The sequence below is a fragment of the Pantoea sp. App145 genome (genome assembly GCF_047947045.1).
Lineage (GTDB): Bacteria > Pseudomonadota > Gammaproteobacteria > Enterobacterales > Enterobacteriaceae > Pantoea.
The window spans coordinates 517,957-574,905 of sequence record NZ_CP133291.1; the positions used below are offsets into that span (position 1 = coordinate 517,957).

Consider the following 56,949-nt stretch of genomic DNA (forward strand, 5'->3'; position numbering starts at 1 on the left):
CAAAATCACCCGCATGCCGGTCATCGCGGTGGGGCTGATTACCGAAGCGCGCATGGCCGAAGACCTGTTGCAGGAAGGCGATGCCGATTTGGTGGCGCTGGCGCGAGGTATCCTCTACGACCCACGCTGGCCCTGGCATGCCGCAGCCGAATTGGGAGCCAGTGTCCATGTGCCGCCACAGTATCTGCGCTCTGAACCGCACGGGGTTAAGGGCAGTATTAAGTCCCGATAACGTTAACGTTCCTGCGCCCATACGTAGCAGCGCGATTTATCGCGCTGCTACTCATGACTTTCTTCAGAACGGTATAAATGCGTTCGTCATTTGACTGCGACACATTAAAGCGCAAAAACCGATCGCAAGTGCCGGACTGGCTAAAGGTGTTGCCGGGGGCCAGTACCACCCCCTGAGACAAACAGGCGCGCGAGACGTCCGCAGCATTCATCCCTTCCGGCAGTTCACACCAGAGAAATAACCCGCTTTGCGGCACCAGCCACGGCCGGATGCCCAACTGCCCGAGCCGTGAGATGACCTCTGCCCGATTATCCGCCAGACGCTGCTTAATTGCCTCGATATGCCGTCGATAGCCACTGTCCTTCAAAATATTCAACAGCACATCGGCCGCCAGCTGACCGCTGCTAAAGCCAGTGGCGATTTTAAGATCGGTGAGTTTATCCACCCACGCGGGTTTAGCGGCAATAAAGCCACAACGTACCGATGCGGAGACCGTCTTAGAGAAGCTGCCGATCAGCATGACCCGCGACAGGCCATCGAGCGCGGCCAGACGCGGTGCCGTGCTGCTTTCCAGATCAGCGAAAATATCGTCCTCGACAATCACCAGATCCGAATCTTCGGCCATTTTCAGTAGCCGATGTGCCGTCGTCGGGGAAAGCGTGGCACCGGTCGGATTGTGGATGCCGGAATTGGTGATATACAGACGCGGAGCGTGCAGTGTCAGTGCCTGCTGGAACGCATCGAGGTCCGGCCCCTGTGCCGTCCAGGGCACGCCAATCACGTTAACCCGCTGCGCTCTGAGCAGCGCATGGAAGTTGAAATAACAGGGATCATCCACCAGCACGCTATCGCCCGGTTCGAGGAAAAAGCGGCAGATCAGATCGATGGCATGGGTGCCGGAATCCGCCAGCAACAGTTGTTCAGGTTTCACCGACATGCCATAGCCCGCCAGACGTCGGGTCAGCAGTTGTCGCAATTCCGGGTTGCCTGCGGGTGTGGCGTAATCGGCCAGCAAGGCGCTTTCGCTACGCGCCGCTTTGCGTAACGCGCGGCGAATTCCCTCTTCATACATCCAGTCGGGTGGCAGCCAGCCACAGCCGGGTTTCAGCATGTCCGACGTCGCTTCAAGTGCCTGCCGGGTAATCCACAACGGATCGATGTCGCGCTCCAACTGCGGCCCGAGCTGCGCAAGATCCAGCGGCGCAATCGGCCCGGAAACAAAGAAGCCCGCCCCCGGACGCGAGACAATGATATTTTCCGCTTCCAGCCGATCATATGCCTCCACCACAGTGGAAACGGACACGCCTGCCGACTGCGCTCTGGCACGCACCGAAGGCAAGCGACTGCCCGGCGTCAGCGCCCTGGACGCGATCTGCTGACGAATATCATCCATCAATTGTTCGATGCGGGTTGCCATATCGTCCCCTGCTGTACTGCCCTGATGACCAGTACAGTTCTTTGAAATCGTACTGGATTGTATCTGGCCTGACCGTCGTTGTCAGTGGTTTACTGCGCAACATTCAGTAAGGAGACGATGATGAAAATTGTATTAAATGGCTGGGTCAGTGGTTTTATTGGTGTGATGATTTTTGCCGGTTCGCTGCCCGCCACCCGTGCCGCCATCACCGGTTTTAACCCGCTGTTTCTCACCTGCGCGCGTGCCACCATTGCCGCCCTGCTGGGGAGCTTATTATTACTGGCGCTGCGCCAGAGATGCCCTGCCCATGGCGATATTCCGGCACTGGCGATTACCGCACTGGGCGTCGTTGTGGGCTTTCCACTGCTCACCGGCCTGGCTGTGCAGCATATTTCATCAGCGCGTTCGATTGTGTTCCTTGGCTTGCTGCCGATGTCCACGGCAATTTTTGCGGTGCTGCGCGGTGGTGAACGGCCCCGCCCGCTGTTCTGGTTATTTTCACTGACAGGCGGAATCATCATCTCCGGTTATGCACTGAGCGGCACGGCGAGCACCATGATGACGGGTGATAGCCTGATGATCGGAGCCATCATCTTATGCGGGCTGGGATATGCTGAAGGGGCAAAACTCTCGCGGCGTCTCGGTGGCTGGCAGGTCATCAGCTGGGCGCTGATTCTTTCCGTTCCGGTTATGTTACCGATCGCCGTTTTCACTCGTCCGGTAACCTTTGCCAACATTGCGATGTCTGCCTGGCTGGGGTTCGCCTACGTCTCAATCTTCAGCATGTTGATCGGCTTTATCTTCTGGTATCACGGGTTGGCAAAGGGAGGCATTGCGGCGGTAGGACAATTGCAGTTGATACAACCGTTTATGGGATTTGCGCTGGCGGCCTTGCTGCTGCACGAATCGGTCAGCTGGGCCATGCTGATGGTGGCGTCCGCCACCCTTGTATGCGTATTCGGTGCTAAACGCTTTGCGGGTTGAGACTCGTCTGTAACGGCGCGATTTATCGCGCCGTTACCAATCCGTGTCGGTTATTTATTTTCCGGGTAACTCAGCGTGATCGCATCGTCAGGGAAGGTGGTGAAATCTTTAATAATGGTATGGAAATCAGCGACCGGATTGAGATCGCTAAATTGCTGTGGGTAGAGATCTTTCGCCAGAATTTCCATACCGATGATGTTGTACGGATGGTTATAGAAGTGGTGATAAACCCCGTACACACGGCCCTGTTTCACCGGTTCGATCTGCGACAGACCGGTACGGCTCAGCAGTTTCTGGAAGGTGACACCCACATCTTTGGGATCCACACCGTAACCAAACGGCAGCACATTGGTATTCGGACGCTTTGAACCGGTCATGATGTAGACATCCGGCTTCATGGCGATAATTTTTTCCAGTGCGACAAAACCAGAGCTACCTGGCAGCAACGCGGAACCGATATTCTTGCCACCCACGGCTTCAACCAGACCACCCCAGCCATTATGACCGTGAGTAAAACAGCAATTGTCACTGTTACCCGCAATCGGCTCGATAAATACCGTGGGTTTCTTGTTAATTTTATCAATCGTCTGCGTCAGCTTTTCCATATGCTGATGATAGAAATCAGTATAGGCTTTGGCCTGCGCTTCGCGGTTCAGCACTTTACCCAGCAGAGTAACAGACGGCGCGGTGTTCTGAGCGGGGTGCAGTTCGTAATCGACGAACACCACCGGAATATGCAGGTTGTTAAGCGTATCCAGCACACCCGATTGCTTCAGCGCCGGTTTGGCGCGCAGCTGCGCAATCATCAAATCTGGCTTTTGCGCCAGTACACTTTCCAGATTGACCTGTCCCTGATCGTTGAACCCCATATCAACGATTTTCGTCGCTTCCGGCCAGCGTCCTTTCAGCATGTCCCAGGTCTGGGTGTCTTGCTTTTTCGGCAGGTTATTCCAGGCTACCACGCGTTTGAATGGGTCATCACGGTCCAGTAACGCCAGCGTCAGGACATCACGACCATCCTGCAAAATAATGTGCTGCGGTTCTTTGTTGATGGTCTGAGTATGACCATCCATATCAGTAATGCTCACTGGATAGGTGGTGGCCGAAGCCGCCGTTGAAGCCAGTAACCCCATAGCCAGTAACAAGCGCGTTTTCATCGCAAACTCCGTGATAAAAAGAATAGTTATTATTATCAATAACCTTAACACAACTTTAAAAGACAAAAAATAAACTGTACTTCAATCAGTTGTGTCGGAGTGTGTAGAAAACGCGAAGGAGTTCAGGTGAAATCAGACAGTCTTTGCCCGGAAACGATCAGTTCCTGCAACAGCATCTGGCGACGCTCCTCAGGGGTATCACGGCTCACCATAAAGCAGATCGCCGCCACCGCTTGTCCGCTACGCGAGCGAATCGGAGCGGCCATACAACAGGTGAAACTCTCCGACAGGCCCTCTGTCAGACAATACCCCAGCTGCCCGGCACGGTGGATGTCAGTCAAAAACGCCTGTTTATCGAGGATTTGTCCATTCGCCAACTGATAGTCTTCTTCCGGGATCAGATCGAGAATCGCGCGATCGGACCAGTTACTCAGCAGCAAACGTCCCGTGGCTGTCCAGGTGATGGGCACGCGCACACCGATGTCCGAGGTGATTTTGAACGGATGCGCATTACTTTCCGACAACACCACGGTGTACTTATCCCCTTCCAGCATACAGAGCTGCACGGTTTCGCCATGACGCGCGACGATTTCTACCATTAACTGATGAGCACGGCGGATGAGATCGTTATGCGCCATGTAGTCTGCACCGTAGTAGTGCATTTCCCGACCAAAGAAAACCGCGCCATCGGCATCCAGTTCCACCAGACCCGCTTCACTCAGCAGGCTGACTAACTCATAAACGCTGGAACGGGGTGCGCCGGTGGCATCGATCAAATCACGCATCGCCATCGGCTGCCGGGCGATATGCAGCTGGCGAAAAATGTCGATAACCCGGTCAACGCCGCGCGCCCGTGATGGCTTTTCATCCGGCATAAGCAAATTCTCCTCAGGCAATAATGCGGTGGCTGAACTGCGCCAAAAAGAAAAGCATCATACACCCAGCGCTGACGTTAACCCATCCCTGTTAATTAATATTTTATTTTCTGTCTTTATATTTTTCTGTTCTATTTTGGGGCCTCATTTTAGCGTATGCCGTTTGCTGTATTTCTTAAAACCACGATAAAGGTCACATTCCGATTAAGAAAACTTCAGCTTCATTTTTTTATTTTGCGATCGCGACAACATCACAAAAAATTAAATCCACCCACACATATTGCAAAAGCAAAAATCCTGTGCAAATCTTGCCCTATCCGATATTGCAGATACATGTCTGATATACCGGACAACTCAGTAAGGAGTTGTCCTGATTAAAAAGGAGCAGAGTTGCATGACGATCAAGCGTTATGGCATTGAGGGTGGCACCGGCACCGGCGGCCAGAAACTGCCGTTCGCACGGGCGGTAGAAGCTGATGGCTGGCTGTATATCTCCGGCCAGACACCGATGCGCGATGGTGAAGTGGTGGAAGGCGGCATCATCGAACAGACCCGGCTGGCGTTCGAAAACTGCCTGTCTATCATGCGGGAAGCCGGTTACCGGGTGGAAGATGTGGTGCATGTCACTGCGGTATTAACTGACGCCCGCTACTTCAGTTCATTTAATAAAGTATTCAGTGAGATATTTAGCGGGAACCCTCCCGCGCGTATTTGTAGCGTGCAGGATTTAGTTGTCGACTGCAAAGTTGAAGTCGATATGAAATGTTTTCGTACCGATCGTAAATAACATCACCTCACCAACAACAGTCTGAATTTTTTATTTTTTGCCCACACCAGGGTGTGTCGTTAATAAGTCATGTTTTTTCATGTTGTCTCCATTAAATAAGAGAGCATAAAAAATGAATGCAATTTCGTTGAAGATGAGCGCCAGAATGGTCGCAGGTGCGCTGGTTATGCTGGCCGTGGCTGGCTGTACCCCCACCGAGGAGAAAAAAGAGGCGGGTGCGGCACCACAATCCGCGCTGCAAACCGTATTACAACGCGGCACCCTGCGCGTCGGTGACTGTCTGAGCTTCGCACCTTTCGGCTTTTACGATAAGGACGGCAATCCCGATGGCTATGACGTCGATTTAGCCAAAGCGCTGGCGAAAGAGATGGGCGTCAAGCTGGAAATGGTCAATACCACCAGCGCCAACCGCATCCCCAACCTGCAAACCAATAAAGTGGACGTGGTGTTCTGCAACTTCACCCGCAATCTGGAACGCGCCAAAGAGATCGGTTTCACTAACCCGTATGTGGTAGCGAGTGAAGCGATGCTGGTACGCAAAGAGAGTGGCATCAAATCCGCCCACGACATGGCCGGTAAAACCATCGCGACCGTCAAAGGTTCAACCAACGGTGACGAAGTACGCAGCATGGGTATCGACGTGAAAATTCAGGAATACGACTCTTCACAGGCAGCGATTCTCGCCGTGAAACAGGGCCAGGCGGATGCGATGATCGAGGATAACAACTTCCTTGCGTATCAGGCCAAACTCGATCCGACGCTGACCGTCACCAACGAAGCGCTGGTACCGCTGGAATACAACGCCTTTGGGGTGAAACAGGGCGATCAGGTATGGCTCAACTATCTGAACGAATTCCTGTTTGAAATCAATGCTTCCGGTGAGAATGCCACGCTGTACCAGAAATGGTTTGGCAGCAAACCGCGTTACCCGCTGAACCCGCAATTCTGATTGTCTGCGGCGCAGCGCTGCATGCTGCGCCGTCAGAAGGAGTAGGCCCATGAGTTATCAATGGTTAACCCTGTGGAATTATGGCGAAACTTTTCTGGCCGCCGCCTGGCTGACCCTCCAGGTCACCCTGCTGGCTTTTGTGCTGGCCGTGGCGCTGGGACTGCTGGCAGCACTGGCGAAAGCCTCGACGCTGGCACCGGTGCGCTGGGTAAGCCACTGTTATGTTGAATTTATCCGTAATACGCCCGTACTGCTGCAAATCTTTATTATCTTTTTCGGGCTGCCCTCTCTCGGCATCACCATGAGCGCCTTTACCGCCGGTGTGCTGGCGCTGGGTATCAACGTTGGTGCGTATCTGTCGGAGACTTTTCGCGCCGGGATTCAGTCCGTGCCGAAAGGACAGCTGGAGGCGGCGTGGATTCTGGGCATTCCGCGTCGTCAGGTGTTTCTCAGCGTAGTGCTGCCCCAGGCCGCGCGCGCTGTATGGCCAGCGATTATCAATAACCTGATTCAGTTGCTACTCGGCACGTCGTTGCTATCGGCAATTGCCTTGCCAGAGCTGACCGGCACAGCAACGGTGATCAACGCCCGTACCCTGCTCTATATCCAGACTTTCAGCGTAGTGACGGTGGTGTATTTGCTGCTCAGCAACCTGTTTTCCTGGCTCGGCAATCTGGCAGGACGACGGATGTTTCATCCGCCGCTGGTGACCCAGGTAAAAAAGTCCGCCTGGTGGTGGGCAAGAAAATGGCTGACTAACCCACTGAAACGGGAGAACGCGCTATGAGCGACCTGATCATCAGTTCTTTACCGCTGCTGTTAAAAGGGCTGGGTATCACCCTGCTCCTGTCGGTGGCAGCGATTGTTGGCAGCACCTTACTCGGTCTGCTCGCGGCCGTGCTGCGAACCAGCCGATTACCGGTCGCGCGCCAGGTTGCCGTGCTGTATACCGAGCTGTTCCGTGGCACACCGGTGCTGATCACCCTGATGTTTATTTACTTTGGCGTGGCGTATTTCGGCTATGAAATTAACCTGTTTGCCGCCGGAATTCTCGGCCTGAGCATTTATCAGGGCGCGTATATTGCCGAAGTTTTTCGTGCCGGGATCGAAGCCGTGCCAAAAGGACAATGGGAAGTGTCATGGATCCTCGGCCTGTCGAAACGCCAGACCTTTCTTAGCGTGGTCCTGCCGCAGACGCGCGGCATCGTGCTACCGCCACTGGTAGGCCAGTACCTTTCCCTGATTAAAGACACCTCAATTGTCAGCATGATCGGCATGTCGGAACTGATGCATCAAGGTCAGGCGATTGTTGACCGCATCGGCCAGCCGGTAGTGGTGTATGGCCTGGTGGCCGTGCTGTACTTCGTTGTGTGCTTTCCACTTTCCCGTTGGGTTCAACATCATCAAACCAGGAGCCAGTTATCATGAGCAAATCCGCCATTACGCTGAGCCGTATTACTAAATCCTTTGGTGCCACCCAGGTACTGAAAGAGATCAGCCTTGATGTCTCGCCCGGCGAAGTGCTGGTGTTGATTGGTGCATCGGGTTCGGGGAAAAGTACCGTGCTGCGCATTATGAGCGGGCTGGAAACTGCCGACGGTGGCGAGATCTGGGTCAATCAGGTGCCATTGCACGATCGCAAACGCAGCCGGGAAATCTGTGGTCACGTTGGCATGGTGTTCCAGCAGTTCAATCTGTTTCCGCATAAAACGGCGCTGGGTAACGTGACGCTGGCGTTGATCAAAGCGCAGAAACTCTCCGCAGCGGAAGCCAATAAACGCGGCATGGCGGCACTGACGCGCGTCGGTCTGGCTGAGCGCGCACATCACTATCCAGCGCAGCTGTCCGGTGGACAGCAACAACGCGTGGCAATTGCCCGTGCGCTGGCGGTTGAACCTAAAATTATGTTTTTTGATGAAGCCACGTCAGCTCTCGACCCGGAGTTAGTGGGCGAGGTGATGGAAGTGATGCGCAGCCTGGCACGTGAAGGCATGACCATGGTGGTGGTGACCCACGAGATGGGTTTTGCCCGCAAAACGGCTGACCGCGTGGTATTTATGGACCAGGGCGTGATTGCCGAACAGGGATCGCCAGAGCAGATTTTCGTCCATCCACAAAACCCGCGCACGCAGCAGTTTTTAGCACGCGTACTTGAACATTGATCGGGGGCGTTATGTCGATTCAATTTCCTCTGGTAGCGGATGGCAAGCTGGATGCACAACAACACGCACCGCGATTCAAATCGGTCGCCGGTGCGGGTGACGCGCCGTTGCCGATTGGCACCGCCGTGCTCAGCAGTGAACAGGTGTTTTCACCGTTGCTGCTGATGAAGCAATCGGCGCTGGAAAACAACCTGCGCCAGTTGGCTGATTTCTGCCGTGAACAGGGCGTGATGCTGGCGGCACATGGCAAAACGTCAATGTCGCCCGCCATTCTGCGCCGCGCCATTACCGAGGGGGGAGCCTGGGGACTCAGTGCCGCCACCCCAGCACAGGTACGCGCGCTGCGTCAGTTTGGTATTCGCAACGTCTTTCTCGCCAATCAGCTGGTCGATCCTGCCGGTATCCGCTGGATTGGTGAATGGCAAAAACAGCATCCCGACCACGGTTTTCTCTGCTACGTAGATTCACTACAGGGAGTACGCTTGCTGGAACAGCACCTCGGTGACAGCCAGATTGCGGTACTGCTGGAGATGTCGGTCAGTGGCGGGCGCACCGGTTGCCGTACCCAGGCCACTGCGCTGGAGATTGCGACAGCAATCGCTGCCAGCCCTGCCCTGCAATTGGTGGGTGTCGCAGGCTATGAGGGCGCATTGGGGGCGGGTCGCGATAGCGCCGGTATCGCCCGGGTACATGACTATTGTCAGATGCTGATCGCCACTGCCGCACGGCTGGCGGAAAAACAGCTGTTCGCGAGCGACCACATTATTCTCAGCGCCGGTGGCGGAGCCTGGTTTGATGTAGTCACCGCCTGTTTTACCGAAGCGCAGCTGCCATTCCCCGTTACCCCGCTGATTCGTTCCGGTGCTTATATGGCGCACGATAACGGGTTATATGCGCGTATCAATCCCTTCTCGCAACCGGGTGCCACGCATCACTTTAATGCCGCGCTGGAGATCTGGGGTCGTGTGTTATCACGCCCGGAGCCGGGACTGGCATTTGTGGATTTCGGCCGCCGCGATGTGCCGTTCGATCAGGATTTGCCGAACCCGATGTGGGTACGTGATGCCGATGGCAGTACACCTCGTGCGGCTGGCGCGATGCGTATCAGCGAAGTGAACGATCAACATGCGTATTTGCTGCTGCCGGAAGCAGACGAATTAAAGGTGGGTGACTGGGTTGGTTGTGGGATTTCGCATCCCTGCACCGCTTTCGATAAATGGCGCTATCTGCCGCTGGTGGATGATGATTATTGCGTCACAGATTCACTGGAAACAGCATTCTGAGTCATATGTCGCCAATGGCGGCCCTTGATTTATGAACGCCATTTATAGGGGCTAACGACCGAAAAAAGTCCATTCCACCGCCCACCAGGCGCTATGCTTTTTAGTTCTCCATCGTCACAGGAAAGATAAAAATGCAAAGCGTCCTGTTAAATAACGGCGTCAGTATGCCGATGCTGGGATTCGGCGTTTACCAGATTACCGACCCGGCAGAGTGTGAAAAATCAGTGCTGGATGCCATTGAGGTCGGCTATCGTCTCATCGACACCGCAGCGGCCTATCTGAATGAAACCCAGGTCGGAAACGCTATCCGCCGAAGTGGGATCAAACGTGAAGAACTGTTTATCACCACCAAGCTGTGGTTGCAGGACACCAGCTACGAAGGGGCTAAAGCCCAGTTCGAACGTTCTCTTAACCGCCTCCAGCTTGATTACGTGGATTTGTATCTAATCCACCAGCCGTATGGCGATGTGCATGGTGCCTGGCGCGCGATGGAAGAATTATCGGAGCAGGGCAAAATCCGCGCCATCGGCGTGAGCAATTTCCACCCGGACCGACTGGCAGACCTGATCGCCTACAACCGTATCGTTCCGGCAGTGAATCAGATTGAGGTCAACCCCTTCCACCAGCAGCTGCATCCTGTTGCGTGGATGCAAAGCCGCCAGATTCAACCGCAGGCATGGGCACCTTTCGCTGAGGGACGTAATAACCTGTTCGAAAATCCCCTGCTCACCGATATCGGTAAGCGTTATGGCAAATCGGTCGGGCAAGTGATTTTGCGCTGGTTATGGCAACGCGGCGTGGTGTCGCTGGCTAAATCCGTGCGCAAACAACGGATGCAGGAAAACTTTTCCATCGAAGATTTCGCGCTCAATGCGGAAGAGATGTTGTTAATCACCGCGATGGATAGCGGCACCAGCGCCTTCTTCTCGCACCGCGACCCCGCTCGCGTTGAGGCGATCACCAAACACAAGCTGGATATTTAAGCCGGGTGGCCAGAGGTTCGCCTCATTATAGTTAATGAACTTATATCTGAGATTCATAAATGCTTCGAGATGAGCTGGGAATCAACCGCGCTGTATTACCGCATTATCAATGAGCAGGTGGAACAGGATATGATCGCCTCGCGTATTGGCCCCGAGCTGCGCCTGGCGGTGGTGGGAACACCCAACTTTCTCTGGCGTTTCAGGTATTTTTACAGACCTTACGCCAGAGAAATGAGGCAGCAGAAAAGCAGCGCAGGGAAAAGCGCTTACGCTGAAAGCGCCAGCTTCACCGCATCCTGCGCATGAATCAGCGTGGTATCGAACAACGGCACTGTCGCATCTTCCGGTTTGACCAGCAGGGTGATTTCGGTACAACCGAGAATGATAGCTTCAGCGCCATCAGCCACCAGCTGCGCGATAATCTCGCGATACTGCGCCCGCGATTCATCGCGAATCACACCGAGACACAATTCCTGATAGATGATGTCGTGTACCACTTTGCGTTGCGCAGCGGCGGGCACCAGTACCTCGATGCCGTACTGCTGTTGCAGGCGACCTTTATAGAAATCCTGTTCCATAGTGAATGCTGTTGCCAGCAACCCCACGCGTTTTACCCCTGAGTGACGAATACGCTCCGCCGTGGCGTCAGCAATGTGCAGCAGTGGAATCTGCACCGCCTCCGTGATCTGATGAGCCACTTTATGCATGGTATTGGTACAAAGCACGATGAAATCCGCTCCACCCTGCTCCAGACTGACGGCGGCAGCGGCCAGCATCTCTCCGGCTTTTTCCCATTCTCCGGCCATCTGCATTTTCTCGATTTCCTGAAAATCGACGCTGTACATCAAGCTACGCGCAGAGTGCAATCCACCCAGTTGCTGCTTCACCTGCTCATTGATAATGCGGTAATACAGCGCGGTTGATTCCCAGCTCATCCCACCAATCAGACCGATCAGTTTCATTGTGCGTCCTTTGTTTTGTCCGGCCATCGTGCCGTCGGAAATAACGATAACCGAATATTAAATAAATGGAACAGCGGGACAAACAGAGCGCGATCCTGTAACGCCCCCGCCTCCAGTCCCAGCAACAAACGGTTCAGCTCCAGCAACAATGCCGCTTGCGGCTGGGTTTGCAGCGACTTCAGACGCTGTTTCAGGAACAGACTCAGCTCGTGAAACATCGCTCCACTATCAATGTTATGCGCTGCCAGTAAGGTCTGATGACGTGTATAGAAGTCATAGCAATTAGCTCCCAGCCAGGCTTCAGCAATCAGGTTTCCCCCCGCCACCAGGTCCGGCACCGGATCAACGCGTTTACGTGGCAGGATCACATTCACCTTATCCAGCGTGCGTGCCACAAATTGCTGACGCATCGACAGGGTTACGCCATTAAGCCGCATCGCCGAAAGAAATTGCAGCAGCTCGCGGATACCTTTCCGCATCGCGCGTTTCGCCGTCCACGATGGCCGTTTATTACGGATCAAGGCGGTAATCACCACCCCAAAGACGATACCCAGCATGGTGGAGAGCACAGCGTTCACTATAAGCAGCAGATCAGGTTTGAAATGATGGCTCATGCCGATAAAACCGGGTATCTGCGTCGCGACGATCAGGCCAATCAGGTTAGTGGAAGGATTGGCGATCACCAATCCCAGTGCCAGCAAACCTGGGGCCAGACAAAGGATCAACGCTTCAAAGGTGATGGCCTGTGGGATAAGAAACACGATGTACATCAGACTGATGGCTACCGCAATGATCACCCCTTTCAGGAACAACTTCATGGGGGCGATCGGGCTATCCATTCCGGCAAAGAATGAACACAGCACCGCCGCCATCATCGGCGCGGTCGAACCATCCACCCAGCCACTGCCGATCCAGAACAGACAGGTGGCAAAAGTGGCGATAAACGCGGTAAAGGATGAGAGCAGCAACAAACCTTTGTCGATATGCCGATGGGTACGAGCCACGGTTTTTCCGGGTTTCACCGTTGGTGTCCACTCACTCACACGCTCGCTGACGCTGTGGTAAGCATGGGCGATGCGCACAAAGTTCAGCAACCGTTCCAGCAATCCGAGCAATAAAATGCTCTCCTCGCTGTTCAACCTGCCCTCTTCCCATGCCTGCTTCAGTTGATCCTGCGCCGCCACCAGATTGGCATGCACCGGTTGATCGTCATCACCATTCAGCCACAGCAGGAATTGCTGAAACGCCTGCGCAACATATTCGGGGAAAAGAATGTTCTGTTGTGCCAGCAGGTTAAGCCGCGACTCAATGGCTGTCAGCGTCGGAATCAGATAAGAGAGATGTTGATATTGCACGCTGACCAGACGCACCAGACGACGCGCGGAGTCTCCTTCATAGACACAATGGGTAATCAGCGTTTCCACATTCAGCGGGTAGTTCGCCATCTGAATCAGGATGCCTTCCCGTTCAACCGTCTTCTCGGCTGGCATCGCGGTTACCAGCTCACGGCACAGATTGCGTGCGTTCTGATACCACTGGCTGACGCTCTGCTCCAGCAGATGACGCATCGACACCGGCATAATCAGGCGATGCACCAGGCTGCTGCACACAATCGCCACCGTGATTTCTTCAATACGTGAGATGACGGTGTAAGTAATCGACGCCGGTGACGTCACATCGGGGAACCCCATGATGGCTGCGCTATATCCCGCCAGCATAAATACATAACTTTTCGGCGTGCGGTCGTGCAACGACAGATAGAGGCAGACCGCCACCCACAGCGAGATTGCGAGGCTGAATAGCATCGGATCCTGCACCGTAGCCGGGTAGATCAGCAGCGTGAACAGGCCACCCAACAGCGTACCAAAGAAACGGAAGATCGATTTCGACACCGTTGAAGCGGAGTAGAGCTGGGAAGCAACGTACACTGTAGTCAGCGACCAGGCCGGTTTATCGAGATTGAGTTCCAGAGCAATGTAAAAAGCCAGAAAGGCAGCAAGACAGGTTTTGGCAGAAAACAACACTGCGCTTTGAGAAAACCACTTCATAAAGCTTAAAAGACCTTGAGCAGGCAGGGAGGAACTCTATCCTGGCAGAAGCCTCTGTGGTTGGCATTTTGATTTGTTATACAAATTATTACCGTGCTAATTATATGGGCATCTATGGAAATTCCGCGCAACATTTTTCCCGCTTTACTGATTACAGTGAATGTGAACAAATCAGCAAATAAAGTTATAAGCGATCAAAAATAGTTATTTATTGGTTATATATGCGCTTTGCTATGGTGGTGAAAAAACCACGAGAGAACAACGATGAAACGTAAAACGCATGTATTAAGCACGCTGGCGTTAAGCCTTGGGCTGCTCTCCGCACACAGCTTCGCGGCGAATCCGCAAACCGTCACTATCGGTTATCAGAAAGCCAATATCTTCGCGCTGCTGAAATACCGTGGCTCGCTGGATGACACCTTTAAAAAAGAAGGGATTAACGTTCGCTGGGTCGAATTTCCTGCCGGACCACAAATGCTGGAAGGACTGAACGTCGGCAGTATCGATCTCGCCGCTACCGGGGATGCGCCACCGGCCTTCGCTCAGGCGGCTAAAGCGGATTTGGTCTACCTCGCGCATTCACCGGCTAATCCGAAAACGGAAGCAATCGTGGTACCCAACGATTCACCAATCAAAAGCGTGGCCGATCTCAAAGGCAAACGCGTTGGTCTGAATAAAGGCTCGGACGTCAATTATCTGCTGGTGAAAGCGCTGGAAGAAGCCGGGCTAAGCTACAAAGATATCAAACCGGTTTATCTGCCTCCCGCCGATGCCCGTGCTGCGTTCCAGAAAGGTGCGATTGATGCCTGGGTGATCTGGGATCCGTTCCTCGCCGAAGTGGAAGCGCATACCGGCGCACGTCAGGTGCGCAATGCCGAAGGCCTGGTACCACATTACACCTTCTATCTCGCCAGCCGTCATTTTGCGGAAACGTATCCACAAGCGGCGCAACAGGTGGTAGATGAGCTGAGTAAGCTTAGCGACTGGGCTAACCAGCACCAGGATGATGCCGCTGCGATTCTGTCAAAATCAACCGGGCTGGATAAAGCTATCTGGCAAACCACGCTGGCACGCCTGCCCTATGGCGCGCAACGCATGACACCGCAGGTATTTGCTGAACAGCAGGCTCTGGCGGATAGTTTTACCCGTGTCGGCCTGCTGCCGGTGAAGGTGGACGTACGCAGCGCAACCTGGTCGCTGGATAAAAAAGCAACCCAATAATTTGCACATACCTTAGCTGCGCAATTTATCGCGCGGTATTTTCCAACACCGCGCGCGGAATTGCGTGATAAATCACGCCGCTACACCCCGCCGATTTGCCAGATGGCTGTCGGTGGTGTGCCATTCACCTTCCAGTCGCCAATATCGCGTGCTTTGTAGATCACCGGATTGTGGGAAGCCACGGTACGGGCGTTACGCCAGTGGCGGTCCAGCGCTTTGCTCAGACGGGTATCGGACGCCCCCAGCGCATTGAACAATTCTGTCGCGGCACGGGGCACCAGTTCACTGGCAATCACCTGCGCCTGTCCGGCTTCGGCTTCCGCCTCTGCATTGACGGCGTTGATGTAATCCTCATCAGCGCTGATATGCGCTTCATATGCTGATTGCAGTGAATGTGCCGCGCGGATCACCGTCGCCTCCACGGCAAAGGCCAGGCTGGTCACTTCACCGACCACCTGCAACACCTGCACATCCTGACGTGACGCGCTGCCGTTGCTGTGGCTGTAAATCCTCTGGCGAGCCGCCACCCCCTGTGCCGCATCCCGCGCGGTCGCACGGGCAATACCGGCCAGCGTCGCCAGCAATACATGTTGATAGAACGCGGTTTGATAGCGGAAGCGCTCGGCAAAATCGAACACATGCTGCTGCTCAACATAGGCGTTCTCAAAACGCGTGGTGCCGCTGCCGGTTAAGCGCTGCCCGAAACCATCCCAGTCATCTTCACGACTCACGCCGGGTTGATGGGTGCTGACCAGGGCAATCACATCGCCCTGGTTGTCATTGCGCCGTGCATAGACATCAATCCAGTCGGCAAACAGGGTACCGGTGCTGTAAAACTTCTCGCCGTTGAGCGTCCAGCCTTTTTCATTCGGCGTGACGCGGGTAACAACATCACCCAGTTTAACCGTGCCAATTTCCGTCCACCCGCTGCCCACCAGCTCGCCATCGATAAAACGGCGGAACCAGCCATCACGTTCCTGACTATCCGGCTGATTCAGTCGATCTTCGACAAAGGCAAAATGTGCGCGCAGCGCCTGTGGCAGATTGGAATCCGCTTCGGCCAGTTCGGTCAGCAACTGGAACAGCTGCGGGAGTGATGCCCCCCAGCCACCTTTTTCACGTGGGATACGTACCGTGCCAAAACCCGCCTCTTTCAACCATTGCAGGGGGGCATCCGGTAGCGTGCGGTGACGTTCGCGGTCGGCAGCACCCGTCGCGATGCGGGCAAACACCGGGCGGAAATGGGCGGCAAGCTGGGTGTAATCAGTGCCTGTGGCAAGTAAGGTCATAGTTTACTCCTGAGGAGAAAGGTCATCGATATCGTGACGGGTTGGCTCATGGCGCACCGCCAGCAGAAAGAAGATCGGGATAAGCGCGCTGAGTGACACCACCCAGAACATGTTGGTACCGAGCGCCGATTGCAGCATCGGCAGAATAAACAGCGCGAGAGCGCTACCAATGCCAGACAACGCGCGACTGAAACCAACGCCGGTGGCACGAATCGATGTGGGATAAGACAACGCCGGATAGACCATCAACTGCGCCCCCGGACCAAAACCTTCGGCAAACAGCCACAAACCCAACATCAGCACGGCAAACACGATGCCCGCGACCGCCTCGGGATGACCAATCAACGCCAGCGCAATCAGGGCGAAGAATTGCAGGGCAAATCCAGCGATCGCCACATGACGCGACGGATACTTCCACGCCAGACGCATGCCCAGCAGGCCGCCGGTGAAGGCGAACAATGCATTCAGGCCGAGCGAGGCCGAAATAGTTTCAAATACGCCTGCGCCGAGAAATTGCGCCAGAATCGACGGCAGGAAGAAAGCAATCGCGGTGTATTCAAACGAGATGCAGATGTTCATCACCCCAGCCACGATGGTGCGTTCACGCCACGGTTTTTGAAACAATACGCGGAAACTCACCTTTGGCGCGGCTGATGCCGGAGGCGCTTCTGGTTCCGCTTCATGGGCATGGATGCCGTAAGAATCACGCAGGATACGTACCGCCGATTTCAGGTCACCCTGATTGGCCGCCCACAGTGGGGATTCGTTCATAAATTTGCTGCGCACCGCAATGATCAGCAAGGCAGGTACTGCGCCAAACAACAGCGAAGCACGCCACAGCCAGTCGAGGTGTTCTTTCGGTAACAGGAAATAGAGACCGAAGATCAGCAGGAAGCAAAGTGTCGATGCGGCATACCACATCGGACACCAGGCGGCGAGCCGGGCGGCTTTGTTGCCTTTCCCGGCGAATTTGGAAAATTCCGCCAGGTACGACATCGCCACGGGCAAATCAATCCCCACGCCAATGCCCATCAGGAAGCGTGCACCAATCAGTACCCAGACATTGGGTGCCAGCCCGGCAGCAATGGCCGACACCACGAAGAACAGCATGTCGGCCATAAATACCGAGTAGCGGCCATATTTATCGGTCAGCCAGCCGCCAATCAGGTTACCGACGATGGTCCCGACCATGATCGATGAGGTCACCAGCCCGGTAATAAAAGGAGAGATCTGGAATTCGCGCACCACGTCATCAATACCGTATGACAGCGTAGTGAGATCATAGGCGTCGAGGAAGACGCCACCAAGCGCAAGAAACACAATCATGCGGGCATAGTTGTTTTTCTCACTGCGGGTGTTGATCAGCCGCGCGACATCGCTGACCGAACGAACCGGCTCTGAAACCGGCAAGGTGTTTTCTAAAGGGATGGTACTCATAACGCCTCACGATGTTTTTAGTTATGCAGGTGAGGTTGTTATAGGCGTTAAATCCAGCGATGCAAAACAACAAATATGGATATTAATTTGTTATATATCAATAACATAAACAAATAAAAAACACAAAAGCCCGGTCACGCCTCGCGTGACCGGGTAAGTCGGATAAAATGTGGGTTTAGTCAGCGGATACCGGCACCAAAACACCTTTTACCAGTGGATCATTGGTAGTTTTTAACCATTGTTGTAAGCGGGGGTCAGAAAACGCTTTTTTCAGCTTTTCGATATTCTCCTGCGACAGATACGGCGTGCCGATCACCAGCTGCGAGGCAAAAGTCCGTGGTGCGGGCGGGAACAAAATCCCTTTGTCGCGTGGCACTTTACCGGCATCAAACTGCGATACATAACCAATTGCGGCGTCAACGGAGTTCAGCGCACGCGGCATCGTCAGCAAATCCAGCTCTTTGAACACAAAATTATGCGGATTGCCGGTGATGTTTTTCAGTTTTGCCGTACGGGGCTCGACATTCGGGTCGAGAGTGATCAACCCCTGGCGTGCCAACAGCCACAGCGCCTGCCCCTGGTTCGCCCCATCATCCGGCACGACAATGGTGGCACCCTGTGGCAAGTCTTCTACCGAGCGATAACGATCCGAATAGATACCAAATGCCCACTGGAACAACGGCAGCGCAGGCGTCAGGGCAAAATTATTCGCATCCACCACCTGCTTCAGCCACCATTGGTGCTGGTAAACCGTGGCGGCGTATTGTCCCTCGGCCACTGCCCGATCGGCCTGTACCGGGTCCTGAACCCCTACCGCCTCCAGCTTCAAACCATAATCTGGCGCGATATGGTCGTTCACAAACTCAATCAGCTTCTGCTCGCCTGCCATCGCCGGTTCATAGTGAATTTTTAACGTGGAGCCAAACACTACTGCTTGTGGTTGCTGGCTACGCCAGAACCATGTCGCCGCCGCGCCAGCAATGACCACTATAATCAGTAGCAGCCACGGCCAGCGGCGGGTTTTACGTAACTCAAATTCCTGTGTTGTCATAGCGATGTCCCCTGAGGATGGCGTAATGCGGTAACCAGGCGGTCACCGAGAAATTGAATCGTTTGAATAAAGGAGATCAGCACCACGATGGTGGCAATCATGATGTGGTTATCAAAACGCTGGTAGCCGTACACCACCGCCAGATAGCCAATCCCGCCTGCGCCGATGGTGCCGGCAATCGCGGAATACTCGATCATGGAAATCAGGTTGAGGGTGATGGCGGCGACGATGGCTGGCAGGGCTTCACTCAGCTGCGCCTGGCGAATGATCTGCCAGCGCGAACCACCGCATACCAGGCCCACGGCCGTCACTTCTCCCGGCAATTCACGCAGCGCGTTATCCACCAGGCGGCCAAAAAATGGGATACCCGCCGCGATCATCGGCACCACCGCCGCCGGAATGCCGATGGTGGTGCCAGTGAGCCAGAAGGTGAATGGGATAATCGCTGCCATCAGTACCAGAAAAGGCAACGAACGCCCCATATTGACGATCCAGCTCAGTACCCGATTTACACCACGATGGGGAAACAGCCCCCGCGCGGAGGTGTTAAACAGCACCCCCCCTACAACCCCGCCGCAGGTTACGACAAACAACATCACGATACCGACCATTAACGCGGTTTCACCGATGGCAGGCAGCATCAGCGCCGGGATCTCGTTCCACGGGGTATCCTGACTCATCACCGAGACGCTCATACCGCCTCCTTCAGCATCGTTACACCCGCGACCACGCTGGCACTCAACCCCAGCTGTTCCAGTTGGTTGAGTAGATGCGATAGCGACACACGCTCACGCTGGAAATGCACACCAACCTGCAATCGTCCCAGCTGCAGGCCATTAACCTGCTCAACGTGCGCCCCCAACAGATCGATACGCAGCGCGAATTGCTGGCTCAGCCGCGATATCCAGTCACTGGCGACCGGCACATCGGTGCGATAGCTGAGTTGCAGTACCAGTTCTGATGACGCGGGCTGTGGAGCCAGCGGCAACAACTGCTGTGCCAGGCGCGAATCAGGCTGCGCCAGCAATTGTTTCACCACGCCGTAATGCACAATCTGCCCGTCACGAATCTCCGCGACGGCGTCTGCCGCACGGCGCACCGCGTCCATCTCATGGGTGATTAATACGATTGCCAGACGATATTCATCACGTAGCCTGCGCAGCAGGTCGAGAATGGTGACGGTGGCTTCCGGGTCAAGGCCGGATGTCGCTTCATCGGCCAGTAATACCGAGGGACGCAACGCCAGCGCACGGGCGATACCAATGCGCTGACGCTGTCCACCGGAAAGCTGCCCGGGAAAAGCGCGGGCTTTATGACTCAGTCCGACGTTTTCCAGCAACTCCCCTACCCGTGCGGCGATATCGCGTTCAACCACCCCGAGATAACGCAGTGGCAGCGCGACGTTTTCCCACGCTGATTTACGCTGCAATAATGCGGAAGACTGAAACACTGTCCCGATGGCACGTCGTTCACGCCGCAGCACCTCACCACTCAGACGTGAAAGATCGTGACCATTAACGCGGATGCTACCCGCACTCGGCTGTTCCAGCAGGCTGATGCATTTCGCCAGCGTCGATTTCCCTGCGCCACTTGGCCCGACCACCGCCGTGATGTTGCCGGGCTGGACTTCAAGGCTGATCGACTTCAGTACCTCGGTCACCCGGCCATCGGGGGCGCGATAGCGCTTACTCAGCGCGTCGATTTCGATCATATGACCTCCTGCGGTACAGACTGCACGCGGTAACCGGCCCCGGGATGCGGTGCCTGCAACTGTGGCCCCGCAGCGAACAATTTTTCACGCAGTGTGCCGCTGGCGTAGTCCTGCTTATATGCGCCACGTTTTTGCAGCTCAGGGATCAGCAGCTCCACCACATCCTCGAAGGTTTCGTGAGTCAGCGCATACGCCAGGTTAAAGCCATCGACGTCAGTTTCTTCCACCCAGCTTTGCAGTTCATCGGCTACCGTTACCGCACTGCCGACCAGCAGTGGGCCAAAGCCACCAATGCCAACCCACTCCGCCAGCGCGGCAACCGTCCACTGGCGATTGGGGTCAGCCGTTGAGAAAGTTTCAACCGCCGACTGGATGGCGTTGGTGTGCAGATACTTCAGCACCTGATCCGGTTGGTACTGACCGAAGTCGATACCGGTCCAGCCTGATACCAGCGCCAGCGCACCTTCGTAGCTCACCCAATTTTTGTATTCCTGCCATTTCGCCTGCGCCGCTTTATCGGTTTCACCGACAATCACCGTTTGCAGGTTAAAGATCAGAATGCTGCGCGGATCGCGCCCCGCTTCTGCCGCGCGACGACGAATGTCCGCCACGGTTTTCTTCAGTAGCACTTTGGAGGGTGCAGCCACGAATACGCATTCAGCGTGTTCCGCCGCAAATTGCTTGCCCCGGCTGGAAGCCCCTGCCTGATACAATACCGGCGTGCGTTGTGGAGAGGGTTCGCAAAGGTGAATGCCCGGCACGCTAAAGAAGGTGCCCTGGTGGTTGATAGGATGAATTTTGCGTGGGTCGCTGAAGATACGCCGTTCGCGGTCACGCAGCACCGCGTCCGCTTCCCAGCTGCCTTCCAGCAGTTTATAAACAACCTGCAAATACTCGTCGGCATAGTCGTAACGGCTGTCGTGATCGGTTTGCGCTTTATGACCGATATTGCGCGCGCCACTCTCCAGGTACGACGTGACAATATTCCAGCCGATACGCCCTTTGGTCAGATGATCGAGTGTCGAGAGACGGCGGGCAAACGGATAAGGGTGTTCAAACGACAACGATGCCGTCAGCCCAAACCCCAGATGCTCGGTCACCAGCGCCATCGGCGTAATCAACGCCAGCGGATCGTTCACTGGAACCTGTGTCGCCTGGCGAATGGCCGCATCACCATTACCGTTAAGGACATCGTAAACACCCAGCACATCGGCGATAAACAGCCCATCGAATTTTCCGCGCTCCAGCAGGCGGGCTAAATCGACCCAATATTCCAGGTCTTTATATTGCCAGGAACGGTCACGCGGGTGCGCCCACAGGCCCGGCGACTGGTGTCCGACACAGTTCATATCAAAAGCATTCAGGCGAATTTCACGTTGCGATGGCATAGCAATCTCCATAGCGAGGCCGTGATCGCTGTGCGACCCGGCGTTCGTCAGTTAATTTTTTGGGAAATGTTGGGGAATTAAGGGGCGAAAGGGGGACATCGCTCCGCGTGAGTGAGTGGCAGCGATGCCAGAATCTGGCGTGCGACGTCAGCGGCATGATCAGCCACCTGCGGCAAGCCCATCAGCTCACCAAAGCGCGCGCGGGCTGCCGGGCCGACAACGAACAACCCGGCGTTCGGCTGGCCGGATTGCGTCAGCGTATGGGAGTGGCGATCGACATCAATGCCAAATCCCAGCGCATCGGCGCGAATGATGCCCTGTTGACAGAGCGACTTTAGCAACGGCTGGCTGGCGGTCAATGCCTCATGGCCGGGGCCGGTCGTGACAATCAGATGATCGAGTTGGTGATTTTCCGTCGCGCCATGGCGCGTACGCAGCTGAATTCTCAGTTGCTTCTCGCCGGCATCGATTCTGATCAGGCGTGCGGCTAACACGCGCAGGCTGCCCACCTGCTGGCGTTCAGTTATGGCCGCCGCCACCTGTGGCGCGATGCGGTAACGATGGACATCCCACCATGAACGCAGATGACGCACAAAACGTTGCTGCTCCCGTAGCGGCAAGGACTGCCAGATATCCTGTCCCTGCACGCGCACTTCATCCAGCACGCGCTGCCACGGCAATTGTTGTTCGGCGGCACGTGCGACTTCCGCACGGATATGGTGTAGCCACTGCCGTACGCTCGGTTGCTGCTGCGGAGCAAGCGTCCACTCCGGCCAGTCTCCGCTCAGATTGGCACGCGACAGTTGCCCACGACGTGAGAACGCCAGCAACGGCCCGTGATGCTGACGCGTTGCCAGCGATGCCACCACATCCGCCATACTCAGGCCGGTACCGATAATCGCGATCGAGGCATTCACGGCAATGTTATCCAGCACTCCCGGTAGCCAGGGATTGGCAATCAATGCCGGATGTGCCGCAAAAGGGAGTAAGGCGCGTGGCAGTGCCGGTGGCGGATGGCTGATCGCCAATGCCAGTACATCGCCTTGTAGCGCTTTCCCGTTGCTCAGCAGCAGTCGCTCCCCTTCCCAGGCGATGGCGCTGGCCTGAATGTGCTGCAATGCCACCTGTGGATGTTGTAAGGCTGCCTGCGCAAATTGCTCCGCCAGATAGCGACCAAACATCCCACGTTGTGGGTAAACCGCGCCATCAGCGCAATGCGCTACTGAATCCAGTGAACATTCGGGTTGCTGACGATACCAGCGGTCGAAAGCGCCCTGCTCGTCACCGCTCAGTTGCATACGCGCAGCGGGTACGTTGATGCGATGCGCAGGCTCCCGGGTCGAATAAGCCACGCCAGCGCCGAGGCTGTCTCTTGGTTCAACCACTGTCACGCGCAGGGGCGTCGTCGCAGTTCGGGCAAGATGAATCGCAAGCGCCGTACCACTGAACCCGCCTCCAACGATAATCACATGCGGTGTCTGCATCGCCTTGTCCCCATTGCCTGTATGCATTTCCTATATAACTTTATTAAAAAATGAACATTCGGGTGAATTTATTTAGTTATATAGACCATAGCGAAAACCATGCCAGCTTCGCAATTTCGATAAATTACCATTTATCAGTAGGTTATTGTCTGGTGCTGCTATCTGGCCTATTGCAATCGCAACCGTACCACAACAGCATTTGTTGCATTTGCAACTCGTTATGCTTTTTTCCTGCTGTTCATAGTGAACGTGCCTGGTTAGCGTGTGGTTATGCTTCGCTAAGGATACACACCATGCTGACAACCTATGCTGATTTCAATGATTCACCCCGTCTGGTTGATCCCGCATCACGCGCTTTCCAGTCGTTGCTTGATAAGTTTGCGCCGACTGATGCTACGGTGCTGATTGTCGGCGAGACCGGTACCGGAAAAGAAGTGGTTGCGCGCTATCTACATCATAACAGCGCACGCCGTCATGGCCCTTTTCTCGCCGTCAACTGCGGCGCATTAGCTGAGAGCCTTGCCGAGGCGGAGTTATTCGGGCATGAGAAAGGCGCGTTTACCGGCGCGACCCAGGCGCATCCGGGTTGGTTTGAATCAGCTCAGGGTGGCACACTGCTGCTGGATGAGATTGGCGAACTCAGTTTGCCATTGCAGGTTAAACTTCTCCGCGTATTGCAGGAACGCGAGTTTACGCGTGTCGGTTCGCGTAAACCCATCAAAGTGGATGTCAGGGTAATTGCAGCCACACACGTTGACCTCGCCCAGGCAATTCGTGAACGCCGTTTTCGTGAGGATTTATTTTATCGTCTCAATATTGCTGTAGTCCCGTTACCCCCCTTGCGTCAGCGGCGCGAAGACATCCCGGTGCTGGCTCAGCATTTCCTTAACCTGTATTCACGACGCCTCGGTCGTCCGGCAAGGCGGTTGTCATCCGAGGCGCTCGAAGCGTTACTCGAATACAGCTGGCCCGGCAATATCCGTGAACTCGAGAATACATTGCATAACGCGGTTTTGCTTAGCCGGGAGGAAATCCTTACTCCCGCACAACTGCGACTTGCCGGTTACAGTGAACACCGCTTTGCTGATGTACCAGATTCGTCACTTGATAGCTTTTTACGTCAGCATTTAGCCAATGAGCCACATCAGTTGTTTGACCGGGTGATCAATAGCCTGATCAACAGCGCACTTGAATTGACTGATAACAATCAGACCCAGGCCGCCACGTTATTAGGTATTAGTCGCCATACCTTACGCACTCATTTGGCCAATCAGGGCGTGATTAAAGGCCGTCGCAAATCCCTTTCTGCTCCCCAGATATCTTCCCTGATGTCTCCGTCTGGTGAGCGCGAACTTCGTATTGGTTACCAAAAATTTGGCAATCTTGGCGTGTTAAAAGCCCGCCAGAGCCTTGAACAGTGCTTTGCAAAGCAGGGGGTAAATGTACTTTGGAGTGAGTTCCCCGCGGGCCCCCAGTTACTTTACGCCTTGCAGAACAATGAAATTGATTTCGGCACAACCGGGGAGGTTCCCCCGATCTTTGCGCAATCCAGCGGTAATGCGGTGACTTACATCGCCTGGGAACCCCCTGCGCCGAGCAGCGTTGGCATCGTTGTCCCCATCGAAAGCGACATCACCACACTGGCCGATTTGCGCGGTAAACGCATTTCTGTCAATAAAGGCTCCAATGTTCATTGGTTGTTGTTGCAGTTGCTGGATGAAGCGGGGATTGGTCTTGATGAGATAAAAGTGGTTTACGCTCCGCCAAAATATCCGTTAACCGTAAGCGATTATCTTGCTGTAGATGCCTGGATGATGTGGGACCCATTACTTAGCGCGGCAGAAAGTAACCCCACATTACGTATTATCGCCAATGGAGAAGGGCGCGTTCGGAATCATCAATTCTATCTGGCTCGCCGTGATTACGTGCAGCAGCACGATGACATTGTGCACCAGCTGGTGGAGGCCTTGCAGCAGACCGGGCAGTTTATCGATAGTCACAGACAGGAATCTGCCAAGCTGCTGTCCCAGGAATTGGGTCTCGAAATTCACTCGGTTGAGCGTGCTTTATCGCGTCGCAGTCACCAGACCCGAGCTATGGCTTTTGAAGTTATCAGAGAACAGCAGACGATTGCCGATCGTTTCTATGCGCTGGGTTTAATTAATAAACCGGTTCGGGTCAGAGATGCTGTCTGGCAATTCTCTTCTACATTACGTTTGCTGGCTTGACTTGAGGCTCATAGCAAATTGCTGTGTGATGAAAGTTATCCACTTTTTCTGTGGATAAATCGTTGCATATCATCTGGCTAATTTTGGCCAGTATTTATTATGGCGTCTCGACAGGGTGCATAAATGTGGCGATTTCACCCTGAAATCTTTTTCTAAAAGTCATTATATTCATAGAGATAGGCGTGAAATCGGCGTGGCGAGCTTTATAATTTCCCGAGCAGTGCAGATCCAGACAATCTTAATTTAATGGATTGTTGCCTTCACACCGGGATGGTTAATTTGCCGTCACCGGTTGTGTTCAGTGATGGGAAGGATTGTCCGTGATGAGTGAAATCATGGCGATTTCAGCCTGAAATTTTAGACCTCATTACTGATATTTCATGCAGTTAGCGGTGAAATTACGCTGGCGAAGGAAAAGGAGGCAAAAAAAACCGCCCGAAGGCGGCATTGCTTATTGATTGAGGTATTTGTTCAGGGTCTCGTTAATCACCCGATCCAACTCGTCCTGAAGTTCTTTTGACTGTCGATTAAATTCATAGCTGAACATGCGACCACGCGTCTTTTTACGTGCAAAGCGGTCTTTGTCAGCAAAGGTCCAGAGTGCGGTGGCGACGACTTTATCTTTAGCGGGTGACTGCACCAGTGTCTGGCTGCCATTACGCACCAGACGCAAAATACCGTTCTTCACTTCATCTTCCGCTAATCCGTCTCTGGCACAAACAGTATCAACATCCATACCAATGGCATCAATCAACGCATCAACCGTCTGCCCTGTCTCCTGCAACTTTTCATAAGCCTGCAACAGAGATTTATAATCGGGATAGGTCAGCTCTGAGTGGTTAGGGAATAACGTGATGAGATCGGCAGGCACACTGGCCGCCTGCAATGCGCGTGTCACTTTGGCCTGGGAAAGACCTTCGCTCTGGGCAATCTCTTTTTGCGACAAACCACCATCTTTCAGCGCCAGCAGGCGCATGCCTACCTCACGCAGGTTGTGTTCACGGGCAGTCTGAATATCCTGTGCAAGACGACGGGCTTCTTCTGCCGTAATTGAAGCATCGGTAACCAGAACATCAAGACCCGTTTTACAATGCAGCGCAGCAGCACGGCGGCGTGAACCATCGAGAATCTCGATACGGTCATCACGCTTGACGCCAATGGCCGGAAAGAACTGCTGGAGTTTGATGGTACGGATAATGTCGCGCAGTGATTCGGGTGTCAGACCCGATTGGTCACGGCCGTTGGTTTCCATCACGACAAAGGTTTTATCTTCGATATCTTTTGCAGCAATGTGCTCCAGTGTGAACTGGGCGCGTTTACCTGTGGACAGGATAAAAGTCTGGGTATGGCCTTCTGATGTTTCTTCTGTTTGCAGCGGTGTCTGGCTAAAAGTTCTGCCAATCGTTATGCGTTTTGCGCTCATAGTAACCTCAGTTCAGGCGAATAAATTCAATGCGATCAAACACGGCTTTGGCAAAATCCTCCGCAGCCGAACGCGCATTCTTCAGGGCTTCACTGCTACCTACGTAGGTAGAAGGGTTGGCCGAAATGACTGTGTCGAATGATTCTCCGCAGCGCTCAAAACCATCAAGCCTCGGTAAGGCGGCATCCAGCATGTCACCGCCAAAAATCTCTTTAGCAAGGCTGTGGCAGAGCTTGTGGTCCGCTTTGTTGGAGAGCTTCGACATAAATCCAATATTGCCCTGTAAACGACAACTTGCGCCGGATTCTTCAATGATGCCAATCAGCTCTGGCAGACGCGTCAGATACTTCAGGGTGGAGTGAAAATCGACCTGTGCCGGAGGTACTGGCGTCATCAGCAAGTCAGACGCGGCAATGGCGTTTTTCAGGAATGCGTCGAGATGAGGGCCACTGTCGATAAAGATGAAGTCATAGTCTTTCTTCAGCTTGGCGATAACATTATCGTGCAATACAGAATGGACATTGTGCTGGGGCAAATGCTCGGCACAAAGCTCATCCCAGCGTGAAGCGATAAACGCATCATCGATGGACGCAGGCAGCACATCCACACCAGGAATAATGGAAGGCACGATAAATTCGTTGAGCAATTCTTCGCGACTGACATTCTGCAACATCGCCTGTGCAGCGGTGGCTTCAACTAATCCCACCGAACGCTCATGATTGAGGAACATGGTAGCGGAAGATTGCGGGTCAAGATCGATAACCAGAATGCGTAAATCTTCAAATAACAGGTGTGGATGTGCGCGCAGCGCGTGGGCCAGCGAAACAGTAGATACCGTTTTCGACACACCACCTTTCAGGTTACCCACAAATAATGTGAATGCATCACCGTGACGATCGCGGTACTTGGGCACACCACGATGATGATAGATGTCGATAATGTTCTGAATCGACATTGCATATTTGGTTGAGCTACCGGCGGCACGCTTATCAAACGGATAACCGTTTTCTTCCATCTCATTCACAGCATAATCGACACTGGCGCGAGTCAGCTTGGGTAACTTTGCCAGTGCCGCTTTAGCGTAAACCTGGTAAAAAGTATTTTCCTGCAACTCTTCTTTTTGTGCCTGAATCTGTTCCGTCAGGCTCATGAGCATTTTCTCAGAACGTTGAGCGACCTTCAGAACCTGCTTTTCATCGTTAGCCATAGTTGCTCCACACATGTAGGATTTATGACTTTATACCGAAATCCTGCACATCAGGCAAATCTATCTCATTTACTCAGAAACAACTGATGTGAACGAAACACCTTGTCCAAGAGGATGTTATTACAAACATTCACTGTAATCAGTGCTGCAATCCTGAGCTGCCAAATGAAATGAATAAAAGATGAGCTGATCATTTTTCGAGCTTATCTGCAAAGATTCACTGTAATCAGTAATGTCGTGGGTAAAAGTACGGAGCAGGGTGCAGGGTGCAGGGTGCAGGGTGCAGGGGAGACAGATTCACTGTAGTCAGCAAGCTTTACAAGCAACGCAGGCATAAACTCACTGTAATCAGCAAAAGATTCACTGTAATCAGCAGCCCGCACGAAACATTCACTGTAATCAGTAACCGTCTCCCACGCGGATAAGCTAACGAAAGCCTGTTTAACACCGATTGAAGGGACCACTATCATTCACTGTAATCAGTAAAAGATAACTCTATCCTGGATTTCATCAAACATTCACTGTAATCAGCAGTCGAAATTTGTGAAACCCATAATCGTTCACTGTAGTCAGTAAGCCAAATTTCCCGGCATCACCAAACGTTCACTATAGTGAGCAGACTTGGCTATATAACTCGCAACCATTCACTATAGTCAGTACGAAGTGTCATCAGATCGGCAATCATTCACTATAGTCAGTCGCTGCTTTCATACTCTGAGCAATCATCGTCTGTCCCTGACTGATGCTTTTACCGCGATATAGGGCAGGGGAACATGAAAACATTCACTGTAGTCGGCAAGATTGAGAGTGCGTTTAAGGGGATTCTCCATGCGTTACGTACCTCAGGCCAAATCAGTAACATTCACTGTAATCAGTGGAGGGTATGCAGACGGAGTGCGTCAGGAGTTCGCCGGGATCAGGAACTGGCATGAGCTCAACATGCGTATCAGGCGTTCACTGTAATCAGTAAGCGGTATCCATGATGAAGAAGTTAAACATTCACTGTAATCAGTAGAGGATGATGAACAGAAGGGGTGATGTTCACTGTAATCAGCAATGGACCACACGAAGTCGATGATGGGTAATAAGCAACGATATCCCAAATTCACTGTAATCAGTAAGGGGTAGTGTTAACTCCTGAGCCGAACATTCACTGTAATCAGTAATGGGTCACACACAAACCCGCTGACGATGTTCACTGTAATCAGTAGAAAAGAACACCGGCAGCCGCTGACATCTGTGTCTCAGCTGCAGAAACAGAACGTTCACTGTAATCAGTGACACCGTGACGTTAGCTGCGGATGGTTTAATTCATGCTATCAGTCGCCAATCATGCGTTCACTGTAGTCAGTAACCGGGGTAAATATTCACTGTAATCGGCAAACGTGACCAACCCTGTCACTTTTTTGTTCCTGAAAATACGTGAGATGCTGATTACAGTGAACACAATGGCTCACAAATAAGTAAGACATTTAAGATCATATACATAAAACAAAACATCCACTGTAATCAGTAAGTTCATCACAACCTAAGCATTCACTGTAATCAGTGGGGACGTATGAGTTGATAGCATTCACTGTAATCAGCAACCCCCCCTCTGATACTTATCTTTTAACCATGAAGACAATAAATGTAAGCACTCACTATCAATGTATAGCAATGATTACTGTCTCTGACACCAATAATATTGATTATGGTTTTGTGATCACAGGCAGGAATGCCGATTACAGTGAACGTTACTGATTGCAGTGAATCTTATGGGCGCTAGCTGATTACAGTGAATGTCAGAAGGGAGGGAAGTGTCACTTTTCGGCTAAAAGTGACACTGCAACGCGTGATGTACTGATTACAGTGAACATGATGACTTAGTCATCAAAATCCAGATCGTCGAGTGCATCAATGCTCTCGAGATTGCTGATCCCATCCAGTTTTGGTGTCCGGCTGTGGATAATAAAAAACACAGAACGTCCACGTTTCACTTCTGAATAGTCGAGATAGCCAATCTCTTTTAATTGCTCCATGGCACGACGTACCACATGGTTCTGGGTGGTGGTTTTCGAACCCAGATTGAGGCGCATACGCAAACGTGCCAATGAGATAGGAGCAGGGTTTGTTGGCAGGCTCTCCAGATAGGTATAAAGCGCCTGAGCAGATTCCTTACGCTTAAGCCGCGAGATAGCGCGGAGTTGCAGTAAAACCTTGTGGTCAAAGTTATACAACTCGAACAGCTTAGGATCCGCCTGAATCCGCACTACGTCCTTTTCCCGATCGTAATAGGCCGATTGTACCAGGTGGGTATGGTAGGCTTTGCCGTTACCTTCAAAGGAGAGGGTATTGGTCGCGATACGGCGTAATGACGCATCTAAACGCTTACGTAAGGCTGCAGAAGAGTTTGCCGAGGGGATCCCGCACATTTTTACGAAATCGATAAACGGCAGCGTTACCGTGTCGCCTTTCGATGGATAACGGGAGAATGACTGAATGATCCCGGCCCAGGTTTTGAAATCATTATCCATATCCAGCCTTGCGCCGGTAATGGTAATCTTTTCATAGCCTTCAGCTTTCACCAGTGAAAGGTTTTTCAGCTCTTTAGTGGCATCGGTTGAAGCCATCGCGCCTGATTTACCACGCGCGGTGGATTTCAGTGTCGGAACAAACAGTCCCAGGCGCATCAAGGCGACCGGTTGTACGGTGTTATTTTTATTAGGGTGTAGCTGAATAACTTCACCGCTGTTTTTTGTCACCGACAGAAAAGGTTCAAGTAACGCCTTGTTTTCACTCTCTTTATCTGCCATAGCCTGAGATCTTCATTCTGTGGATGAAAAGGGTCGGTTTCTGATTACAGTGAACATTAACACTGTTTATAGTGAACATTCTACAGCTTACAGTGAATATAATGCTGATTACAGTGAACACTTTGCTGATTATAGTGAACACGATCACCCTTTCAGCCCTTGGCCGGTGCGGCCTGCGACGATCGGGGATCTCTTTGGATCTCTTTTAGATCTCTCTATGATCTTTCTTAGAGATCTAATCACTGTATAACTGGATAACTCTTTGAAAAACGCAGTCAGAACGTGGAATAAAGCACGATCGGAAATAAAACACCGGCAACGACATATTCAGGATCCTGACATTAGCCGCACGCAAGTTAAACCCCATCTGCTTCTCATAGTGAGAACAACTTTGTCATTAATATTCATTTTTCAATAATCCAGCTGCAGCGTAAGGTAAGCTTCATTGACGACACAAACTCACGATGAAGGTTGTTATGACTGAAAATGTAATCTCACGTAACCCCACCAATGGTGAAACCCTAGCGACATATCCGCTGCAAACGCCTGCTGAACTGGAAAACGCACTGCAACAAAGTGCACAGGCTTTCAACCAGTGGCGTAACAGAACATTGGATCAGCGAGTGCTGGTTCTGCGCCAATTAGCAGAACAGATCCGTCAGCGTCAGGATGAGCTGGCCACCATGGCGACTCTGGAAATGGGTAAACCTGTTGCTCAGGCACGCGCTGAAGTACTGAAATGCGCCAACCTGTGTGACTGGTATGCTGAACATGGCCCGGCGATGCTGGCCGACAAACCGACGCTGGTGGAAAATCAGCAGGCATGGCAGGCATTTCGTCCGCTTGGCGTGATCCTGGCGGTCATGCCGTGGAACTTCCCATACTGGCAGGTACTGCGTGGAGCAGTAAGCATGTTGCTGGCAGGAAATACTTACCTGCTGAAACATGCCCCCAGCGTAATGGGTTGTGCCAACCTGATTACCAGCCTCTTTGATGCGACCGACCTGCCCAAAGGCGCTTTTAACGTCATCAATGTTGATAACGATGGCGTCTCGGTAGCGATAAAAGATCCGCGCGTTGCTGCAGTTGCCGTTACCGGCAGCGTGCGTGCAGGAGGCGCAATTGCCGCACAGGCGGGTGCTGTACTGAAGAAAACCGTGCTGGAACTGGGTGGTGCCGATCCTTTTATCGTTCTCGCTGATGCAGATCTGGACGCTGCAGTGGCTTCAGCGGTCACAGGACGCTACCAGAACACCGGACAGGTATGCATGGCGGCCAAACGGTTCATCATTGAAGAAAGCGTCTCTCAAGCCTTTGAGGCGCGTTTTAGCGCAGCGGTGCAAGCACTGAAAATCGGTGATCCGCTGGATGAAGCAACCTACATTGGTCCGATGGCGCGTTACGATCTGCGTGATGAACTGGATAAGCAGGTGCAGCAGAGCATTGCAGAGGGTGCGCGTCTGGTCATCGGTGGTCATAAGATCGAAGGTGTGGGTAACTACTATGCGCCGACGATCCTGGCAGATGTGACACCGACAATGACGGCATTCCAGCAGGAGATCTTTGGCCCGGTTGCCGCGATCACCATTGCTCGTAATGCAGAGCATGCCTTAGAGCTGGCAAACAACAGCGAGTTTGGCCTCAGCGCCACCGTCTGGAGCGGTAATGAAGCAGTCGCTAGTGAACTGGCCAGCAAACTGGAAACCGGCGCAGTCTTCATCAACGGCAACGGTGCTTCCGATCCACGTGTAGCGATTGGCGGCGTGAAGAAAAGTGGTTATGGCCGCGAGTTATCCAGCTTTGGTGTTTACGAGTTCTGTAATATCCAGACGGTATGGAAAAATCGTCGCTAACTTAACCGGGGCACGTGATACTACGTGCCCTTACTTAGCAACCGTCAATGCATATGAACACACCGGGCATCATCATCCTTGCTGCGGGCCTGGGGGCACGGTTTACCCGTGCCGGAGGGCAGGGCAATAAACTGCTGGCACCACAGGAAAACCGGCAACCTCTGCTGGCGCTGACGTTGCAACAGGCACAGGCTTCCGGCTTGCCTTTGCTGCTGGTAACACGTCCTGAATATCACGCGATCCTTGCACTTGCGGAGCAATACCGGGTTCCTGCTATCACCGTTGCCAGTGAAGGCAGTGGCGAAAGCATTGCGGCGGCAGTACGGGAAACGCGAGCCTGGTCAGGCTGGCTGATTCAACCGGGTGATATGGCATGGGTAACGGCACAGGATCATCAACGCGTAGCGAGTCTACTTACCGCAGGAGCGCAACAGGTGCGTCTGTGTTGGGATCAACTGCCTGGGCACCCGGTAGGCTTTGCGGCACGTTATGGTGAGGCACTGAGTCAGCTTAGTGGTGATAATGGCGCACGCGCCTTGCTGGATCCGACGATTCTGCAAAAAATCGGTGCGCACGCCGGGGTGATTCGTGATGCGGATCTTCCCGGTACTACAAACCATTCCTGACACGAACAATATCTGCCAGCGTCGCGAGGGCGATTTCTCCCGGCGTTTTGCTGCCAATCGGCAAACCGATCGGCGCATGAATCCGTGCCAGCGCCTGTTCGGGTAATCCCCCCAGTTCTGCCAGGCGCTGAAAACGGCGCTGGCTATTCTTCGCCGACCCCATGGCACCAATATAAAACGCTGGTGTATTGACCGCTTCCATCAGCGTCAAATCATCGACGCGTGGATCATGGGTAAGACAAAGGATCGCTGTTCCCGCCGAAGCACCCGATTTTTCCAGATATCGCGCCGGATGCTGGCGAAAACAATGCAAATTATCAGCAGGTTGTACGGCTGCGCATAACTGGTCGAATTCGGCATCGCGATGTTCACACACTACCACGCGGAAACCGAGCATCAGCGCCAGACGAATACAATCGTTCGCCACCGCTGAATAACCCGCGATAAACACCGTGGTCACGGCACCAACCGGCAATACCGCACTGTTATCGTCATAGCGCAGCAATGTTTGCGGCGTACCAGGAGCCAGAATCTGCCATTCATGCTCGACCCCCAGCGTGATATAGCGCGTCAGCAACGAGCCACCACTGAGCGCGGTCTGCATGGCACTCAGTAACGCCAGCGAGCGTTCCTGTGGCGCAATACATTCCACCAGCACATCCAGGATGCCGCCGCAGGGCAGCTGTACCGGAGGTGCCAGTCCTTCGGCTCCGTAACGCACCTGTTCACTTGGCTGCGAATACGCTCCCTGTTGCAGCCGCATCAGGAAATCCTCCTCAATGCAGCCGCCCGAAAGTGACCCCACCCAGTTGCCTTGCGCGTCAGCCACCAGCATGGCGCCGGGTGAGCGGGGGGCAGACCCCCAGCTATGCAGCACGGTACATAGCCAGATGGTCTTGTCCTGTTGCAGCCACTGCAATGCCTGGTCGATAACGCGTTGATCGAGTGACAACATAAACTTCCTCCGCGTTAGTGGCTGCTGGGATTAGCGCGTACCTGCGCCACTTTTTCCGTTAAGTCAGTCCAGGCTGGCTGGTCCGGGGCATAACGCTGGCGCAGATAGGCCGCAATATCCGCCACCTGTTTATCCGACAAACTGGCAGCAAAGCCCGGCATATAACCGAGTGCATCGGTTGCGGGCTTGTCGATGCCATGCAGCACCACCTGCAACAGATTATCGGGTGTCGCGCTGGTCAGGCTGCTGCTGTTGGCCATAGCCGGACTCACGCCAAACAGCTTCGGTCCACCTTCGCTGGCGCTGTGACACGCCTGACACGCACCTTTGAACAATCGTTCCCCGGCAGCAGTGTTCCATGCCGGTTTGATTAACGGCTGCGGCACAGGCTCAGGCATGGCTGTCTGACCATTAATATCCGCCAGATAACCCGCCATCGCCCGCACATCCGCTTCCGGCAGCGTAGCCAGATGGCTTACCACCGGTGCCATTGGCCCGGCAGCAACCCCATGTTTATCGTCATAACCATTCCGCAGATAGTTATAGAGCGAATCCGCTGTCCAGGGTTGTGGCGCTTTGCTGAGCTGATTCAGTGCTGGCGCTTCCCAGCCATCAACCCAGCCACCCGCGAGGAACTGGTCGCCGGATTTTTCCGCTCCCATCAGGTTACGCGGGGAGTGGCAGGCACCACAGTGACCGGCCCCGTTGACCAGATAGGCCCCGCGATTCCATTCGGCGCTTTTAGCCGGATCGTTCTGATATTCACCACTGCGCAGATACAGCGTATTCCAGCCCGCCATCAGGAAACGCATATTGAACGGGAACCGCATGTCATTGGGCGGCGGCGTCTGTTCAACGGCAGGCTGCGACATCAGGTACGCATACAATGCCTGCATATCTTCTTCGCTTAACTGGCGGAAAGAGGTGTAGGGAAACGCCGGATAGAGATGATGACCGTCACGGCTGATGCCCTGGCGCATAGCGCGATCGAAGGCGGTAAAAGACCAGCTACCAATGCCCGTTTGTTTATCCGGGGTGATATTGGTGGTGTAGAGGGCACCAAACGGCGTATCCATCTTCAGGCCACCGGCGTTGGTGGCTCCGCCCTCGGTGGTGTGGCACACCGCGCAATCACCGGCAGCGGCCACCTGACGACCGCGCTCCAGCATCTCCATTGACCAGCTACCCGCCTGCGGTGGGGTGACCGGCGCGATAGCGGCACGCCAGGGCAGGGCATTGGTGGCGATGCCGATCGCTGCACCGAGTAAACCCGCCGCACCACCAAAGGCCCATTTACGGCGGCGGGTGGATTTTTTGCGTTGCGGCGCGGGCAATGCGGGTTCGGGTTGCGGGTCCGGTCCGTTCAGTGCCTGGCGCAGTTTGTCCGAGGTGATGGGCAACTCGCGAAAGCGGATCCCGGTGGCGTCAAACACCGCGTTGGCTATGGCGGCCGCGCTGGGAACCGAAGCGGATTCCCCGGCACCGAGCGGAGGCTCATACGGGCGTGGCATCATCATCACATCGATATCCGGCACTTCCGGGAAAGTGAGGATCGGATAACCCCCCCATTCCTGGCTGGCGATCATATTGCTTTCAATCGTCACCTGTTCTTTCAGCACACGGCTGGTGGACTGGATAACGTTGCCGTGGATCTGGTGCTTCACCCCGGCAGGATTAACCATCATGCCCGCATCGTGACCAACGGTTATGCGCGTCACGGCAATTTCGCCGCTCTGCTTATCGATAGCCACATCGGCCACCCAGGCGGCCCAGGCCGCGCCAAAGCCGGGGAATTTACTGTGGATATAACGCGCATAGGCGAAGCCGCGACCGCGTAACACGCCGGGTTCGCTGGTGTTTTGCATCGGTTCGGTACGTGGCGTCCAGCCTGCACGGTCGGCGGTGGAGCGGATCAACTCAGCGGCGCGTTCATCCTGGATATAACGCAGCCGGTATTCGACCGGATCGACGCCTGCCGCGTGCGCCAGTTCATCCATATAGGATTCGTGGGCGAAGGTATTTGGCAATGCCGACACGCCACGCATCCATGATGCGCGCACAGTCGGAGCCATATCCTCGATGGTGACGCGCATATGCGGAAAGTCGTAAGGTGGGATCGAGGTGCGATCGCCCATCTCGTACGCCAGTGCTACCGGGTCAACGCGTCCGGTCAGCAACAGCGCCAGGGTGGGGGCACCGTTGGAAGGGTAGGAAGTGGTGAAGTCGTAAACATGCGGGTTACCCTCAGCATCGAGGCCGCCATCCACATCCATCAACTGGGCAGTGCCTTTCGGCTCCCAGACGTGTTCCTGCGCGCGCGTCAGCTGCACGCGCACCGGCTTACCGACGGCACGGGAAAGCAGTGCGGCATCCGCTGCCACATCATCCGCGCAGTTGCGACCATAACAACCGGCCGCCTCCATGCGGTTCACCTCGATATCACTTTCCGGGATTTCGAACAGCCAGGCGAGGTCAGCACGCAGCAGATGAGGATTCTGGGTACCGCTCCAGACCTGCAAACCCACCTCGTCATAAGCAGCCACCGCACAAGACGGGCCAATCGAGCCATGCAGCTGATACGGCCAGACGTAGTTGCGGGTAAAGCGCTGCGTAACGTTCTCCAGCGCCGTATCAACCTCGCCGGTATCATGCACCACACGCGAGGTGCGGGGGTTATCGCGAATCGCTTTCTCGATGTCACGCATATCCGGCAGCATATGCTCCCAGGGCTTCCAGCGAACTTTCAGGGTTTCCATCGCGACGATGGCCTGATCTTCGCGTTCCGCCACCACGCCAACAAAGTCAGCGATTTGCACCACTTTGACGATACCGTCGAGATGGGCAATGGAACTGTCATCAATGCTTAGCAGCGAAGTGCCAACAAACTGTCCGGTGTCATACCCGGCATAGGGCGGGCGGATCACCCGACCATGTAGCATCCCCGGCAGGCGCATATCATGCACCCAGGTCAGTTCGCCGGTGGCTTTGGCTGGGATATCGACACGCTGTGAGCTGGTGCCGACTAAGCGATATTCACTGGCGGGCTTTAGCGGCACATCGTCAGCAATAGGTAACTGGCAGCGCTGCCCGTTGACCAGCTGCGCGAAGCTCAGGGTGGTGCCATCTGCCAGGCGAAACTCCCCGGCATCCAGGGTTAATGCATCAGCCGTGACCTGCAAACGCGCTGCTGCCTGCCGGGTCAGCCACTGGCGCGCAACGGCGGCGGCTTTACGCAACGGAACGGCGGAAATCTGTAAGGTGGCGCTGGCAATGGTCGCTCCCTGATTTGGGACGCGGAGCGTATCGCCCAGCACCATCTGCACCTGATCCATGCGCAGATTCAGTTCTTCCGCAACGATTTGCGTCAACGCGGTTTTCACCCCAGTGCCGAGATCAACATGGCCGTTAAACGCCCAGACGTTGCCCGCACCATCAATGGCAAGAAACAACGCCAGTTCTTTCGGTTTCAGGCTCGGCGTTTGTCCTTTTGGCACCAGGCCAGGCGGGGGCTGAATCTCATCAACGATCAGCAACACATTATTGGCATCCAGCAACTGCTGCTGGGTGGGGACAGCGGCATGACTCATTGCTGTGCCTCCGCCTGCTGTAAACAGAGTTGTACCGCACGTTTCACCGCACAGAGGATTTCCTGATGGGTGCCGCAGCGACACAGGTTGCCACTCAGTGCGGAGCGGATTTGCTGGTCACTGGGGCAGGGGAGATCGCGCAACAGCGCGGCGGTGGTCATGATCATGCCATTCAGGCAATAGCCGCATTGTGCGGCCTGTTCATCAATAAACGCCTGTTGCACCGGATGCAGCGAGTCACGGCTTCCCAACCCTTCAAGGGTGGTCACCGCGCGCTGCCGCACGCCATACGCCGGAATGACGCAGGAACGTGCCGCAACGCCATCGATCATCACGGTGCAGGCACCGCATTCGCCGAGACCGCAGCCATACTTCGGACCGTTAAGCGACAATTCATTACGCAATACCAGTAATAACGAGGTATCGCGGTAGCTGGTAACTTCCCTTTCTTCGCCATTAACCTTCAATGAATAACAGCGTAAACCTGCAGGTGAAACCGGTGTGGCAGACTGTTGTGCCATCATTTTCATTATTGACCGCCTTACCGAGGCGGCTCACTCGCCCCGGGTTATGGCTGGCTCGTGTCGTCCAGCATTTTCCTGAGCAGATAAACCAGCGCGACTCGTTCGGCTGGGTTTAACTGCCCATACGTCATTTCAGTGATGCGAACCGCGTTATCGGTGGTGTGCTGAATCAGCGTCTGTCCGGACTCGGTCAGCATCACAATTACTTTGCGCTTGTCAGTCGGATCGGGACCGAGGCTGACCAGATCGCGGGCTTTTAAGCGTTCAACCACGCCGCGAATGGTGGCCTGATCGACAGCGGTGTAACGTACCAGGTCGTTCTGCGCACTGGGACCGTGGTCGCGCAGCGCACAGAGGGTAATAAATTGCACCGCCGTAATCTGTGAATCACCCACATGTTGCTGAAAAATCGCCACATGACGCTGGTAAACTTTGCGCAGCAGATGGCCAACCTGTTGGGTGTAGTCGTAATTGTCTTCCGCTGAGGAAGTATGGTCGTGTGACATAAAAAGGTCCTTTTTCCCGGATACTGCCAGGCAGTGTAATGCATTGTCACTGCGCTGACAGCCGCTCCCTGCGCAAGATTAACGCGCGCGTGAGGCTTCCGGTGCCACCACTTCGCCTTCGGCCACCACCAGCAGATCGTCAACTTTGATATCGCAATGGCGCAGAGCGATATCCATATGGCAAGGCGTTTTGCGTTTGCCGCCGACTTCGGTGTTCGGCCCGGTGGAGAACAGGAAATTGCCGTAAAATGCGCGGGCATCCATGCACATGCCATCGTTTTTGTCGTGCAGCCCCATCGCTGTCCACTGCGCACGCGGCTGCAATCCCCAGCCAATATGCGAAATGCCGTACACTTCCGGATCGTTGAAGTAGCCCATGTAATCGCGCAGATATTCCGCTTCAAAGCCACCGTGGATCTTCGTCACAAAACCTTTTTCAATTTCCAGCGTGATACGTTCACGGGCATAGGATTTGAACGGCAGCAGGATGTCGCCCACCTCCAGTACCAGCACCCCTTCCGCCTGATCTTCATTCGGCCAGGTGAACAGGAAACCGCTCGGCCAGTGGTCCCAGCGGCCGGGTTCATCGGCATAACCGTATTCTGTCACCGTCGGGTACTGCCCCAGCGGTGCACGAAAATCGCTACCCGCCTGCGATTTCACCGTCATCATGCGCGCTTTCTCCAGCACCGCCGCAGCGGCCAGCACACGCGTTTTGTCCTCTTCGGTTGGCAACATTCGTGCCAACACTTCCGGCGGTTCAACAGCCAGCAGGATACGCGTACCGGTTTTCAGGATTTGCTCCTGCTCTGGCGAGTGCAGCAGCATCATGGTATCGACAATCAGGTCCGCCGCTTCCAGCGCTCGCTGGGCCGCGATGTTGCCGGTCAGCGCGGTATCACCGCAGTAGGCGGTCATATCGTTACCCATCGCTGTGGGGTGGTTAAACGACGGCAGTTCAACGCAATACACTTTTGCGCCCAATCGTAGTGCAGCGTCGGTCGCAGCCTGCACAGTGCGTGCATCAGAATAGTGACTTTTCAGAATAGCGACGCTCTGGGTGGCATCGACTTTCGACAGACGTAATACCTGCTCAAACATCTGTCCTAACTGACTCTGATTTACAGCCATTGTGGGTTCCTCTCAGGTTAGATGCCAGATGATATCTGGTGGTTAAAAATTCATCTTTTTATAGCGAATACGCTCGATATATTTGTTATAGACGTGTTGCGAAGAAGAGTGCAAGCATTTCTTTTTGTCATAAGAAAAGCCTATTTAACGCAGTACCAATGCTGTGATTAACATCATGACATGCAGTTTTCACCACAATAATCATTGCAATTCACAAAAAAATAACGCCAATAATTATAGTGTACACACTCAATAATTTGAGCCGGAGTCGAAACGGATACCGCAGGTGTACCTTCAAATCAGCGTGAGTTTTGAGAGGAAAATATGAGCAATATGAAACGCATCGCCATCGTCGGCGCAGGCCTTGGCGGCCTCGCAGCGGGTTCGCTGTTACAAAAAGCGGGCTTCAATGTGCAGGTTTATGAACAGAGTCCGGCGTTTTCCCGTCTCGGGGCAGGTATCCATATGGGGCCGAACGTCCTCAAGGTGTTCCGCCGTATGGGGATCGAGCAGCAGCTGGAAGATCTGGCGTCACATCCGGACTTCTGGTTCAGCCGCGACGGTGAAACCGGGGAGTACCTGTCACGCATTCCGCTGGGGGAGTTTGCCCGCAAAGAGTACGGCGCGGCTTATGTCACGGTGCATCGCGGGGATTTGCAGGCGATGCAGATGACCAGCCTGGAGCCAGGTACGGTGCACTTCGGCAAGTGCCTCAGCAGCGTTGAAGACAGCGGCAGCGATGTGGTGTTGCGTTTCCAGGACGGCAGCGAAGAACGTGCCGATATCGTGATTGGTGCCGACGGCATCAACTCAAAACTGCGTGAACACCTGCTTGGCGCAGAAGCGCCGACCTACAGCGGCTGGGTGGCGCACCGCGCGCTGATCCGTGGCGAACAGCTGCGCAAATACAACCTCAATTTCGAAGATTGCGTGAAGTGGTGGTCGGAAGATCGTCACCTGATGGTTTACTACACCACCAAATCACGCGATGAGTATTACTACGTTTCCGGGGTGCCGCATCCGGCGTGGGATTTCAAAGGCAGCTTTGTCGACAGCAGCCAGCAGGAGATGCTGGACACCTTCGGCCATTACCATCCGGTGGTGCAGGCGCTGATCGAATGCAGTGAAAACGTCACCAAATGGCCACTGCTGAATCGCCAGCCGCTGCCGGTGTGGAGTGAAGGGCGCATCGTATTGCTGGGTGACGCCTGCCATCCGATGAAGCCGCATATGGCGCAGGGTGCGGCGATGGCGATCGAAGATGCGGCGATGCTGGCTCGCTGCCTGACTGAAACCGGTCTGGAGGATTACAGCACCGCGTTCCGTCTGTATGAAGTCAACCGTAAAGAACGTGCTTCACGCGTACAATCCGTCTCCAACGCCAACACCTTCCTGCGTACTCAGGAAGATCCGGCCTGGGTTTACGGCTATGACGTCTTTGCCGCACCGCTGAAAAGCGAGGGGGCGTGATGAGCACGTTTATCAGTGGTGGACAGGTGCAGGCGAACGGCATTCGCCAGCATTACCTGCGCTACGGTGGTAAAGGCCCGACGCTGATTCTGGTGCCTGGCATCACCAGCCCGGCCATTACCTGGGGTTTTGTCGCAGAGGTATTGGGTCAGCAGTTTGATACCTGGGTGCTGGATGTGCGCGGGCGTGGCTTATCCAGCAGCGGTGAAGGGCTTGATTACGGTACCGAAAGCTGTGCCGATGATATCAACGCCTTTGCCAGCGCGCTGGGTCTGACGCAGTACCATCTGGTCGGTCATTCCATGGGGGCGCGTTTTATTATGCGCGCGGCCGTCAAGCAGCCTGATGGCGTGTTATCGCTGTCGCTGATTGATCCGCCGGTATCGGGACCGGGGCGTCGTCTCTATCCCGGGCAGTGGCCGTGGTATCAGGACTCGATCCGCGAGGCGGAGCAGGGCATGGACGCGGAAGCGATGAAGAAATATTGTCCGACCTGGACCGAAGAACAACGTCAGCTACGGGCGGAATGGCTGCATACCTGTTATGAACCGGCGATTCGTCGTGCCTATGACGATTTTCATCAACTCGATATCCATCAATATTTCCGTCAATTGCCCGCCAAAACCCTGCTGATGGTGGCAGGCAAGGGCGGGGTGATCCTGCCGGAAGATGAGGCAGAGATCCGCGAACTGCTGCCAACCATCGAGATTGTTCACGTTGAAAACGCCGGGCATATGATCCCGTGGGATGATTTTCCTGGCTTCTTTGCCGCCTTTGGTTCTTTCCTCGGCGCAACCCTGCAACCGGAGGCCCAGCCATGAGCCGTCAATATCGTATCGGCCAGATTGTGCCGAGTTCAAACATCACCATGGAAACGGAAATCCCGGCCATGTTACAGGCGCGTCAACTGATTCGCCCGGAGCGTTTTACTTTTCATTCCAGCCGTATGCGCATGAAACACGTCAATAAAGATGAGCTGGCGGCGATGGATAAGGAGTCGGACCGTTGCGCGCTGGAACTGTCGGACGCACAGGTTGATGTGCTCGGCTATGCCTGTCTGGTGGCGATCATGGCGATGGGTCCGGGTTATCACCGCCAGTCACAGCAACGTCTGACGGCTGTTACGCGGGAAAACGATGCGCTGGCCCCGGTGATCACTAGCGCCGGTGCGCTGGTGGATGCGCTGCACATCATGGGTGCGAAAAAAATCGCGCTGGTGGCACCTTATATGAAGCCGCTGACTGAGCTGGTGGTGGATTACATTCAGCGCGAAGGCGTTGAAGTCAAAGTCTGGCGAGCGCTGGAAATTGCCGATAATCTCGCGGTCGCCCGTCACGATCCCAGCAATTTGCCGGGCATTGTTGCTGATATGCCGCTTGATGACGTGGATGTTGTGGTGCTGTCGGCCTGTGTACAAATGCCTTCCCTGCCAGCGGTTGCCAAAGTGGAAGCGCAAACCGGTAAACCGGTGATCACCGCCGCGATCGCCACCACCTACGCGATGCTCAAGGCGCTGGAGCTGGAACCGGTGGTACCCGGAGCCGGTGCGTTGCTGTCCGGAGCCTGGTAAGGAGAAACGTGATGACACAAAGCGCCAGTGACAATTACGCCGGTGTCTGGGGCAACCGTATTGGTTTTGGCAAGCGTCCCGCGCTGCTGATGATCGATTTTCTGCAAGGCTACACCACCGAGGGCGCGCCTTTATTTGCGCCGGGCGTGGTGGAGGCGGTGCGGGAATCAGAAGCACTGCTGGCGACGGCGCGCCGTTGCGGCATTCCGGTGATCCATACCCAGATTCGTTATCATCCACAGCACCAGCGTGACGGCGGTATCTGGGTGCAGAAAGCGCCGGTGATGCGCGACATGGTGGAAGGCAATCCGCTGGCGGCGTTCTGCCCGGAAGTGCTGCCGTTGCCGGAGGAAGTGGTGATCACCAAGCAATATGCCAGCGCTTTCTTTGGCACCGCACTGGCATCGCTGCTGGTGACGGAAGGCATCGATACCCTGATCATCGCCGGTTGTTCCACCAGCGGCTGCGTACGCGCCAGCGCCGTGGACGCTCTGCAATACGGCTTTCGTGCCATGGTGGTACGTGAATGCGTCGGCGATCGCCACGCAGCCCCGCATGAAGCCAACCTGTTTGACATCGACAGTAAGTACGGCGATGTGGTGTCCAAAGCCACCACGCTGGAATATCTCGGACAGTTCAGCGCCCGTTAAGGGCGCTTATTCACCTGCACGGAGTGCGCACAAAGAACAGGTTTCGCTGGTAAGCGAAACGCATAACAACATGCCCATCAGGGTTTATTGCGCCCGGAGAAAATCATGACTGTTGCTACAACCCGTCCTGCTGTGCTGGCAGCCGAGGACACTGCCGCGATTTACCGCAAGATCACCTGGAAACTGATTCCTTTTCTCTGTTTGTGTTACCTGGCAGCCTATCTGGACCGTATCAATATTGGTCTGGCGAAGCTGCAAATGGCGAGCGATCTGTCGCTGAGCGAAACCGCGTTTGGCCTGGGGGCCGGGCTGTTTTTTGTCGGTTATATTCTGTTTGAAGTGCCGAGCAACCTGATTCTGCAACGTGTTGGCGCAAAGATCTGGATTGCGCGCATCATGATCACCTGGGGTTTACTCTCCACCGCGACGCTGCTGGTGCAGACGCCGATGCAATTCTACATTGTGCGTTTTTTACTTGGCGCGGCAGAAGCCGGTTTCCTGCCGGGGGTGTTGTTCTATCTCACCAAATGGTTCCCCTCGTGGCGTCGCAGCCGCATCATCGCGCTGTTTATGATTGGTCTGCCGCTCTCCAGTTTGATTGGTGGGCCGCTTTCCGGCTGGATCATGGGCAATTTTCATGAGGTTTACGGCCTGCGCGGCTGGCAGTGGTTGTTCCTGCTGGAAGGTATCCCGAGCGTGTTGCTGGGTGTGATGACTTTCTGGCTGCTACCGAACAGCGTGGAAAGCGCCAGCTGGCTTAGCGAAGATGAAAAACAGGCGGTGCAGCGTGAACTGGCCACTGACGAAGGTGAAGCGAAAGGGGTAAAACACCGTTTGCGCGATGGCCTGCTGAATATCCGCGTGGTGATGCTGGGTGGGATCGACTTCTCCATTCTGCTGAGCGCCTATGCGATGGGCTTCTGGATGCCGACCTTTATTAAAAACGCCGGAACCACCGATATCGCGACGATTGGTTACCTGACGGCGATCCCCAGCCTGGCGGCACTGATCGGTATGCTGGTGATTGGCAGCAGCTCAGACCGGATGCGTGAACGCCGCTGGCATATCATCGTGCCGTTTATTGTTGGCGCAGCGGCGATGGGAGCCAGTACCTTTTTCTCCCATAACGTGATGATGACGGTGCTGCTGTTCTCCGTGGCGCAGGCGATGATCATTGGTGCCGTGCCGGTATTCTTCAGCCTGCCAGCCACCTTCCTGAAAGGCACGGCGGCTGCGGCAGGCTTTGCGCTTGCCTGTTCCATCGCCAACATTGCTGGACTGGTCAGTAACTCAGTGATGGGTATTGCGCTGGATCTCACCGGCAGCGGCAACGGCGCGCTGTGGTTCTTCGCGGTTTGTCTGTTGCTGAGCTGCCTGCTGGTCATCGCCTTACCGGCGAAACTGGTTAACCGTTAATTCCCCTTCTGCGAAAACCTGCGCGATAAATCGCGCCGCTACGGGCCAGTGCGTATCTGTAGCGGCGCGATTTATCGCGCATTTTTTGTCTGTTAACCATCGGTTAAAATTATGTGGTGTAGGTCAAACTATCAGCTAATGGTATTATAAAGGTATTGTCACTGGTGTTAGATTGGTTCTACCAACACCGGGGAGTGAGTTCGATGAAAAATACAATGCCAAAACTGTCGTTCATGATGTTTCTCGAATGGTTTATCTGGGGGGCATGGTTTGTGCCGCTCTGGGCCTTTCTTAGCAAAAACGGTTTTACGCCGATGGAGATTGCCTGGTGCTATGCCTGCACCTCCATCGCTGCCATTCTGTCACCGATCCTGGTGGGCTCACTGGCCGACCGCTTCTTCCAGGCGCAGAAGGTGCTGGCGCTGCTGATGATAGCCGGGGCGATCCTGATGTTCTTCGCCGCGCAGCAGACGCACTTTGCCAGCTTCTTCCCGCTGCTGCTGCTTTACGCGCTGACCTATATGCCGACCATCGCCTTAACCAACAGCATTGCCTTCTCTCATGTCGGCGATGTGGAGCGTGATTACCCCCGCGTGCGCGTGATGGGCACCATTGGCTGGATCGCGTCCGGTATCGCCTGTGGTTTCCTGCCGCCGCTGCTTGGTTTCGGCGATATCTCGGCGAGCAACGTGCCCTTGCTGATCACCGCCGCCAGTTCGCTGGTACTGGGGGTTTTCGCGTTGATGCTGCCTGCTACCGAACCTAAGAGCACCGGTAAGTTCAGCCTGCGCGTAGCGCTCGGCCTCGATGCGCTACATCTGCTGAAAGATCGCAGCTTCCTCGTATTCTTCGTTTGTTCGTTCCTGTTCAGCATGCCGCTGGCCTTCTATTACATCTTCGCCGAAGGCTACCTGACAGAAGTGGGGCTGCCACACGCAACTGGCTGGATGACGCTCGGCCAGGTTTCGGAAATCTTTTTCCTGCTGGCGCTGCCGTTCTTTATCAAGCGTTTCGGCATCGGCAAAGTGCTGCTGCTGGGGCTGGTGACCGCTGCCTTACGCTATGTGTTCTTTGTGTTTGGCGGCGATCAGAACCTGCTGACTTACGGCCTGCTGTTTATGGGCATCCTGCTGCACGGCGTCAGCTATGACTTCTACTTCATCACCGCCTACATTTACGTGGACAAGAAAGCGCCAGTGGCGATGCGTAACGCGGCACAGGGGCTGATCACGCTGGCCTGTCAGGGTATCGGCAGCCTGCTGGGCTACCGCCTCGGGGGTTATCTGATGCAGGAGATGTTTGCTTACGACAAACCGCAAAATGGTCTGACATTTAACTGGGCCGGGATGTGGATGTTCGGTAGCGTGATGATTGTGATTATCACCCTCGCATTTATCACGCTGTTCCGCGATGGCAAAAAACGCAGTGAAGAATTAACCGCTTTTGATACTTCAGCAACCGCTGAAAGCCATAAATAAGAGAAGTGAAGATGACAATGACACACCAGGAAAAACGGATTTTGGGCGCCTTTTATGGTCAGGCACTGGGCGATGCGATGGGTATGCCGTCGGAACTCTGGCCGCGTTCGCGCGTGAAACAGCATTTTGGCTGGATCGATCGCTTTCTGCCCGGTCCGGCGGAGAATAATGCCGCCTGCTATTTTGGCCGGGCGGCCTTTACCGACGACACCTCCATGGCGCTGGCGCTGGCTGACGCCATCATCACCCATGATGGTGACATCAACGCGGAAACCATCGGTGCCAATATTTTGCGCTGGGCAGAAGCGTTCGATGCCTTCAATAAAAATGTGCTGGGGCCGACGTCAAAAATCGCGCTCAATGCACTGAAGGCCGGCACACCGGTGGCACAGCTGGAAAATAACGGCATGACCAACGGTGCGGCGATGCGCGTTTCACCGCTGGGCTGCCTGTTACCGGCGCGCGACCTGGCTGGCTTTATTGATGCGGTGGCGCTGGCTTCCAGCCCCACGCACAAGTCCGACGTGGCGATTGCCGGTGCCACGGCGATTGCCTGGGCCGTCTCGCGGGCGATTGATGGTGCGAGCTGGGCAACCATTCGCGATGAGTTGCCGTCCATTGCCCGCGCTGCACAGGAGAAGCGTGTGACCACTTTCAGTGCGTCAATTGCCGCACGTATCGAGCTGGCATTGCAGGTGGTGGCGCAGGGCAGGGGCATCGAATCAACCATGCAGCAGATTTATGATCTGGTGGGCACCGGTACCAGCACTATCGAATCGGTGCCGGCCGCCATTGCCATGGTGGAACTGGCCGCCTGCGATCCCAACCGGTGTGCCATTCTCTGCGCCAATCTGGGCGGCGATACCGACACCATTGGCGCGATGGCAGTGGCGATTTGTGGGGCATTGCAGGGGATTGAGGCGATCGATCCGGCATTAAAAGCCGAACTTGATGCGGCCAATAACCTCGATTTCACCCGCTACAGCAGCGCGTTCAGCCGCTTCCGTCAGCAGCGTGAGGCCGCCTATGCTGACGCCTGATTGCCTTGCCCGGCTGACAGCTCGTCTGCCGGTCTGCGTCATCGGTGCGGCGGTGGTTGACGTGATTGCCGATGCTTATTCGCTGCCGCATCGTGGCAGCGATATTGAGTTGCAGCAACAGGGCGTCAATGTGGGGGGATGCGCCCTGAACGTGGCGATTGCCTTGCATCGGCTTGACGTCCCATCGGTCAATGCCTTGCCACTCGGCAAGGGGGTATGGGCAGGGATTGTGCGCCAGAAGCTGGCAGAATATGGCATCGAAAGTGTGCTCGAAACCGCGTCCGGTGATAACGGCTGGTGCCTGGCGCTGGTGGAACCGGACGGAGAACGTACCTTTCTTTCGGTCAGCGGCGTAGAAAATCAGTGGGATGCGGCGCTACTTGACGCCTTACCACAGCCGGAAAATCGCTGGATCTATCTGTCGGGGTATCAGCTCACCAGCAAAAGCGGCGAGGTGTTGATCGCGTGGCTGGAGCGTCAGACAGCACCTTATCAGCTGCTGGTGGACTTTGGCCCACGCCTGGCGGATATCGCGGATGCCGATTTTGCGCGCATCATGGCGCTGAAACCACTGATTACAGTGAACAGGCAGGAGGCGGAGCTGTTGTGGTTGGAGCGTCTCGGTGCGACGGAAAGTTTTGATGCACAAAGCCTGCTGACGCGCTGGCAGAAACGGTTCGGCAGCGCGATGGTGGTGCGGCTCGACAGTGATGGTGCGGGCTATAACGATGGCGAGACGCAGGGCTGGATTCCGGCGCTGAACACCACCGTGGTGGACACCATTGGTGCAGGCGACAGTCATGCAGGCGGTTTACTGGCCGGTCTGGCTTCCGGCTGGACACTGGCTGACAGCGTTGCGCTCGGCAATGCGGTGGCATCCTATGTCGTGTCGCAGCGCGGCGGTGATTGTGCGCCGGACCGCGCTGCGCTGGTGACTTACTGGCAGCAGCGGCTTACTCAGCAATAAACACGTACATATCGCTGCGGCAGTAGCTGATGCTGTACTCCAGCGGATTACCTTGCGCGTCGAGTGCCAGCTGCTTAATCACCAGCACCGGCACATTGGCGGGCAGGGCGATTTGCTGTTGCAACGCTTCATCCGGCATACGTGCGCTGACGCGGCTCTGCGATTTTACCGGCAGAATTTGCTGCTCACGAAAGTAATCGTACAGCGAGATGCCGATATCATCCGCATCGGCAATCAACTGCGTCGATACCCACGATTCCTCCACGGACACCGCCTGCTGATCGACATAGCGAATGCGCTTCAGCTGCCAGACATCGCTGCCGCTGCTAAGGCCCAATTTCTCTGCAATCTCGGCGGTGCAACGAATTTTGCTTTTGTTGATCCACACGGTATCGGGCTTTTTGCCACGCAACACCGCCTGCTGCGAGAGCCCCTTCGGTTCTTTGAGTGAATACTCGAACTGGCTGCAAATTTGCGTGCCATAACCGCGTGAGCGAAATACCACGCCCTCTTTTTCCAGCTCGTCCATTGCTTTACGCACCGTAATGCGCGAGATCCCCAGCGACTGGCTGAACTCGCGCTCACCTGGCAGGATCTCCTCATGGACCAGCACGCCCTCACGCACGGCATCTTTAATCGCGGAAGCAAAGCGCTTGTATAGAGGCGTACGGCTCTCATCCGCCAGGATGGAGGCAAGCCGGGCAAACAGGGAGGTGTGTTGATTGGTCATACTCAATCCAGAAAACGGCAGATCGAGCTATGATACTGAAAATTCGATGGCTGCGAAGCGGATTTGCGCTGCTACTGGGTCATTTTGGTGCGGTTTTCTCTGACAGGCAGACAAGCCGCACCTGAAGTTTTATGAATATGAATCATTGAGGGCCATTATTATCGCTCATGACCGGTAATTCATCTGCGGATTTATCTTTCCATTTATCGCCGGAGTTTGAGCAATTCGAATCGTGATTCTGCCCGATTTGCAGACAGACTGCTGAAGAATAATTTCCGTAAATCGGGGAGTTATTCTGACAACCTCCTGTAAGGAATACCATAGATGCAGCAATCGCTAAAAATAAGGTTGGTTTCATATCATACCTGGCTTATGTATTCAGGTTAACGGGAATAAAAATGATAGGGATGGATGGTCTTATTAATAAATTATTTCCGTAGTGGATTTAATTATTTTGATATGATTATTTTCTAATGTCTCAATAATGGGTGTGTCTTTTGTTATTTCCCTGGTGTGATGCAATGATTATTGCAAAATTCTATTTATCTTATTGTAACTAATATAAGGTGTTATTCCGTAAATGCTACTTCCTTAAAAGGGTTAGTCTGCATATCCTGGATATCAGTCTGGATTTGACGAACAATGTTAATGTCCGTCTGCCATGTGAAAGCCATTAATCTGCCTGAAGAACATGAGTTGCTGGCTGCCGCTGCGGCAGATGGCACGGTTGAGATGTCGGTGCGTGGGCGCGTTTACTTTAGCGATGGCCTGCTAAAAACCTATCTGGTCCGCACGATCAATCCGAGTAAGAAATGGGGAAAACGCTGGCAAACGTGTTACGCACGATCTACATCACGTTGAGCTGATTTCAGAAGGCGGGGAGGTCTACAACGTAGATAATATCCGCGTAGTCACACCTAAATACCATGTCGAAATTCATAAAGGTCAATGAGGAGTTCAAATGGAACGTAAGGAAAAGTTTGAAGATCATGGCCGGGATGAAACGTTCAGTCCGGCCATTCTTTCAAGGAAATTAAATCACTGGCTGGTCGTCAACTCTCTGCTGGTTGCCGGGAAACCATGATTTCCGGCACGAAGCGCGATGGTGAACGCCGTCAACAATAGAACGATCAACGCCCAGGGAAAGGACCGGCTACCGACATGTTCCAGCAATAATCCCCCTACCAGACCACCCAGCGCGATAGCGCCGTTCCAGGTCACCACGTTCATAGAAAGCGCGACATCAGCATGTTCACCCGCCGCGTCCGCCAGTGCCGTTTGCAACAGGGTCGCTGCGCCACCAAACGTCAGGCCCCAGACGCCGATCCCGACCAGCATCACCGCCGGGGATGCTGCTCCGATAGCAAACACCAACGCCACAGCGGCAAACACCGCCAGAGACAGCAACACAGCATTGCGCAGGTGGCTGTCGATAATCCGGCCCGTGATATAAATCCCGCCCAATGCCGCCAGGCCAAATATCAGCAGGACCACATCAACCCTCGGGGCTAAACCCGCAGGCGTGATAAACGGGGCGATATAGGTATATAGAATGTTGTGCGCCAGCATCCAGGTAAGCACCACGGCAAGTACCGAACGGACCCCTGGAATCAACAACACCGCACCGATACGCATTTTTTGCGTGGCTGAGCTGCCCGGATAATCCGGCACCGCCAGCAGGATCCAGCCAATCAACAGCACTGACAACCCCGACATCACCGCAAACGTCAGACGCCATCCCAAAAACGCCCCCATCCAGGTACCCGCCGGTACGCCCAGCGACAGCGCAATCGGCGTGCCGACCATCGCCAGCGCTAAAGCCCGTCCCTGCAAAGAGGGCACCACCATTTTGCGTGCATAGCCAGCCAGCAGGCTCCAGGCGAGTCCGGCGGATGCTCCGGCAAGGAAACGGGCAATCATGATCACTGTAATGCTGCCAGAGATGGCGGTCAGCGTATTAAAAAGCAGAAACCCCCCGACGGTGCTGAGCAATACCAGGCGACGTGACCAGGTGCGGGTCACGATGGTCAGCGGGATGGCTGCCAGCAGGGAACCCGCCGCGTATGCGGTAACCATCTGTCCGGCCAGCGAGGGGGATATATGAAGCCCTCTGCTTATCTCCGGCAGCAGCCCGGCGGGGATGGTTTCGGTCAGAATGCAGATAAAACCCGTCATGGCCAGCGCCAGCAGGGCAAGGATGGGCAGGTGCTGGGCCGGTTCAGCCCGATGTTTTTTCTTCATAAATACAGCCTTAGCGGTGATTAATTAATGTATCGATCGATACATATATTGGGATGTAGTTACGGCGATTGTCAATAAATTATGTATCGATTAGTATGTATGTAGTGGAGGAGAGAAGATGAGAACAGGCCGACCAAGACAGTTTGACCGCGACGAAGCGGTGATTCATGCCATGCACCTATTCTGGGAAAATGGTTACGAGTCCACCTCGCTTGCCCAGCTCAAGGCCGCGATTGGCAAAGGGATCACTGCGCCAAGTTTCTATGCTGCCTTTGGTTCCAAAGAGGCGCTTTTTAAAGAAGCGGTGGGTTGTTATCTGCAAACCCATGCGCAGGTCACGGAATCATTGTGGGACGCGGAATTACCGCCGCGCGAGGCTCTGGAAACGGCGCTGATTAGCTCCGCCCGCATGCAATATGAACCCGACCATCCGCGCGGTTGCATGGTGGCATTGAGCGTGATGTCCTCATGTTCGGAGGAGAACCGTCATGTGCTGCAACCGCTGAAGGATTCACGGCAACGCACCAGTGAAGGGATAAAAAATTGCTTTCAGCGTGGAATCCGTGAGGGGGAATTAAGGGATGAAGAAGAGACGTTAGCGCTAGCGGTAAGTTTCAATAGCTTTCTGCTGGGGATATCGACGCTGGCGCGCGATGATGTTCCGCTGGCTGAAACGGAACGAGCCATCACGCAGATGATGAAACTGTGGGATGCGGCCAGCATCTGACGCAACATAGTGCCTGCCCGTATCAGAAAACGGACAGGCAGTTCAGCGTCAGTTAACGCTCGTCAAAGGGGATACCGCCCTTCGATTTCATGTGCAACGGGGTTTCTACAATCGACACCACAACCGCGTTCTTGTCGATCTCAAAAGATTCCGACACGGCAGTGGTGATGGCTTTCAGCAGTTTCTTTTTCTGTTCAACAGAGCGGCCTTCCGCGGCATAAACGACAACTTCTGGCATAACGTCTTCTCCTGTAAGGGTAATTTCCGTCATTCAGCATACTCCTGACATGAGCAGAAAGACGTAGCCAATTGTTGCTTTCTGTACCTTTATGCTTCCACCGGGTCACGTTCGAACCATTCCGGTACCGGATCGGGCAATTTCACCCAGTTTGCCGGGCCTTCAGCCATCTCTGCTGGTGTCAGCAGGGCGTGATCCAGCGCGCTCCGCACCTGGTCTTCATCCATCTCAATCCCGATAAATACCAGTTCCTGACGTGCATCGCCGATGCCTTCCTGCCAGTGCTGGGCAATAAACGCCAGCGATTCGCTATCCTGCGGCCAGCGTTCGCGTGGGATGCTGGCCCACCAGTGACCGGCATAGCCCTGACGCGCCACGGCTCCGGCCTGCGACCACATCGCCGCATATTCCGGTCGGCTGGCGAGCCAGAAGTAACCTTTCGAGCGTATAACTCCATCCAGCTGGTGGTTCACGGCATGCCAGAAGCGCTGCGGATGGAAGGGACGGCGTGCGCGATAGACAAAACTGCGGATGCCATATTCTTCGGTTTCGGGCTGATGTTCGCCGCGTAATTCCTGCAACCAGCCGGGGGCCTGAGAAGCGGCATCAAAATCAAAGCGGCCGGTTTCCAGCACTTCACTCAGTGACACCTGACCAAACCGGGCAAACACAATGTGCGCGCGAGGGTTGAGGGATTGCAGCATGGCAAACAGCGTTTGCTGATCGTCCGCGTCGATTAAATCGGTTTTATTCACCACCAGCACATCACAAAACTCGATCTGATCGACCAGCAAATCGACGACCGAGCGTTCATCAGCCTCACCCAGTGATTCGCCTCGTGCCTGCAACGAATCGGTTGAGCGGTAGTCGCGCAGGAAATTAAAACCATCCACCACGGTGACCATGGTATCGAGCCGGGCAAATCGTGACAGGCTCTGGCCGTCTTCATCCTCAAAAGTGAAGGTTTCTGCCACCGGCAGCGGCTCGGAAATACCGGTGGATTCAATCACCAGTTGGTCAAAACGACCTTCCTGGGCCAGACGTTTCACTTCCAGCAGCAAATCTTCACGCAGCGTGCAGCAAATGCAGCCATTACTCATTTCCACCAGCTTCTCATCGGTGCGCGACAGCTCTGCACCACCGTCACGTACCAGCGCTGCATCAATGTTCACCTCTGACATATCATTGACGATCACCGCGACGCGGCGGCCTTCCCGGTTGTTAAGAATATGGTTGAGTAGCGTGGTTTTGCCCGCGCCAAGAAAACCAGAAAGAACGGTAACGGGGAGACGTGAGTCTGAATCGAGCGGCATAGCATTTCCTCTGAATCATGAATTGTTATGTTATAACATAACAATAATAACCCAGAGATGACAAGGGATATTATTCAGGTGGACCAAAGGGAAGGGGGAGACGCCGGGAAACGACCCGGCGATGACGGGTTTAGAGCAAACCCCAGTAGGCACCAAATTCCGGCAGGATATGACCCTGTAAAGCCACCAGCGCACTGTCGTAATCATTGTTGCGCAGGGCGGTCACAATGGCGACGTGCTGATTCCAGGAGCGGTGCATATGCTCGTCATTGCTGCCGAGATAGTTACGGATGGTCGCCATGCGCGATGAAATCAGCGTGTAGGCCTGCTCCAGATAAGGGTTCTGGCACCAGGTAAACAGCGCCTGATGGAACAGGTTATCAAGCCGGATATATTCCACAGTGGAGCCGTTGTTAATGCAGAATTCCATGTTATCGAGAATCGCCGAAATCTCCTGCACCAGCTGCTTCGGATTTTTTTTCAGCGCCAGCTCCATCGCCTTCGATTCGACATAAAAGCGAAACTCCAGCAGATCCTTAAATTCCAGATCGTTGAGGCTAAACACAAAGGTGCCGCTCTTCGGTTTAATCTGCACCAGACCTTCGCTCTGCAAACGTCGTAAGGCATCACGTACCGGGGCTTTGCTTGCCGCTAAGCGGGTGGCGAGGGCCGATTCTGAAAGCTTACCGCCCATTGGCAGCGAGCCATTAACGATCATGTCCTTGATTCGTTTGTACACCACATCTTTCAGAAGATCCTGCGCCATAGTTTTACTGTCTGCTCCACCACTAATCGGAGCAGTATGTATACCAGAAATGAAGCCATTCGGACATGAGGTAAATCCCGCTCTGCGCAGCCCGATTAACGCTTAACCATCTGTCCGCCATCCGCATTATGCCGTCGTCCGGCGGCCGCTAACTCAGGACCATAATTCGCCACCAGCACCGAGAACGTTTCCTGCGCTTTGATGCGATACAGTTCCTCTGAGGGGTGAATACAGTCTGGCGATAGCAGCGATTGCCAGTCTTTCATCTGCAAAATACGTTGATATTGCCTGACCAGCGGCACCGATTCCGCGTGTGCCACCGCATCAAGTTTGCTGACATAAGGCGCGATATGCCATTTCACTCCGCCGCCGCAAATCGGATGGGGCTCCTGAAGAATCACTTCTTTTCCTGCTGCGCGGGCAATATTCACTAATTGCGTCATTACCGTAGTGTATTTATCCGGGCTGACACGATAATCCGGCTCAATATCCCGAAAATGAAAATGACGTGCATCGTTAGTCGCAAAATTTAGCAAAATGATCCGGGCAGGCGATTTTTCCATCTCCTCACGCCAGCTTTTATTGTTTTTATAGAAATACTTTCCATTTAACAGGTCCATCGCTTGCGATGACGAAGCACCTTTATTGACCACAGAAATACCATCGCCGTATTTTTCTTTGAGGAATTGGTTGATTAGGCCTATTTCATTATTTTTTATGAAAACAGGATGGATTTTGCCATTTTCCCGGACTGCCATTGCTCCCTGGGTGCTGGAACCACCGTAAGCTTCAATAATAAAATTATTATTGGTAGTGCCAGTGGCAGAAATCGCTGGGGTGAGTGCTGTACTTAACGAGAAAAACATTCCGATGTGAAACGAGTATGGCTTCATGACGGATGCGCCTTTAGTCACGGGAGATGAAAGAATCTAAGATTGTGAGTATATATGCCATATGACAGCAGCTAAAGTGCCATCAGAGCAATCCTAAAGAAATAAAAAATAAAACGAACTGGGGTGCAATTAATGTAAAGTGTTTATTTTGTTTTAAATCAGCATGTTGATTGTTTTTTTCTGTTGAATTGTAAGGTGGTTTTATTTTTCTTTTGGTTAAAAAATCATTACATTGCCTTTATATTTTCATTGCGAAATATCTATAAATGAAGTGATCGTTAAAGGATGGAAAAAATAGCATCACACCCGATAAATCATTCGCTTAATGAGTGGATTCCCATCCCAACAGGTGCCAGATAATATCGGGGTGTCTCATTTTATCTAGTGTGTTTGTTTTCCTCTGTATTAACGATGTTACATGATTTTAATTATATGCAATAGCGATTTTCTTAAATTGTGTAAACGAACTGTCAATGAGAGAGTGAAATGTTAGCATTATTTTGAGTGAGGTCATTTCCCCTTTAAATAATTCATTACTGAAGGTGCGAACGTGAATACACAATCATTTCTCTCTGGCCGAAATATCGGTCTCGACCTGCTGCGCGCAGGATTAATTCTGGAAGGTGTGCTCTTACATGCTTCAAGAAGTCTGCCTGGTGAAAATGGCTGGTATTATGTCGCGCAGCGCGATCCATCCGAGTTATTTACTGCTTTTCTGAGCATGTTTCATACATTCAGAATGGAAGTGTTTTTCTTTCTTTCGGGAATGTTTGCAGCATTAATTGTATTACGCAAAGGGCAAAAGATTTTCCTTGAGAATCGCCGCAAACGGGTACTTACGCCACTGATCACGGCCTGGTTGCTTATTCCCCCGCTAATGTATGTGATTGCCGGACAAATGAAAGGTACGCCCTTATCCCTGACGGGCTGGTTACACAGTTATTTATGGATGCATCACCTGTGGTTTCTGGTTTCACTGTCGGTCATGTCAATGGTGATTCCGGGGCGCTTTTATCAACTCGCCTCGCGGCAATTGGGCAAATTATCGCTGCCAATGCTGCTGGCGACCCTGATCCTGTTGGCCAATGCCTGTTTTTTTCTCAAGTTTCTGGTTAAAGGGCAGGGTGAGTTTATTGAATTGATCCCGGTTACCGCGCGTTTTCTGGTTTATTACGCTGCTGGCTATGCGCTGTAT

The 56,949-nt window shown here is 54.1% G+C and carries 53 protein-coding genes (2 of these 53 cut by a window edge); 26 read left to right on the forward strand and 27 right to left on the reverse strand.

The window, feature by feature from the left end; genetic code table 11:
• On the forward strand, nucleotides 1-232 hold the end of the coding sequence (locus tag RCF31_RS22145) for an NADH:flavin oxidoreductase/NADH oxidase (protein WP_416413418.1). 866 nt of this gene lie to the left of the window's left edge; only the last 232 of its 1,098 coding nucleotides appear in the window; its start codon lies off the left edge, out of view; its stop codon occupies nucleotides 230-232.
• On the opposite strand, the gene RCF31_RS22150 is transcribed toward RCF31_RS22145, so the two are convergent.
• Nucleotides 219-1,649 (reverse strand): PLP-dependent aminotransferase family protein, encoded by a 1,431-nt coding sequence (locus tag RCF31_RS22150; RefSeq protein ID WP_416413419.1) that lies wholly within the window; start codon nucleotides 1,647-1,649, stop codon nucleotides 219-221. The two genes, RCF31_RS22145 and RCF31_RS22150, sit on opposite strands and share 14 nt — an antisense overlap.
• Before the next feature lie 120 nt (nucleotides 1,650-1,769).
• Here RCF31_RS22150 and RCF31_RS22155 point away from each other — a divergent pair, with 120 nt between their 5' ends.
• Entirely contained in the window at nucleotides 1,770-2,633 is an 864-nt protein-coding gene (locus tag RCF31_RS22155; protein WP_416413420.1) for a DMT family transporter, read from the forward strand.
• A gap of 50 nt (nucleotides 2,634-2,683) precedes the next feature.
• Here RCF31_RS22155 and RCF31_RS22160 read toward each other — a convergent pair whose 3' ends face one another.
• Nucleotides 2,684-3,790, reverse strand: coding sequence for an ABC transporter substrate-binding protein (locus RCF31_RS22160; protein ID WP_416413421.1), 1,107 nt, complete (start codon nucleotides 3,788-3,790; stop codon nucleotides 2,684-2,686).
• A gap of 122 nt (nucleotides 3,791-3,912) precedes the next feature.
• On the reverse strand, nucleotides 3,913-4,665 hold the full coding sequence (locus RCF31_RS22165; RefSeq protein ID WP_084881160.1) for an IclR family transcriptional regulator: 753 nt from the start codon (nucleotides 4,663-4,665) through the stop codon (nucleotides 3,913-3,915).
• A gap of 394 nt (nucleotides 4,666-5,059) precedes the next feature.
• Here RCF31_RS22165 and RCF31_RS22170 point away from each other — a divergent pair, with 394 nt between their 5' ends.
• From RCF31_RS22170 to RCF31_RS22205, 8 genes are all read left to right on the forward strand, one after another.
• Nucleotides 5,060-5,452, forward strand: coding sequence for a RidA family protein (locus RCF31_RS22170; protein ID WP_299450392.1), 393 nt, complete (start codon nucleotides 5,060-5,062; stop codon nucleotides 5,450-5,452).
• A gap of 112 nt (nucleotides 5,453-5,564) precedes the next feature.
• Entirely contained in the window at nucleotides 5,565-6,401 is an 837-nt protein-coding gene (locus RCF31_RS22175) for a transporter substrate-binding domain-containing protein (protein WP_084881162.1), read from the forward strand.
• Nucleotides 6,402-6,450: 49 nt separating this feature from the next.
• Complete coding sequence (locus tag RCF31_RS22180; protein WP_416413422.1) at nucleotides 6,451-7,188, forward strand: amino acid ABC transporter permease; 738 nt, start codon at nucleotides 6,451-6,453, stop codon at nucleotides 7,186-7,188.
• Entirely contained in the window at nucleotides 7,185-7,829 is a 645-nt protein-coding gene (locus RCF31_RS22185; RefSeq protein ID WP_299450399.1) for an amino acid ABC transporter permease, read from the forward strand. The genes RCF31_RS22180 and RCF31_RS22185 overlap by 4 nt, the downstream gene beginning before the upstream one ends.
• Nucleotides 7,826-8,563: an amino acid ABC transporter ATP-binding protein gene (locus RCF31_RS22190; protein ID WP_416413423.1), complete on the forward strand. Its 738-nt coding sequence runs from the start codon at nucleotides 7,826-7,828 to the stop codon at nucleotides 8,561-8,563. The genes RCF31_RS22185 and RCF31_RS22190 overlap by 4 nt, the downstream gene beginning before the upstream one ends.
• 11 nt (nucleotides 8,564-8,574) lie before the next feature.
• A complete protein-coding gene (locus RCF31_RS22195) occupies nucleotides 8,575-9,846 on the forward strand; it encodes an alanine racemase (RefSeq protein ID WP_416413424.1) in 1,272 nt (423 codons plus the stop codon).
• A gap of 131 nt (nucleotides 9,847-9,977) precedes the next feature.
• A complete protein-coding gene (locus RCF31_RS22200) occupies nucleotides 9,978-10,829 on the forward strand; it encodes an aldo/keto reductase (RefSeq protein WP_416413425.1) in 852 nt (283 codons plus the stop codon).
• Between the two features lie 69 nt (nucleotides 10,830-10,898).
• A complete protein-coding gene (locus tag RCF31_RS22205; RefSeq protein ID WP_416413427.1) occupies nucleotides 10,899-11,135 on the forward strand; it encodes a hypothetical protein in 237 nt (78 codons plus the stop codon).
• On the opposite strand, the gene RCF31_RS22210 is transcribed toward RCF31_RS22205, so the two are convergent.
• Nucleotides 11,096-11,791, reverse strand: coding sequence for an aspartate/glutamate racemase family protein (locus tag RCF31_RS22210; RefSeq protein WP_299450416.1), 696 nt, complete (start codon nucleotides 11,789-11,791; stop codon nucleotides 11,096-11,098). The genes RCF31_RS22205 and RCF31_RS22210 overlap by 40 nt on opposite strands.
• Nucleotides 11,788-13,839, reverse strand: a complete 2,052-nt coding sequence (locus RCF31_RS22215; protein ID WP_416413429.1) for an FUSC family protein — start codon at nucleotides 13,837-13,839, stop codon at nucleotides 11,788-11,790. The genes RCF31_RS22210 and RCF31_RS22215 overlap by 4 nt, the downstream gene beginning before the upstream one ends.
• A 264-nt stretch (nucleotides 13,840-14,103) precedes the next feature.
• On the opposite strand from RCF31_RS22215, the gene RCF31_RS22220 reads away from it, so the two are divergent.
• Nucleotides 14,104-15,060, forward strand: coding sequence for a sulfonate ABC transporter substrate-binding protein (locus RCF31_RS22220; protein WP_416413431.1), 957 nt, complete (start codon nucleotides 14,104-14,106; stop codon nucleotides 15,058-15,060).
• 80 nt (nucleotides 15,061-15,140) lie between these two features.
• On the opposite strand, the gene RCF31_RS22225 is transcribed toward RCF31_RS22220, so the two are convergent.
• The 7 genes from RCF31_RS22225 to RCF31_RS22255 all read right to left on the reverse strand — a co-directional run bounded on the left by RCF31_RS22225 (nucleotide 15,141) and on the right by RCF31_RS22255 (nucleotide 23,420).
• Nucleotides 15,141-16,349: an acyl-CoA dehydrogenase family protein gene (locus RCF31_RS22225; protein ID WP_416413433.1), complete on the reverse strand. Its 1,209-nt coding sequence runs from the start codon at nucleotides 16,347-16,349 to the stop codon at nucleotides 15,141-15,143.
• Between the two features lie 3 nt (nucleotides 16,350-16,352).
• Nucleotides 16,353-17,786: an MFS transporter gene (locus RCF31_RS22230; protein WP_416413435.1), complete on the reverse strand. Its 1,434-nt coding sequence runs from the start codon at nucleotides 17,784-17,786 to the stop codon at nucleotides 16,353-16,355.
• Nucleotides 17,787-17,961: 175 nt separating this feature from the next.
• A complete protein-coding gene (locus RCF31_RS22235) occupies nucleotides 17,962-18,837 on the reverse strand; it encodes a MetQ/NlpA family ABC transporter substrate-binding protein (RefSeq protein WP_299450429.1) in 876 nt (291 codons plus the stop codon).
• Nucleotides 18,834-19,532: a methionine ABC transporter permease gene (locus RCF31_RS22240; RefSeq protein ID WP_416413437.1), complete on the reverse strand. Its 699-nt coding sequence runs from the start codon at nucleotides 19,530-19,532 to the stop codon at nucleotides 18,834-18,836. The genes RCF31_RS22235 and RCF31_RS22240 overlap by 4 nt, the downstream gene beginning before the upstream one ends.
• Nucleotides 19,529-20,548: a methionine ABC transporter ATP-binding protein gene (locus tag RCF31_RS22245; protein WP_416413439.1), complete on the reverse strand. Its 1,020-nt coding sequence runs from the start codon at nucleotides 20,546-20,548 to the stop codon at nucleotides 19,529-19,531. The genes RCF31_RS22240 and RCF31_RS22245 overlap by 4 nt, the downstream gene beginning before the upstream one ends.
• Nucleotides 20,545-21,936 (reverse strand): LLM class flavin-dependent oxidoreductase, encoded by a 1,392-nt coding sequence (locus RCF31_RS22250; RefSeq protein ID WP_416413441.1) that lies wholly within the window; start codon nucleotides 21,934-21,936, stop codon nucleotides 20,545-20,547. The genes RCF31_RS22245 and RCF31_RS22250 overlap by 4 nt, the downstream gene beginning before the upstream one ends.
• 77 nt (nucleotides 21,937-22,013) lie before the next feature.
• Nucleotides 22,014-23,420 (reverse strand): FAD/NAD(P)-binding protein, encoded by a 1,407-nt coding sequence (locus RCF31_RS22255; RefSeq protein WP_416413442.1) that lies wholly within the window; start codon nucleotides 23,418-23,420, stop codon nucleotides 22,014-22,016.
• Nucleotides 23,421-23,713: 293 nt separating this feature from the next.
• Here RCF31_RS22255 and RCF31_RS22260 point away from each other — a divergent pair, with 293 nt between their 5' ends.
• A complete protein-coding gene (locus RCF31_RS22260; protein WP_416413443.1) occupies nucleotides 23,714-25,648 on the forward strand; it encodes an aliphatic sulfonate ABC transporter substrate-binding protein in 1,935 nt (644 codons plus the stop codon).
• A gap of 451 nt (nucleotides 25,649-26,099) precedes the next feature.
• Here the strand turns inward: RCF31_RS22260 and RCF31_RS22265 are convergent, their stop codons facing one another.
• The 3 genes from RCF31_RS22265 to RCF31_RS22275 all read right to left on the reverse strand — a co-directional run bounded on the left by RCF31_RS22265 (nucleotide 26,100) and on the right by RCF31_RS22275 (nucleotide 31,073).
• Nucleotides 26,100-27,071: a ParB family protein gene (locus tag RCF31_RS22265; RefSeq protein ID WP_084881175.1), complete on the reverse strand. Its 972-nt coding sequence runs from the start codon at nucleotides 27,069-27,071 to the stop codon at nucleotides 26,100-26,102.
• A gap of 7 nt (nucleotides 27,072-27,078) precedes the next feature.
• Nucleotides 27,079-28,278: an AAA family ATPase gene (locus RCF31_RS22270; RefSeq protein WP_084881176.1), complete on the reverse strand. Its 1,200-nt coding sequence runs from the start codon at nucleotides 28,276-28,278 to the stop codon at nucleotides 27,079-27,081.
• A 1,865-nt stretch (nucleotides 28,279-30,143) separates the two neighbouring features.
• Entirely contained in the window at nucleotides 30,144-31,073 is a 930-nt protein-coding gene (locus RCF31_RS22275) for a RepB family plasmid replication initiator protein (protein WP_299450452.1), read from the reverse strand.
• A gap of 476 nt (nucleotides 31,074-31,549) precedes the next feature.
• Between RCF31_RS22275 and RCF31_RS22280 the strand changes: the two genes are divergently transcribed.
• Complete coding sequence (locus tag RCF31_RS22280) at nucleotides 31,550-32,926, forward strand: aldehyde dehydrogenase family protein (protein ID WP_416413445.1); 1,377 nt, start codon at nucleotides 31,550-31,552, stop codon at nucleotides 32,924-32,926.
• Nucleotides 32,927-32,973: 47 nt separating this feature from the next.
• Nucleotides 32,974-33,552 (forward strand): nucleotidyltransferase family protein, encoded by a 579-nt coding sequence (locus tag RCF31_RS22285; protein ID WP_416413446.1) that lies wholly within the window; start codon nucleotides 32,974-32,976, stop codon nucleotides 33,550-33,552.
• Here RCF31_RS22285 and RCF31_RS22290 read toward each other — a convergent pair.
• The 5 genes from RCF31_RS22290 to RCF31_RS22310 form a co-directional block, all read right to left on the reverse strand.
• A complete protein-coding gene (locus tag RCF31_RS22290; protein ID WP_416413448.1) occupies nucleotides 33,536-34,507 on the reverse strand; it encodes an XdhC family protein in 972 nt (323 codons plus the stop codon). The two genes, RCF31_RS22285 and RCF31_RS22290, sit on opposite strands and share 17 nt — an antisense overlap.
• Before the next feature lie 14 nt (nucleotides 34,508-34,521).
• On the reverse strand, nucleotides 34,522-38,094 hold the full coding sequence (locus RCF31_RS22295) for a molybdopterin cofactor-binding domain-containing protein (protein ID WP_416413450.1): 3,573 nt from the start codon (nucleotides 38,092-38,094) through the stop codon (nucleotides 34,522-34,524).
• Nucleotides 38,091-38,618 carry a (2Fe-2S)-binding protein gene (locus tag RCF31_RS22300; protein WP_416413796.1) on the reverse strand — a complete coding sequence of 176 codons (528 nt, stop codon included), beginning with the start codon at nucleotides 38,616-38,618 and terminating at the stop codon, nucleotides 38,091-38,093. Before RCF31_RS22300 ends, RCF31_RS22295 begins: the two co-directional genes overlap by 4 nt.
• A 44-nt stretch (nucleotides 38,619-38,662) precedes the next feature.
• Entirely contained in the window at nucleotides 38,663-39,124 is a 462-nt protein-coding gene (locus RCF31_RS22305; protein WP_084881182.1) for a MarR family winged helix-turn-helix transcriptional regulator, read from the reverse strand.
• Nucleotides 39,125-39,202: 78 nt separating this feature from the next.
• A complete protein-coding gene (locus tag RCF31_RS22310; RefSeq protein ID WP_299450472.1) occupies nucleotides 39,203-40,255 on the reverse strand; it encodes a 2,5-dihydroxypyridine 5,6-dioxygenase in 1,053 nt (350 codons plus the stop codon).
• A 324-nt stretch (nucleotides 40,256-40,579) separates the two neighbouring features.
• Here RCF31_RS22310 and RCF31_RS22315 point away from each other — a divergent pair, with 324 nt between their 5' ends.
• The 8 genes from RCF31_RS22315 (at nucleotide 40,580) to RCF31_RS22350 (ending at nucleotide 48,846) form a co-directional block, all read left to right on the forward strand.
• Complete coding sequence (locus RCF31_RS22315) at nucleotides 40,580-41,725, forward strand: FAD-dependent monooxygenase (protein WP_299450475.1); 1,146 nt, start codon at nucleotides 40,580-40,582, stop codon at nucleotides 41,723-41,725.
• Nucleotides 41,725-42,546 carry an alpha/beta fold hydrolase gene (locus tag RCF31_RS22320; protein WP_416413452.1) on the forward strand — a complete coding sequence of 274 codons (822 nt, stop codon included), beginning with the start codon at nucleotides 41,725-41,727 and terminating at the stop codon, nucleotides 42,544-42,546. The genes RCF31_RS22315 and RCF31_RS22320 overlap by 1 nt, the downstream gene beginning before the upstream one ends.
• Entirely contained in the window at nucleotides 42,543-43,295 is a 753-nt protein-coding gene (locus tag RCF31_RS22325; protein WP_313683182.1) for an Asp/Glu racemase, read from the forward strand. Before RCF31_RS22320 ends, RCF31_RS22325 begins: the two co-directional genes overlap by 4 nt.
• Before the next feature lie 11 nt (nucleotides 43,296-43,306).
• Entirely contained in the window at nucleotides 43,307-43,945 is a 639-nt protein-coding gene (locus RCF31_RS22330; RefSeq protein ID WP_084881187.1) for an N-carbamoylsarcosine amidohydrolase, read from the forward strand.
• 105 nt (nucleotides 43,946-44,050) lie between these two features.
• On the forward strand, nucleotides 44,051-45,361 hold the full coding sequence (locus RCF31_RS22335; protein WP_416413453.1) for an MFS transporter: 1,311 nt from the start codon (nucleotides 44,051-44,053) through the stop codon (nucleotides 45,359-45,361).
• 203 nt (nucleotides 45,362-45,564) lie between these two features.
• Nucleotides 45,565-46,839 carry a nucleoside permease gene (locus tag RCF31_RS22340; RefSeq protein ID WP_416413454.1) on the forward strand — a complete coding sequence of 425 codons (1,275 nt, stop codon included), beginning with the start codon at nucleotides 45,565-45,567 and terminating at the stop codon, nucleotides 46,837-46,839.
• Nucleotides 46,840-46,856: 17 nt separating this feature from the next.
• Nucleotides 46,857-47,879 (forward strand): ADP-ribosylglycohydrolase family protein, encoded by a 1,023-nt coding sequence (locus tag RCF31_RS22345; protein WP_313683205.1) that lies wholly within the window; start codon nucleotides 46,857-46,859, stop codon nucleotides 47,877-47,879.
• A complete protein-coding gene (locus RCF31_RS22350) occupies nucleotides 47,866-48,846 on the forward strand; it encodes a PfkB family carbohydrate kinase (protein ID WP_416413455.1) in 981 nt (326 codons plus the stop codon). The genes RCF31_RS22345 and RCF31_RS22350 overlap by 14 nt, the downstream gene beginning before the upstream one ends.
• On the opposite strand, the gene RCF31_RS22355 is transcribed toward RCF31_RS22350, so the two are convergent.
• Nucleotides 48,833-49,576 (reverse strand): GntR family transcriptional regulator, encoded by a 744-nt coding sequence (locus RCF31_RS22355; protein ID WP_084881192.1) that lies wholly within the window; start codon nucleotides 49,574-49,576, stop codon nucleotides 48,833-48,835. The genes RCF31_RS22350 and RCF31_RS22355 overlap by 14 nt on opposite strands.
• A 142-nt stretch (nucleotides 49,577-49,718) precedes the next feature.
• On the reverse strand, nucleotides 49,719-49,934 hold the full coding sequence (locus tag RCF31_RS22360) for a hypothetical protein (RefSeq protein WP_416413456.1): 216 nt from the start codon (nucleotides 49,932-49,934) through the stop codon (nucleotides 49,719-49,721).
• Between the two features lie 284 nt (nucleotides 49,935-50,218).
• Here RCF31_RS22360 and RCF31_RS22365 point away from each other — a divergent pair, with 284 nt between their 5' ends.
• Both RCF31_RS22365 and RCF31_RS22370 read left to right on the forward strand, forming a co-directional pair.
• Complete coding sequence (locus RCF31_RS22365) at nucleotides 50,219-50,437, forward strand: hypothetical protein (protein ID WP_416413458.1); 219 nt, start codon at nucleotides 50,219-50,221, stop codon at nucleotides 50,435-50,437.
• Entirely contained in the window at nucleotides 50,376-50,528 is a 153-nt protein-coding gene (locus RCF31_RS22370) for a hypothetical protein (protein ID WP_416413797.1), read from the forward strand. Before RCF31_RS22365 ends, RCF31_RS22370 begins: the two co-directional genes overlap by 62 nt.
• 86 nt (nucleotides 50,529-50,614) lie before the next feature.
• Here RCF31_RS22370 and RCF31_RS22375 read toward each other — a convergent pair whose 3' ends face one another.
• The gene (locus RCF31_RS22375; RefSeq protein WP_416413459.1) at nucleotides 50,615-51,817 is read right to left on the reverse strand and encodes an MFS transporter; all 1,203 of its coding nucleotides are present in this window, start codon (nucleotides 51,815-51,817) and stop codon (nucleotides 50,615-50,617) included.
• Between the two features lie 118 nt (nucleotides 51,818-51,935).
• On the opposite strand from RCF31_RS22375, the gene RCF31_RS22380 reads away from it, so the two are divergent.
• Nucleotides 51,936-52,544: a TetR/AcrR family transcriptional regulator gene (locus tag RCF31_RS22380; protein WP_416413460.1), complete on the forward strand. Its 609-nt coding sequence runs from the start codon at nucleotides 51,936-51,938 to the stop codon at nucleotides 52,542-52,544.
• 52 nt (nucleotides 52,545-52,596) lie between these two features.
• On the opposite strand, the gene RCF31_RS22385 is transcribed toward RCF31_RS22380, so the two are convergent.
• The 4 genes from RCF31_RS22385 to RCF31_RS22400 form a co-directional block, all read right to left on the reverse strand.
• Nucleotides 52,597-52,782, reverse strand: coding sequence for a tautomerase family protein (locus RCF31_RS22385; RefSeq protein WP_299451110.1), 186 nt, complete (start codon nucleotides 52,780-52,782; stop codon nucleotides 52,597-52,599).
• A gap of 89 nt (nucleotides 52,783-52,871) precedes the next feature.
• Nucleotides 52,872-54,095: a zinc metallochaperone GTPase ZigA gene (gene zigA / locus RCF31_RS22390; RefSeq protein ID WP_416413461.1), complete on the reverse strand. Its 1,224-nt coding sequence runs from the start codon at nucleotides 54,093-54,095 to the stop codon at nucleotides 52,872-52,874.
• A 130-nt stretch (nucleotides 54,096-54,225) separates the two neighbouring features.
• Nucleotides 54,226-54,861, reverse strand: coding sequence for a GntR family transcriptional regulator (locus RCF31_RS22395; RefSeq protein ID WP_416413463.1), 636 nt, complete (start codon nucleotides 54,859-54,861; stop codon nucleotides 54,226-54,228).
• Nucleotides 54,862-54,956: 95 nt separating this feature from the next.
• Nucleotides 54,957-55,775 carry an SGNH/GDSL hydrolase family protein gene (locus RCF31_RS22400; protein WP_416413466.1) on the reverse strand — a complete coding sequence of 273 codons (819 nt, stop codon included), beginning with the start codon at nucleotides 55,773-55,775 and terminating at the stop codon, nucleotides 54,957-54,959.
• A 529-nt stretch (nucleotides 55,776-56,304) separates the two neighbouring features.
• Here RCF31_RS22400 and RCF31_RS22405 point away from each other — a divergent pair.
• Nucleotides 56,305-56,949 carry the 5' portion of an acyltransferase family protein gene (locus RCF31_RS22405; RefSeq protein WP_416413467.1) on the forward strand. Its footprint extends 483 nt past the window's final position, so the window shows 645 of its 1,128 coding nt (coding positions 1-645); the start codon lies at nucleotides 56,305-56,307; the stop codon falls past the right edge of the window.

What these genes read in the sequence shown, in the direction of transcription:
- RCF31_RS22365 (WP_416413458.1), top strand. Translation starts at nt 50,219, where the DNA reads ATGTTAATGTCCGTCTGCCATGTGAAAGCCATTAATCTGCCTGAAGAA.
- zigA (WP_416413461.1), bottom strand. Translation starts at nt 54,095, where the DNA reads ATGCCGCTCGATTCAGACTCACGTCTCCCCGTTACCGTTCTTTCTGGT.
- RCF31_RS22195 (WP_416413424.1), top strand. Translation starts at nt 8,575, where the DNA reads ATGTCGATTCAATTTCCTCTGGTAGCGGATGGCAAGCTGGATGCACAA.
- RCF31_RS22275 (WP_299450452.1), bottom strand. Translation starts at nt 31,073, where the DNA reads ATGGCAGATAAAGAGAGTGAAAACAAGGCGTTACTTGAACCTTTTCTG.
- RCF31_RS22380 (WP_416413460.1), top strand. Translation starts at nt 51,936, where the DNA reads ATGAGAACAGGCCGACCAAGACAGTTTGACCGCGACGAAGCGGTGATT.
- RCF31_RS22165 (WP_084881160.1), bottom strand. Translation starts at nt 4,665, where the DNA reads ATGCCGGATGAAAAGCCATCACGGGCGCGCGGCGTTGACCGGGTTATC.
- RCF31_RS22330 (WP_084881187.1), top strand. Translation starts at nt 43,307, where the DNA reads ATGACACAAAGCGCCAGTGACAATTACGCCGGTGTCTGGGGCAACCGT.
- RCF31_RS22150 (WP_416413419.1), bottom strand. Translation starts at nt 1,649, where the DNA reads ATGGCAACCCGCATCGAACAATTGATGGATGATATTCGTCAGCAGATC.
- RCF31_RS22360 (WP_416413456.1), bottom strand. Translation starts at nt 49,934, where the DNA reads ATGAAACCAACCTTATTTTTAGCGATTGCTGCATCTATGGTATTCCTT.
- RCF31_RS22225 (WP_416413433.1), bottom strand. Translation starts at nt 16,349, where the DNA reads ATGACCTTACTTGCCACAGGCACTGATTACACCCAGCTTGCCGCCCAT.
- RCF31_RS22305 (WP_084881182.1), bottom strand. Translation starts at nt 39,124, where the DNA reads ATGTCACACGACCATACTTCCTCAGCGGAAGACAATTACGACTACACC.
- RCF31_RS22230 (WP_416413435.1), bottom strand. Translation starts at nt 17,786, where the DNA reads ATGAGTACCATCCCTTTAGAAAACACCTTGCCGGTTTCAGAGCCGGTT.
- RCF31_RS22180 (WP_416413422.1), top strand. Translation starts at nt 6,451, where the DNA reads ATGAGTTATCAATGGTTAACCCTGTGGAATTATGGCGAAACTTTTCTG.
- RCF31_RS22345 (WP_313683205.1), top strand. Translation starts at nt 46,857, where the DNA reads ATGACACACCAGGAAAAACGGATTTTGGGCGCCTTTTATGGTCAGGCA.
- RCF31_RS22205 (WP_416413427.1), top strand. Translation starts at nt 10,899, where the DNA reads ATGAGCTGGGAATCAACCGCGCTGTATTACCGCATTATCAATGAGCAG.
- RCF31_RS22160 (WP_416413421.1), bottom strand. Translation starts at nt 3,790, where the DNA reads ATGAAAACGCGCTTGTTACTGGCTATGGGGTTACTGGCTTCAACGGCG.
- RCF31_RS22185 (WP_299450399.1), top strand. Translation starts at nt 7,185, where the DNA reads ATGAGCGACCTGATCATCAGTTCTTTACCGCTGCTGTTAAAAGGGCTG.
- RCF31_RS22200 (WP_416413425.1), top strand. Translation starts at nt 9,978, where the DNA reads ATGCAAAGCGTCCTGTTAAATAACGGCGTCAGTATGCCGATGCTGGGA.
- RCF31_RS22270 (WP_084881176.1), bottom strand. Translation starts at nt 28,278, where the DNA reads ATGGCTAACGATGAAAAGCAGGTTCTGAAGGTCGCTCAACGTTCTGAG.
- RCF31_RS22395 (WP_416413463.1), bottom strand. Translation starts at nt 54,861, where the DNA reads ATGGCGCAGGATCTTCTGAAAGATGTGGTGTACAAACGAATCAAGGAC.
- RCF31_RS22210 (WP_299450416.1), bottom strand. Translation starts at nt 11,791, where the DNA reads ATGAAACTGATCGGTCTGATTGGTGGGATGAGCTGGGAATCAACCGCG.
- RCF31_RS22375 (WP_416413459.1), bottom strand. Translation starts at nt 51,817, where the DNA reads ATGAAGAAAAAACATCGGGCTGAACCGGCCCAGCACCTGCCCATCCTT.
- RCF31_RS22355 (WP_084881192.1), bottom strand. Translation starts at nt 49,576, where the DNA reads ATGACCAATCAACACACCTCCCTGTTTGCCCGGCTTGCCTCCATCCTG.
- RCF31_RS22295 (WP_416413450.1), bottom strand. Translation starts at nt 38,094, where the DNA reads ATGAGTCATGCCGCTGTCCCCACCCAGCAGCAGTTGCTGGATGCCAAT.
- RCF31_RS22280 (WP_416413445.1), top strand. Translation starts at nt 31,550, where the DNA reads ATGACTGAAAATGTAATCTCACGTAACCCCACCAATGGTGAAACCCTA.
- RCF31_RS22340 (WP_416413454.1), top strand. Translation starts at nt 45,565, where the DNA reads ATGAAAAATACAATGCCAAAACTGTCGTTCATGATGTTTCTCGAATGG.
- RCF31_RS22220 (WP_416413431.1), top strand. Translation starts at nt 14,104, where the DNA reads ATGAAACGTAAAACGCATGTATTAAGCACGCTGGCGTTAAGCCTTGGG.
- RCF31_RS22245 (WP_416413439.1), bottom strand. Translation starts at nt 20,548, where the DNA reads ATGATCGAAATCGACGCGCTGAGTAAGCGCTATCGCGCCCCCGATGGC.
- RCF31_RS22250 (WP_416413441.1), bottom strand. Translation starts at nt 21,936, where the DNA reads ATGCCATCGCAACGTGAAATTCGCCTGAATGCTTTTGATATGAACTGT.
- RCF31_RS22170 (WP_299450392.1), top strand. Translation starts at nt 5,060, where the DNA reads ATGACGATCAAGCGTTATGGCATTGAGGGTGGCACCGGCACCGGCGGC.
- RCF31_RS22175 (WP_084881162.1), top strand. Translation starts at nt 5,565, where the DNA reads ATGAATGCAATTTCGTTGAAGATGAGCGCCAGAATGGTCGCAGGTGCG.
- RCF31_RS22255 (WP_416413442.1), bottom strand. Translation starts at nt 23,420, where the DNA reads ATGCAGACACCGCATGTGATTATCGTTGGAGGCGGGTTCAGTGGTACG.
- RCF31_RS22350 (WP_416413455.1), top strand. Translation starts at nt 47,866, where the DNA reads ATGCTGACGCCTGATTGCCTTGCCCGGCTGACAGCTCGTCTGCCGGTC.
- RCF31_RS22320 (WP_416413452.1), top strand. Translation starts at nt 41,725, where the DNA reads ATGAGCACGTTTATCAGTGGTGGACAGGTGCAGGCGAACGGCATTCGC.
- RCF31_RS22385 (WP_299451110.1), bottom strand. Translation starts at nt 52,782, where the DNA reads ATGCCAGAAGTTGTCGTTTATGCCGCGGAAGGCCGCTCTGTTGAACAG.
- RCF31_RS22240 (WP_416413437.1), bottom strand. Translation starts at nt 19,532, where the DNA reads ATGAGCGTCTCGGTGATGAGTCAGGATACCCCGTGGAACGAGATCCCG.
- RCF31_RS22260 (WP_416413443.1), top strand. Translation starts at nt 23,714, where the DNA reads ATGCTGACAACCTATGCTGATTTCAATGATTCACCCCGTCTGGTTGAT.
- RCF31_RS22300 (WP_416413796.1), bottom strand. Translation starts at nt 38,618, where the DNA reads ATGATGGCACAACAGTCTGCCACACCGGTTTCACCTGCAGGTTTACGC.
- RCF31_RS22190 (WP_416413423.1), top strand. Translation starts at nt 7,826, where the DNA reads ATGAGCAAATCCGCCATTACGCTGAGCCGTATTACTAAATCCTTTGGT.
- RCF31_RS22215 (WP_416413429.1), bottom strand. Translation starts at nt 13,839, where the DNA reads ATGAAGTGGTTTTCTCAAAGCGCAGTGTTGTTTTCTGCCAAAACCTGT.
- RCF31_RS22285 (WP_416413446.1), top strand. Translation starts at nt 32,974, where the DNA reads ATGCATATGAACACACCGGGCATCATCATCCTTGCTGCGGGCCTGGGG.
- RCF31_RS22235 (WP_299450429.1), bottom strand. Translation starts at nt 18,837, where the DNA reads ATGACAACACAGGAATTTGAGTTACGTAAAACCCGCCGCTGGCCGTGG.
- RCF31_RS22155 (WP_416413420.1), top strand. Translation starts at nt 1,770, where the DNA reads ATGAAAATTGTATTAAATGGCTGGGTCAGTGGTTTTATTGGTGTGATG.
- RCF31_RS22315 (WP_299450475.1), top strand. Translation starts at nt 40,580, where the DNA reads ATGAGCAATATGAAACGCATCGCCATCGTCGGCGCAGGCCTTGGCGGC.
- RCF31_RS22335 (WP_416413453.1), top strand. Translation starts at nt 44,051, where the DNA reads ATGACTGTTGCTACAACCCGTCCTGCTGTGCTGGCAGCCGAGGACACT.
- RCF31_RS22310 (WP_299450472.1), bottom strand. Translation starts at nt 40,255, where the DNA reads ATGGCTGTAAATCAGAGTCAGTTAGGACAGATGTTTGAGCAGGTATTA.
- RCF31_RS22265 (WP_084881175.1), bottom strand. Translation starts at nt 27,071, where the DNA reads ATGAGCGCAAAACGCATAACGATTGGCAGAACTTTTAGCCAGACACCG.
- RCF31_RS22325 (WP_313683182.1), top strand. Translation starts at nt 42,543, where the DNA reads ATGAGCCGTCAATATCGTATCGGCCAGATTGTGCCGAGTTCAAACATC.
- RCF31_RS22290 (WP_416413448.1), bottom strand. Translation starts at nt 34,507, where the DNA reads ATGTTGTCACTCGATCAACGCGTTATCGACCAGGCATTGCAGTGGCTG.